Source organism: Microbacterium sp. NPDC055683 (assembly GCF_053617895.1).
In genome coordinates this window covers 1-55221 of the sequence record NZ_JBSHGQ010000009.1, presented here as the reverse complement: position 1 = coordinate 55221, position 55221 = coordinate 1, and the positions used below count along the sequence as shown (strand labels likewise).

Annotated in this window: 58 protein-coding genes, 1 tRNA gene and 1 riboswitch (1 of these 60 only partly in view); of the genes, 39 read left to right on the top strand and 20 right to left on the bottom strand. The window is 71.5% G+C overall.

All coding sequences use genetic code 11. The features are described from left to right. The 19 genes from ACWGPF_RS05775 to ACWGPF_RS05685 all read left to right on the top strand — a co-directional run. Nucleotides 1-803, top strand: partial view of a primosomal protein N' family DNA-binding protein gene (locus ACWGPF_RS05775; RefSeq protein ID WP_452331915.1) — the 3' portion only. Its footprint begins 1174 nt before the window's first position; 803 of the gene's 1977 nt are visible here — the last part of the coding sequence; its start codon lies off the left edge, out of view; it ends in the stop codon at nt 801-803. Between the two features lie 78 nt (nt 804-881). Beyond that, the gene (fmt, locus tag ACWGPF_RS05770) at nt 882-1817 is read left to right on the top strand and encodes a methionyl-tRNA formyltransferase (RefSeq protein WP_452331914.1); all 936 of its coding nucleotides are present in this window, start codon (nt 882-884) and stop codon (nt 1815-1817) included. After that, on the top strand, nt 1814-3205 hold the full coding sequence (locus ACWGPF_RS05765; RefSeq protein ID WP_452331913.1) for an RsmB/NOP family class I SAM-dependent RNA methyltransferase: 1392 nt from the start codon (nt 1814-1816) through the stop codon (nt 3203-3205). Before fmt ends, ACWGPF_RS05765 begins: the two co-directional genes overlap by 4 nt. Before the next feature lie 27 nt (nt 3206-3232). Beyond that, nucleotides 3233-3916: a ribulose-phosphate 3-epimerase gene (gene rpe, locus ACWGPF_RS05760; protein ID WP_452331912.1), complete on the top strand. Its 684-nt coding sequence runs from the start codon at nt 3233-3235 to the stop codon at nt 3914-3916. 9 nt (nt 3917-3925) lie between these two features. Next, complete coding sequence (locus ACWGPF_RS05755; protein ID WP_452331911.1) at nt 3926-4189, top strand: phosphoribosyl-ATP diphosphatase; 264 nt, start codon at nt 3926-3928, stop codon at nt 4187-4189. Between the two features lie 44 nt (nt 4190-4233). After that, nucleotides 4234-5073 carry an ATP phosphoribosyltransferase gene (hisG, locus tag ACWGPF_RS05750; protein WP_452331910.1) on the top strand — a complete coding sequence of 280 codons (840 nt, stop codon included), beginning with the start codon at nt 4234-4236 and terminating at the stop codon, nt 5071-5073. Then, the gene (gene hisF / locus ACWGPF_RS05745) at nt 5073-5834 is read left to right on the top strand and encodes an imidazole glycerol phosphate synthase subunit HisF (RefSeq protein WP_452331909.1); all 762 of its coding nucleotides are present in this window, start codon (nt 5073-5075) and stop codon (nt 5832-5834) included. Before hisG ends, hisF begins: the two co-directional genes overlap by 1 nt. Then, a complete protein-coding gene (gene hisI, locus ACWGPF_RS05740; protein ID WP_452331908.1) occupies nt 5831-6220 on the top strand; it encodes a phosphoribosyl-AMP cyclohydrolase in 390 nt (129 codons plus the stop codon). The genes hisF and hisI overlap by 4 nt, the downstream gene beginning before the upstream one ends. After that, nucleotides 6217-6822 carry a Trp biosynthesis-associated membrane protein gene (locus ACWGPF_RS05735; protein ID WP_452331907.1) on the top strand — a complete coding sequence of 202 codons (606 nt, stop codon included), beginning with the start codon at nt 6217-6219 and terminating at the stop codon, nt 6820-6822. Before hisI ends, ACWGPF_RS05735 begins: the two co-directional genes overlap by 4 nt. A gap of 77 nt (nt 6823-6899) precedes the next feature. After that, entirely contained in the window at nt 6900-7130 is a 231-nt protein-coding gene (locus ACWGPF_RS05730) for a DUF6704 family protein (protein ID WP_345435506.1), read from the top strand. Beyond that, entirely contained in the window at nt 7130-7936 is an 807-nt protein-coding gene (gene trpC / locus ACWGPF_RS05725; protein ID WP_452331906.1) for an indole-3-glycerol phosphate synthase TrpC, read from the top strand. The genes ACWGPF_RS05730 and trpC overlap by 1 nt, the downstream gene beginning before the upstream one ends. Beyond that, on the top strand, nt 7933-9141 hold the full coding sequence (gene trpB, locus ACWGPF_RS05720) for a tryptophan synthase subunit beta (protein ID WP_452331905.1): 1209 nt from the start codon (nt 7933-7935) through the stop codon (nt 9139-9141). Before trpC ends, trpB begins: the two co-directional genes overlap by 4 nt. Next, complete coding sequence (gene trpA / locus ACWGPF_RS05715; protein WP_452331904.1) at nt 9138-9923, top strand: tryptophan synthase subunit alpha; 786 nt, start codon at nt 9138-9140, stop codon at nt 9921-9923. Before trpB ends, trpA begins: the two co-directional genes overlap by 4 nt. Nucleotides 9924-9954: 31 nt before the next feature. Beyond that, the gene (lgt, locus tag ACWGPF_RS05710; protein WP_452331903.1) at nt 9955-10950 is read left to right on the top strand and encodes a prolipoprotein diacylglyceryl transferase; all 996 of its coding nucleotides are present in this window, start codon (nt 9955-9957) and stop codon (nt 10948-10950) included. A 105-nt stretch (nt 10951-11055) separates the two neighbouring features. After that, nucleotides 11056-15630 (top strand): glutamate synthase large subunit, encoded by a 4575-nt coding sequence (gene gltB / locus ACWGPF_RS05705; RefSeq protein ID WP_452331902.1) that lies wholly within the window; start codon nt 11056-11058, stop codon nt 15628-15630. Next, nucleotides 15623-17080, top strand: a complete 1458-nt coding sequence (locus ACWGPF_RS05700) for a glutamate synthase subunit beta (protein ID WP_345435517.1) — start codon at nt 15623-15625, stop codon at nt 17078-17080. The genes gltB and ACWGPF_RS05700 overlap by 8 nt, the downstream gene beginning before the upstream one ends. 207 nt (nt 17081-17287) lie before the next feature. After that, nucleotides 17288-18733, top strand: a complete 1446-nt coding sequence (pyk, locus tag ACWGPF_RS05695) for a pyruvate kinase (RefSeq protein WP_452331901.1) — start codon at nt 17288-17290, stop codon at nt 18731-18733. 68 nt (nt 18734-18801) lie between these two features. Next, nucleotides 18802-18884: transfer RNA gene (locus ACWGPF_RS05690), tRNA-Leu, on the top strand. A gap of 35 nt (nt 18885-18919) precedes the next feature. Beyond that, nucleotides 18920-19537, top strand: coding sequence for an ANTAR domain-containing response regulator (locus tag ACWGPF_RS05685; RefSeq protein ID WP_345435519.1), 618 nt, complete (start codon nt 18920-18922; stop codon nt 19535-19537). A 67-nt stretch (nt 19538-19604) separates the two neighbouring features. Here the strand turns inward: ACWGPF_RS05685 and ACWGPF_RS05680 are convergent, their stop codons facing one another. Continuing rightward, on the bottom strand, nt 19605-20024 hold the full coding sequence (locus tag ACWGPF_RS05680; protein WP_452331900.1) for a hotdog fold thioesterase: 420 nt from the start codon (nt 20022-20024) through the stop codon (nt 19605-19607). Between the two features lie 46 nt (nt 20025-20070). Here ACWGPF_RS05680 and polA point away from each other — a divergent pair, with 46 nt between their 5' ends. The 3 genes from polA (at nt 20071) to ACWGPF_RS05665 (ending at nt 25492) form a co-directional block, all read left to right on the top strand. Further along, nucleotides 20071-22698 (top strand): DNA polymerase I, encoded by a 2628-nt coding sequence (polA, locus tag ACWGPF_RS05675; RefSeq protein WP_452331899.1) that lies wholly within the window; start codon nt 20071-20073, stop codon nt 22696-22698. Between the two features lie 28 nt (nt 22699-22726). Then, nucleotides 22727-24391 (top strand): DUF885 domain-containing protein, encoded by a 1665-nt coding sequence (locus ACWGPF_RS05670; RefSeq protein WP_452331898.1) that lies wholly within the window; start codon nt 22727-22729, stop codon nt 24389-24391. 69 nt (nt 24392-24460) lie between these two features. Beyond that, nucleotides 24461-25492 carry an LLM class flavin-dependent oxidoreductase gene (locus ACWGPF_RS05665; RefSeq protein ID WP_452331897.1) on the top strand — a complete coding sequence of 344 codons (1032 nt, stop codon included), beginning with the start codon at nt 24461-24463 and terminating at the stop codon, nt 25490-25492. A gap of 9 nt (nt 25493-25501) precedes the next feature. Here the strand turns inward: ACWGPF_RS05665 and ACWGPF_RS05660 are convergent, their stop codons facing one another. Continuing rightward, the gene (locus ACWGPF_RS05660; protein WP_452331945.1) at nt 25502-26785 is read right to left on the bottom strand and encodes an MFS transporter; all 1284 of its coding nucleotides are present in this window, start codon (nt 26783-26785) and stop codon (nt 25502-25504) included. A 95-nt stretch (nt 26786-26880) separates the two neighbouring features. Between ACWGPF_RS05660 and ACWGPF_RS05655 the strand changes: the two genes are divergently transcribed. Genes ACWGPF_RS05655 through ACWGPF_RS05645 form a run of 3 tightly spaced genes read left to right on the top strand, consistent with a single transcriptional unit; the run spans nt 26881 to nt 30067 of the window. After that, nucleotides 26881-28233 (top strand): MFS transporter, encoded by a 1353-nt coding sequence (locus tag ACWGPF_RS05655; RefSeq protein ID WP_452331896.1) that lies wholly within the window; start codon nt 26881-26883, stop codon nt 28231-28233. A 9-nt stretch (nt 28234-28242) separates the two neighbouring features. After that, the gene (locus tag ACWGPF_RS05650) at nt 28243-28995 is read left to right on the top strand and encodes an SGNH/GDSL hydrolase family protein (RefSeq protein WP_452331895.1); all 753 of its coding nucleotides are present in this window, start codon (nt 28243-28245) and stop codon (nt 28993-28995) included. 49 nt (nt 28996-29044) lie between these two features. Continuing rightward, complete coding sequence (locus ACWGPF_RS05645) at nt 29045-30067, top strand: LLM class flavin-dependent oxidoreductase (RefSeq protein ID WP_452331894.1); 1023 nt, start codon at nt 29045-29047, stop codon at nt 30065-30067. Between the two features lie 7 nt (nt 30068-30074). Here the strand turns inward: ACWGPF_RS05645 and ACWGPF_RS05640 are convergent, their stop codons facing one another. Further along, a complete protein-coding gene (locus ACWGPF_RS05640; protein ID WP_452331893.1) occupies nt 30075-30797 on the bottom strand; it encodes an SDR family NAD(P)-dependent oxidoreductase in 723 nt (240 codons plus the stop codon). A 32-nt stretch (nt 30798-30829) separates the two neighbouring features. Between ACWGPF_RS05640 and ACWGPF_RS05635 the strand changes: the two genes are divergently transcribed. Then, nucleotides 30830-31300, top strand: coding sequence for a GNAT family N-acetyltransferase (locus tag ACWGPF_RS05635; protein WP_452331892.1), 471 nt, complete (start codon nt 30830-30832; stop codon nt 31298-31300). Here ACWGPF_RS05635 and ACWGPF_RS05630 read toward each other — a convergent pair. Beyond that, nucleotides 31288-31641, bottom strand: a complete 354-nt coding sequence (locus ACWGPF_RS05630) for a DMT family transporter (RefSeq protein ID WP_452331891.1) — start codon at nt 31639-31641, stop codon at nt 31288-31290. The two genes, ACWGPF_RS05635 and ACWGPF_RS05630, sit on opposite strands and share 13 nt — an antisense overlap. Nucleotide 31642: 1 nt before the next feature. Next, nucleotides 31643-31957, bottom strand: coding sequence for a DMT family transporter (locus ACWGPF_RS05625; protein ID WP_452331890.1), 315 nt, complete (start codon nt 31955-31957; stop codon nt 31643-31645). A gap of 11 nt (nt 31958-31968) precedes the next feature. Next, nucleotides 31969-32033, bottom strand: a riboswitch (guanidine-III (ykkC-III) riboswitch). Between the two features lie 80 nt (nt 32034-32113). Between ACWGPF_RS05625 and ACWGPF_RS05620 the strand changes: the two genes are divergently transcribed. Continuing rightward, entirely contained in the window at nt 32114-32842 is a 729-nt protein-coding gene (locus tag ACWGPF_RS05620; RefSeq protein WP_452331944.1) for a formylglycine-generating enzyme family protein, read from the top strand. Between the two features lie 4 nt (nt 32843-32846). Here ACWGPF_RS05620 and ACWGPF_RS05615 read toward each other — a convergent pair whose 3' ends face one another. Together ACWGPF_RS05615 and ACWGPF_RS05610 are read right to left on the bottom strand one after the other, a co-directional pair. Then, the gene (locus tag ACWGPF_RS05615) at nt 32847-33251 is read right to left on the bottom strand and encodes a hypothetical protein (protein WP_452331889.1); all 405 of its coding nucleotides are present in this window, start codon (nt 33249-33251) and stop codon (nt 32847-32849) included. 30 nt (nt 33252-33281) lie between these two features. Next, nucleotides 33282-33836 carry a dihydrofolate reductase family protein gene (locus tag ACWGPF_RS05610; protein ID WP_452331888.1) on the bottom strand — a complete coding sequence of 185 codons (555 nt, stop codon included), beginning with the start codon at nt 33834-33836 and terminating at the stop codon, nt 33282-33284. Between the two features lie 81 nt (nt 33837-33917). Between ACWGPF_RS05610 and ACWGPF_RS05605 the strand changes: the two genes are divergently transcribed. Continuing rightward, on the top strand, nt 33918-34838 hold the full coding sequence (locus ACWGPF_RS05605; RefSeq protein WP_452331887.1) for a hypothetical protein: 921 nt from the start codon (nt 33918-33920) through the stop codon (nt 34836-34838). Nucleotides 34839-34902: 64 nt separating this feature from the next. Continuing rightward, nucleotides 34903-35322, top strand: coding sequence for a GNAT family N-acetyltransferase (locus ACWGPF_RS05600; RefSeq protein ID WP_452331943.1), 420 nt, complete (start codon nt 34903-34905; stop codon nt 35320-35322). Between the two features lie 7 nt (nt 35323-35329). Here ACWGPF_RS05600 and ACWGPF_RS05595 read toward each other — a convergent pair whose 3' ends face one another. Further along, entirely contained in the window at nt 35330-35995 is a 666-nt protein-coding gene (locus ACWGPF_RS05595; RefSeq protein WP_452331886.1) for an SDR family oxidoreductase, read from the bottom strand. 252 nt (nt 35996-36247) lie between these two features. Here ACWGPF_RS05595 and ACWGPF_RS05590 point away from each other — a divergent pair, with 252 nt between their 5' ends. From ACWGPF_RS05590 to ACWGPF_RS05580, 3 genes are all read left to right on the top strand, one after another. After that, entirely contained in the window at nt 36248-36913 is a 666-nt protein-coding gene (locus tag ACWGPF_RS05590) for a transglycosylase family protein (protein ID WP_452331885.1), read from the top strand. 118 nt (nt 36914-37031) lie between these two features. Next, nucleotides 37032-38180 carry a dimethylsulfone monooxygenase SfnG gene (gene sfnG, locus ACWGPF_RS05585; protein ID WP_452331884.1) on the top strand — a complete coding sequence of 383 codons (1149 nt, stop codon included), beginning with the start codon at nt 37032-37034 and terminating at the stop codon, nt 38178-38180. Between the two features lie 95 nt (nt 38181-38275). Continuing rightward, complete coding sequence (locus ACWGPF_RS05580; protein WP_452331883.1) at nt 38276-39358, top strand: DNA polymerase IV; 1083 nt, start codon at nt 38276-38278, stop codon at nt 39356-39358. Here the strand turns inward: ACWGPF_RS05580 and ACWGPF_RS05575 are convergent, their stop codons facing one another. Further along, entirely contained in the window at nt 39359-40228 is an 870-nt protein-coding gene (locus ACWGPF_RS05575) for an AraC family transcriptional regulator (RefSeq protein ID WP_452331882.1), read from the bottom strand. It abuts the gene before it with no gap. 89 nt (nt 40229-40317) lie between these two features. Continuing rightward, on the bottom strand, nt 40318-41646 hold the full coding sequence (locus tag ACWGPF_RS05570) for a DUF222 domain-containing protein (protein ID WP_452331881.1): 1329 nt from the start codon (nt 41644-41646) through the stop codon (nt 40318-40320). Nucleotides 41647-41730: 84 nt separating this feature from the next. Here ACWGPF_RS05570 and ACWGPF_RS05565 point away from each other — a divergent pair, with 84 nt between their 5' ends. Continuing rightward, entirely contained in the window at nt 41731-42642 is a 912-nt protein-coding gene (locus ACWGPF_RS05565; RefSeq protein WP_452331880.1) for an aminoglycoside phosphotransferase family protein, read from the top strand. Nucleotides 42643-42675: 33 nt separating this feature from the next. Continuing rightward, nucleotides 42676-43113 (top strand): hypothetical protein, encoded by a 438-nt coding sequence (locus tag ACWGPF_RS05560; protein WP_452331879.1) that lies wholly within the window; start codon nt 42676-42678, stop codon nt 43111-43113. Between the two features lie 42 nt (nt 43114-43155). Here the strand turns inward: ACWGPF_RS05560 and ACWGPF_RS05555 are convergent, their stop codons facing one another. The 8 genes from ACWGPF_RS05555 to ACWGPF_RS05520 all read right to left on the bottom strand — a co-directional run bounded on the left by ACWGPF_RS05555 (nt 43156) and on the right by ACWGPF_RS05520 (nt 49876). Then, nucleotides 43156-43668, bottom strand: a complete 513-nt coding sequence (locus ACWGPF_RS05555; RefSeq protein ID WP_452331878.1) for an N-acetyltransferase family protein — start codon at nt 43666-43668, stop codon at nt 43156-43158. Next, nucleotides 43665-44486 (bottom strand): alpha/beta fold hydrolase, encoded by an 822-nt coding sequence (locus ACWGPF_RS05550; RefSeq protein ID WP_452331877.1) that lies wholly within the window; start codon nt 44484-44486, stop codon nt 43665-43667. The genes ACWGPF_RS05555 and ACWGPF_RS05550 overlap by 4 nt, the downstream gene beginning before the upstream one ends. 56 nt (nt 44487-44542) lie before the next feature. Further along, nucleotides 44543-45373 (bottom strand): alpha/beta fold hydrolase, encoded by an 831-nt coding sequence (locus tag ACWGPF_RS05545; protein ID WP_452331876.1) that lies wholly within the window; start codon nt 45371-45373, stop codon nt 44543-44545. Nucleotides 45374-45474: 101 nt separating this feature from the next. Continuing rightward, on the bottom strand, nt 45475-45996 hold the full coding sequence (locus tag ACWGPF_RS05540; protein WP_452331875.1) for an isopentenyl transferase family protein: 522 nt from the start codon (nt 45994-45996) through the stop codon (nt 45475-45477). Beyond that, complete coding sequence (locus ACWGPF_RS05535) at nt 45993-48350, bottom strand: ATP-binding cassette domain-containing protein (protein WP_452331874.1); 2358 nt, start codon at nt 48348-48350, stop codon at nt 45993-45995. The genes ACWGPF_RS05540 and ACWGPF_RS05535 overlap by 4 nt, the downstream gene beginning before the upstream one ends. Before the next feature lie 46 nt (nt 48351-48396). Beyond that, complete coding sequence (locus ACWGPF_RS05530; RefSeq protein WP_452331873.1) at nt 48397-48804, bottom strand: VOC family protein; 408 nt, start codon at nt 48802-48804, stop codon at nt 48397-48399. Between the two features lie 5 nt (nt 48805-48809). Next, on the bottom strand, nt 48810-49259 hold the full coding sequence (locus ACWGPF_RS05525; RefSeq protein ID WP_452331872.1) for a helix-turn-helix transcriptional regulator: 450 nt from the start codon (nt 49257-49259) through the stop codon (nt 48810-48812). Continuing rightward, nucleotides 49256-49876 (bottom strand): dihydrofolate reductase family protein, encoded by a 621-nt coding sequence (locus ACWGPF_RS05520; RefSeq protein ID WP_452331871.1) that lies wholly within the window; start codon nt 49874-49876, stop codon nt 49256-49258. The genes ACWGPF_RS05525 and ACWGPF_RS05520 overlap by 4 nt, the downstream gene beginning before the upstream one ends. Before the next feature lie 120 nt (nt 49877-49996). On the opposite strand from ACWGPF_RS05520, the gene ACWGPF_RS05515 reads away from it, so the two are divergent. After that, complete coding sequence (locus tag ACWGPF_RS05515) at nt 49997-50917, top strand: AEC family transporter (RefSeq protein WP_452331870.1); 921 nt, start codon at nt 49997-49999, stop codon at nt 50915-50917. On the opposite strand, the gene ACWGPF_RS05510 is transcribed toward ACWGPF_RS05515, so the two are convergent. Both ACWGPF_RS05510 and ACWGPF_RS05505 read right to left on the bottom strand, forming a co-directional pair. Next, nucleotides 50862-51554, bottom strand: coding sequence for a DedA family protein (locus ACWGPF_RS05510; RefSeq protein ID WP_452331869.1), 693 nt, complete (start codon nt 51552-51554; stop codon nt 50862-50864). The two genes, ACWGPF_RS05515 and ACWGPF_RS05510, sit on opposite strands and share 56 nt — an antisense overlap. A 77-nt stretch (nt 51555-51631) precedes the next feature. Beyond that, nucleotides 51632-52399 carry an SDR family oxidoreductase gene (locus ACWGPF_RS05505; protein WP_452331868.1) on the bottom strand — a complete coding sequence of 256 codons (768 nt, stop codon included), beginning with the start codon at nt 52397-52399 and terminating at the stop codon, nt 51632-51634. 134 nt (nt 52400-52533) lie between these two features. On the opposite strand from ACWGPF_RS05505, the gene ACWGPF_RS05500 reads away from it, so the two are divergent. The 4 genes from ACWGPF_RS05500 to ACWGPF_RS05485 all read left to right on the top strand — a co-directional run bounded on the left by ACWGPF_RS05500 (nt 52534) and on the right by ACWGPF_RS05485 (nt 55185). Continuing rightward, nucleotides 52534-52995, top strand: coding sequence for an NfeD family protein (locus ACWGPF_RS05500; protein WP_452331867.1), 462 nt, complete (start codon nt 52534-52536; stop codon nt 52993-52995). Between the two features lie 3 nt (nt 52996-52998). Beyond that, nucleotides 52999-53934, top strand: a complete 936-nt coding sequence (locus ACWGPF_RS05495) for an SPFH domain-containing protein (protein WP_452331866.1) — start codon at nt 52999-53001, stop codon at nt 53932-53934. Further along, a complete protein-coding gene (locus tag ACWGPF_RS05490) occupies nt 53931-54695 on the top strand; it encodes a glycerophosphodiester phosphodiesterase family protein (protein ID WP_452331865.1) in 765 nt (254 codons plus the stop codon). The genes ACWGPF_RS05495 and ACWGPF_RS05490 overlap by 4 nt, the downstream gene beginning before the upstream one ends. 112 nt (nt 54696-54807) lie before the next feature. Further along, nucleotides 54808-55185: an RNA polymerase-binding protein RbpA gene (locus ACWGPF_RS05485; RefSeq protein WP_345435592.1), complete on the top strand. Its 378-nt coding sequence runs from the start codon at nt 54808-54810 to the stop codon at nt 55183-55185. Nucleotides 55186-55221 lie beyond the last annotated feature (36 nt).

Here is a 55221-nt window from a genome sequence, read left to right as displayed (position 1 = left end):
ACGCGCACGCCCGCGGAGCGACGCCCGTGTGCGGGTGGTGCGGGCGATCGGCGCACGCGTGGACGTGCCAGAACTGCGCGTCGACCCGCCTGCGCCTGTCGTCATCGGGCAGCGAGCGGACAGCCGACGAGCTCGGCCGCGCCTTCCCGGGGGCGCGCGTCGTCGTGGCGGACGGCGCCCATCCCGTGCGCGAGGTCGACGACCGCCCGGCGCTCGTCATCGCGACGCGCGGCGCGGAGCCGATCGCACCGGAGGGGTACCGCGCGGTGCTGCTGCTCGACGGCGACCGCATGCTGCAGGCCCCCGACCTCCGGATCGGCGAGGCGTGCCTGAGGTGGTGGTCCAACGCCGCGGCCCTCGCCGCTCCGGGCGCGCCCGTTCACCTCGTCGGGGTGACGGGCCCGGTGGGGCGCGCGCTCGCGAGCTGGACGCAGCCGACCTACGCGCGCGGCGAGCTCGCCGAGCGCGCCCCGCTGAGGATGCCGCCCGCGGCCAGGGTCGCGCGGGTCGAGGGGGACTCCGCGGCGGTCGAGCGCGCGCTGCGCTCGCTCGCCGACGACGTGCCGGGCCTCGGCGGGGACGCCGTGCTGGGGCCCGTCCCGATCGAGCGCGACGGCGCGCCGGGCGCCCGCGCGCTCGTGCGCTTCGACTACGCGCGGGGCGCCGCCGTCACCCGGTCGCTGCGCGCCTCCGTCGTCTCCGCCGCGATGAGCGCACGGGGGCGGGGAGGCGGGAAGGATCGCCGTCGCAGCGCGCGGATCCCGCTCGCGGTGCGCGTGGACATCCCCGACCCCGAGCTCTGACCCGCCGGATCCCCGACCCGCGGCTCCGACCACCGGAGCACAGGGCTCCCGCGGTGCGTCCCGCCTAGACTCGAGGGGATGACCGCCTCGCCCCCGCTCCGCCTCGTGTTCGCCGGCACCCCGGAGGCGGCCGTCCCGTCGTTGCGTGCCCTCCACGCCGCCGGCCACGAGATCGCGGCCGTCGTGACGCGTCCCGACGCGCCGCTCGGCCGCAAGCGCGTGCTCACGCCGTCGCCCGTCGCCGCGGCGGCGGAGGCTCTGGGCCTCGCCGTCGTCAAGGCCGCGCGGCTCGATGCCGAGGCGACGGAGCGGATCTCCGCGCTCGACGCCGACCTCGCCGTGGTCGTCGCGTACGGCGGGCTCGTCCGCGAACCGCTGCTCTCGACCCCGCGGCACGGCTGGATCAACCTGCACTTCTCGCTGCTCCCGCGGTGGCGCGGCGCGGCACCCGTGCAGCACGCCCTCATCGCGGGCGACGCAGAGCTCGGCACCGCCGTGTTCCGGCTCGTGCCGGAGCTCGACGCGGGCGACGTCTTCGCGCAGGAGGCCGTCGCCGTGCCGGACGGTGCGACGGCGGGGGAGGTGCTCGACCTCCTCGCCGAGACGGGCGCGTCGCAGCTCGTCCGCGTCGTCGGGGCGATCGCCGACGGCACCGCGGAGGCGGTACCGCAGCGCGGGGAGGCCACGGCCGCGCCGAAGCTCGCCCTCGCCGACGGCCTGCTCGACTGGGCGCGGCCCGCGGCGGAGGTGCATGCGCGGTACCGCGGTGTCACGCCGGAGCCCGGCGCCCACACGCTCCTCGACGGTGCGCGCGTGAAGGTGCTCGCGATGGAGCGCGCCGAGGGCGAGGACGCCCTCGCCCCCGGGGCGACGCGCGCGGCGAAACGGGGCATGCTCGTCGGCACCGCGACGTCGCCGCTCCTCGTCACGCGCATCCAGCCAGCGGGGAAGGGCGCCATGGTCGCCGCCGACTGGCTGCGCGGGCAGCGCGACGCCGTGCGGTTCGGCGCATGAGCGGCCGCGACGGCGCCCGGCGCGCCCCCGTGCAGCTCGCGCGGCAGGTCGCCTACGTCGTGCTCCGCGCCGTCTCCGAATCCGATGCCTACGCCAACCTGCTCCTCCCGCGCGAGATCGCGCGGGCGGGCATCGGCGGGGCGGACGCCGCGCTCGCGACCGAGCTGACGTACGGCACGCTGCGGCGGCTCGGCACGTACGACGCCATCATCCGCATGGCCGCCGACCGCGACACGGAGACGATCGACCCTCCCGTCCTCGACGCGCTGCGGCTCGGCGTGCACCAGCTGCTGGCCACGCGCGTCGCGCCGCATGCGGCCGTGAACGAGTCGGTCCAGCTGGCACGTGAGGACTCCGGTGCGCGTGCGAGCGGGTTCGCGAACGCGGTGCTCCGGCGCGTGGCACAGGACGACGCGGACACGTGGACGGCACGACTGGCCGACGCGGCGCGGTCCGACGACGAGCGCCTCGCTCTCACCGCCTCGCATCCCGTGTGGGTCATCCGGGCCCTGCGGCGCGCCCTCGCGGCCGAGGGGCGCGCCGACGAGCTCGATGCGCTCCTCGCAGCCAACAATGCGGCTCCGGGGGTCACGATGGCGGCGCTCCCCGGCCTCGCCGAGCCGGATGGCGAGCGCACGCCGTTCTCGCCCGTCGGGTTCCGACTGGGCGGCGGCGATCCGGAGCCGGCAGTGCGGGCATCCGGCGGCCGCGTGCGCGTGCAGGACGAGGGCTCGCAGCTCGTCGCCCTCGCACTCAGCCGGATGGCGCCGATCGCGCACGCGGAGCGGTGGCTCGACCTCTGCGCGGGGCCGGGCGGCAAGACGGCGCTGCTCGCGGCGGAGGCGCTGACGGGCGGCGCCGCCCTCGACGCGAACGAGCTCGTGCCTGCGCGCGCGGGCCTCGTCCGCCGGGCGATCGCGCCGGTCCCGCTCGACGTCGACGTGCACGAGGGCGACGGCCGGGCGCTCGCCCATGACCGCGCCGGTGTCTACGACCGGATCCTCGTGGACGCTCCGTGCACGGGGCTCGGGGCACTCCGCCGCCGCCCGGAGGCGCGGTGGCGGAAGCGGCCGTCCGATGTGGCGCAGCTCGCGGACGTGCAGGCGGAGCTGCTCGACGCCGCGATCGGTGCGCTGCGCCCCGGCGGCGTCGTCGCCTACGTGACGTGCTCGCCGCACCTCGCCGAGACCTCGGCCATCGTCGGCGCGGCGCTCGAACGGCATGCCGGGCGCGTGACCGAGCTCGACGCCCGTGCGGTGCTGCAGTCGGTCGCCCGCACGCCGCTCGACCTCCCCGCGCCGCAGACGGGCGGCGGGCATGCCCAGCTGTGGCCGCACCGGCACGGCACGGACGCGATGTTCCTCGCGCTCCTGCGCAGGGACGCGTGAGCGGCGGGCGACGGCGATAATGGACGGGTGAGCCTCCCCGCCGCCCCGCGCATCAATCCGAGCATCCTGTCGGCCGACTTCGTCAACATGCAGGCCGACCTCGAGCGGATCGCCTCGGCGGACTTCGTGCACGTCGACGTCATGGACAACCACTTCGTGCCGAACCTCACGTTCGGGCCGCAGATGGTGCAGCGCATCCAGGAGACGAGCCCTGTCCCGCTCGACGTGCACCTCATGATCTCGGATGCCGACCGCTGGGCGCCGGGGTACGCGGAGCTAGGCGCCGCGAGCGTCACGTTCCATCTGGAGGCCGCGCACGACCCCATCGGGCTCGCGCGCCGCCTGCGGGCGATCGGGGCGCGGGCCGGCGTCGCGCTCAAACCGGGGACGGGCGCGGAGCGCCTCTACGAGCACCTGCACGAATTCGACCAGATCCTCGTGATGACGGTCGAGCCCGGCTTCGGCGGGCAGTCGTTCATGCCCGAGACGATGCCCAAGCTGCGCGCCCTCTCCGACGAGGCCCGGCGTGTCGGCGCGGCGGTCTGGTTCCAGGTCGACGGCGGGATCTCGGAGACGACGATCTCCCGCGCGGCGGAGGCGGGCGCCGACACGTTCGTCGCGGGCTCCGCGGTGTTCGGCGCGCCCGATGTCGACGTCGCGATCGCCGATCTGCGGGCCCTCGCCGCCGAGCACGTCCACGCGACCCGGTAGCCTGGGAGGGTGAAGAACTTCGACGACCTGTTCGCCGAGCTGGCCGACAAGGCCGTGACGCGCCCCGATGGCTCGGGCACCGTGAAGGAGCTCGACGCGGGCATCCACTTCATCGGCAAGAAGATCGTCGAGGAGGCGGCCGAGGTCTGGATGGCCGCGGAGTACGAGACCGACGCGGAGGCGGCAGAGGAGATCTCCCAGCTGCTCTACCACCTGCAGGTGCTCATGCTCGCGAAGGGGCTCACCCTCGAGGACGTGTACCGACATCTGTGAGCCGCTCCGCTCCTCCGTCTGACACCCCGATCGAAAGCCCCTCCATGCTCCGCATCGCCGTTCCCAACAAGGGATCGCTGTCCGAGACCGCCGCCGAGATGCTCGCGGAGGCCGGCTACGCCGGCCGCCGCGACTCCAAGTCCCTGCACCTCATCGACGCCGCCAACGACGTCGAGTTCTTCTATCTGCGCCCGCGCGACATCGCCACCTACGTCTCGGCGGGCGCGCTCGACGTCGGCATCACGGGCCGCGACCTCCTCCTCGACGTGCGGATGCGCGCGCGGGAGATCGAGACGCTCGGCTTCGCGACGTCCACCTTCCGCTTCGCGGCCCCTCCCGGGCGCTTCGCGGGCGTCGGCGACCTGGAGGGCGCGCGCATCGCGACGTCGTACCCCGGTCTCGTCGACTCGTTCCTCGACTCGCACGGCGTGGCCGCCGATCTGGTGCCGCTGGACGGTGCGGTGGAGTCGGCCGTCGAGCTCGGCGTCGCCGACGCGATCGCCGACGTCGTCGAGACCGGCACGACCCTGCGGCAGGCGGGCCTGGACATCTTCGGCCCGGTCATCCTCGAATCGGAGGCCGTGCTCATCCAGGGCCCGAACGACCACCCCGGCGTCGAGACCCTGCTGCGGCGCCTGCGCGGCGTGATGGTCGCCCGCCAGTACGTGCTCCTCGACTACGACCTTCCGGCCGCGCTCGTCGACCGCGCCGTGGAGATCGCCTCGGGCATCGAGTCGCCCACCGTCTCGCCGCTGCGCGACCCCGAGTGGGTCGCCGTGCGCGTCATGGTGCCGCGGAAGGGCGTCAACCGCGTCATGGACGACCTGTACGCGATCGGCGCCCGCGCCATCCTCGTGTCGGCCATCCACAACGCGCGTCTCTGATGGGCGTCATCACGCGCGTCATCCCGTGTCTCGACGTCGCGGCCGGCCGCGTCGTCAAGGGCGTGAACTTCGAGAACCTGCGCGAGATGGGCGATCCCGTCGAACTCGCGCGGCAGTACTTCGACCAGGGCGCGGACGAGCTGACGTTCCTCGACGTCACGGCGACGGTCGATGAGCGCGCGACGACCTACGACGTCGTGCGGCGCACGGCCGAGCAGGTGTTCATCCCGCTCACGGTCGGCGGCGGCGTGCGCTCGGTCGACGACGTCTCGCGGCTGCAGGCCGTCGGCGCCGACAAGGTCGGCGTGAACTCCGCCGCCATCGCGCGCCCCGGCCTGCTCGACGAGATCGCCGACCGGTTCGGCGCGCAGGCGCTCGTGCTCTCCCTCGACGTCAAGCGCTCGCAGCGCACGCCGTCGGGGTTCGTCGTGACCACGCACGGCGGCAAGAAGGAGACCGACCTCGACGCGCTCGCCTGGGCGCGCGAGGCGATCGAGCGCGGTGCGGGGGAGCTCCTCGTCAACTCCATCGACGCCGACGGCACGAAGGCCGGATTCGATCTCGAGCTCGTCGCGCTCATGCGCGGGCTCTCGACGGTGCCGGTGATCGCCTCGGGCGGGGCGGGGGAGCCCTCGCACTTCGCGCCCGCCGTGCGCGCCGGCGCCGACGCCGTGCTCGCCGCGAGCGTGTTCCACTCCGGCCAGATGACGATCGGCGACGTGAAGGCCGCTCTCGAGGCAGACGGGATCGAGACGCGATGACCGGGGAGAGCATTCCGAGCGTGGACGAGCGCATCGCGCGCGTCCGGTTCGATGCGCACGGGCTCGTGCCCGCCGTCGCGCAGCAGTGGGACACCCGCGAGGTGCTCATGCTGGCGTGGATGAACGCCGACGCGCTCCGCGAGACCCTCACCTCGGGGCGGGTGGTCTACTGGTCGCGCTCGCGCCGGGAGCTGTGGCGCAAGGGCGACACGTCCGGCCACGTGCAGCTCGTCAAGGACGTGCGTCTCGACTGCGACGGCGACGTCGTGCTCGTCTCCGTCGACCAGGTCGGCCCCGCCTGCCACACCGAGACGCGCACCTGCTTCGACACCGACCTCGACCGGGCCGACGTGGGCGACCGCGGCCTGCACCCGGTGGTCGGATGACGGCGTCCGAGCACAGCGGGCGGATGGCGAGGGCGCGGTCGATCGCGGTTCTCGCGGCGCTCATCGGCGCCGCGACGGCGCTCATCGGCTCGACCCAGACCTGGCTCGTGGCGACCGTCGCGGGAGCCGCGCTCCCGGTGACGGGGGCGGAAGCGGTGTCCGTCATGCAGCCGCTCGCGCTCGCGGCGCTCGCGCTGTCGCTCGTCCTGTCGATCGCGGGCCGTGCCGTGCGCTACGTGCTCGGAGCGGTCGCGCTCGTCGTGGGAGGGGCGATCGGGTGGCTGGGCCTCGCGCTCGTCGCCGACCCGTCGCCGACCGCCGCCGCCGGCCCCGTCACCGAGCACACCGGCATCGCGGGGGCGGAGGCCGTCTCCGAGCTCGTCACGGCCCTCGCGCTCACGCCGTGGCCCGCGATCACCGTGGCGGCGGGCCTGCTCGTCGCGGCCGCCGGTGCGTGGACCCTCGCCACGGCGCACGCCTGGCGACGCGGCGGGCGGCGCTACGAGAGCGGCGGCACACGGGCCGCCGCGGACGACGGCGCGCCGCTCGACGCCGTCGACTCGTGGGACGACCTGTCGCGCGGCGACGACCCCACCCGCTGACCGGGCGGCGGACGAGGCGTCCGCACCGCCCCGATAGACTGTTCGACGTTCCCAGCAGCCTTGGAGGATGACACGTCATGACCAACCCGATCGGTGACCCCGGACACGGACACTCGCCCGCCGCCTGGACCGGCGTGCTCATCATGCTCGTGGCGCTCTCGATCGCCACCGTCGCGCTGTTCGTGTGGGTCCCGTGGCTGCTCGTGGCTTCGTCCGTGCTCTTCGTGCTCGGCCCCATCGCGGGCTGGATCGTGTCGAAGGCCGGCTACGGCGTCCGCGGACCCAAGTACGCGCCCAGGGCCCACTGATGTCGCTCCTGGCCGACCTCACGGCCGGGGCCGTCGAAGACGCCGAGATGCGGCGGGCGCTCCGCCCGCTCGCCGAGGTCGAGAGCGCAGCCGCCGCGCAGGCGCCTGCGCTCGACGTCTTTGCGGCGCTCCGGCCCGCCGACCGCGTGAAGATCATCGCGGAGGTGAAGCGGGCGAGCCCTTCGCGCGGCGATCTCGCGGCGATCCCCGATCCCGCGCACCAGGCGGCGCTGTACGAGCAGGGGGGAGCGTCCGCGATCTCCGTGCTCACCGAGCAGCGGCGCTTCAAGGGCAGCCTCGACGACCTCGCGGCCGTCAAGGCCCGCGTCGGCGTCCCCGTGCTCCGCAAGGACTTCGTCGCGACGCCCTACCAGGTCGTCGAGGCACGCGCCGCCGGCGCCGACATCGTGCTCCTCATCGTCGCGGCGCTCGAGCAGCACGTGCTCGAGGAGCTCTTCTCGCTCACCGTCTCGCTCGGGATGACCCCGCTCGTGGAGGCGCACTCGGCCGACGAGGTCGCACGGGCCGCGGGCCTCGGCGCGCGCCTCATCGGCGTGAACGCGCGCGACCTCTCGACCTTCGAGCTCGACCGCGACCTGTTCGGCCGGCTCGTCGACGGCATCCCCGACGGCGCCGTGCGCATCGCGGAGTCGGCCGTGCTGGAGCCCGCCGACGTCGCGCACTACCGCGCGGCGGGCGCCGACGCGGTGCTCATCGGCGAGGCACTCGTGACAGGCGACCCCGTCGCGACGCTCGGCGCGTTCCTCGCCGCGGGCGACGCGCCGGCACGGAAGGAGACCGCATGACCCTGCGCGACCAGCCCGGACCGTTCTTCGGCGAGTTCGGAGGGCGCTACATGCCCGAGTCCCTCATCGCCGCGATCGACGAGCTCGCCGACGCGCACGCCCAGGCGATGGCCGATCCGGCCTTCCAGGCCGAGCTGCAGGGGCTCCTCGTCGACTACGCCGGACGCCCCTCGGCGCTGACCGAGGTGCCCCGCTTCGCCGAGCACGCGGGCGGCGCGCGGATCTTCCTCAAGCGCGAGGACCTCAACCACACGGGCAGCCACAAGATCAACAACGTGCTCGGCCAGGCGCTTCTCACGCGGCGTCTCGGCAAGACGCGCGTCATCGCGGAGACCGGCGCGGGCCAGCACGGCGTCGCCACCGCGACGGCCGCCGCCCTCTTCGGCCTCGAGTGCCGCATCTACATGGGGGAGGTCGACACCGAGCGGCAGGCTCTCAACGTGGCGCGCATGCGTCTGCTGGGCGCCGAGGTCGTCGCGGTGAAGACCGGGTCGCGCACCCTCAAGGACGCCATCAACGAGGCGTACCGCGAATGGGTGGCGACCGTCGACACGACGAACTACATCTTCGGCACGGCAGCGGGACCGCACCCGTTCCCCGCCATGGTGCGCGACTTCCAGAAGATCATCTCGGAGGAGGCGCGCGCGCAACTGCTCGAGCGCGCGGGGCGACTGCCCGACGCCGTCCTGGCGTGCGTGGGAGGCGGCTCGAACGCGATCGGCATGTTCGACGCCTTCATCGACGACGAGGACGTGCGCCTCTACGGTGTGGAGGCGGCCGGCGACGGCGTCGACACCCCGCGCCACGCGGCGTCGATCGAGCGCGGCCGTCCGGGCGTGCTGCACGGCGCGCGCACCTACGTGCTGCAGGACGAAGACGGGCAGACCGTCGAGTCGCACTCGATCTCGGCCGGGCTCGACTACCCGGGCGTCGGGCCGGAGCACTCCTGGCTCGCCTCGATCGGCCGCGCCGAGTACATCCCCGCGACCGATGCGGAGGCGATGGACGCGCTGCGGCTGCTGAGCCGCACGGAGGGGATCATCCCCGCCATCGAATCGGCGCACGCCCTCGCGGGCGCGCTCCGTATCGGCCGGGAGCTCGGGCCGGACGCCGTCCTCGCCGTCTGCCTCTCGGGCCGCGGCGACAAGGACATGGACACCGCCGCCCGCTGGTTCGGGCTGTACGACGAGGGAGCCGACGCGTGAGCCGGGTCGAGAGCGCCATCGCGAAGGCGCACGCCGAGGGTCGGGGCGCGTTCGTCGGGTACCTGCCGGTCGGCTATCCCGACCTCGCCACGAGCATCGAGGCGGCGGTCGCCCTGGCCGAGAACGGCGTCGACGTCATCGAGCTCGGCCCGCCCTACAGCGACCCCGTCATGGACGGCCCCGTCATCCAGGAGGCGACCACGGCCGCCCTCGCGGCGGGCTACCGCACCGAGCACCTCTTCGCGGCTCTGCGGGAGATCACCGCGCGCACCGACGTCCCGGTCGTCGTCATGACGTACTGGAACCCCGTCGCGCAGTACGGCGTCGACCGCTACGCCGACGACGTGCTCGCCGCGGGAGGCGCCGGCCTCATCACGCCGGACATCACGCCCGACGCCGCGGCCGACTGGATCGCGGCATCCGAGCGCACGGGGCTCGACCGGGTCTTCCTCGCCGCGCCGACGTCGTCGGACGCGCGGCTGGGGCTCATCGTCGGCGCCTCCACGGGCTTCGTCTACACCGTCTCCACCATGGGCATCACGGGGGAGCGCGCCGAGCTCGACGCGGCCGCCCGCTCGCTCGTCGGCCGACTGCGCGAGCAGGGAGCCGTGCGCGCATGCGTCGGCATCGGCGTGTCCACCGCCGCGCACATCGCCAGCATCGTCGAGTACGCCGACGGCGCGATCGTCGGCACGGCGCTCGTCAAGGCGCTGCGCGACGGCGGCGTGGACGGCCTCGCGGCCAAGACGCGCGAGCTCGCCGCCGGCACCCGGCGCTCCTGAGCGCATCCCGGAAGGAAATAGACTCACGATCATGCTGTCCTCCGCCCTGGCGCCCATCGTCACGAGCATCCCCAGCCCCGACGTGTCCTACTGGGACATCGGCCCGGTGCGCATCCACTTCTACGCGCTGTGCATCATCGCCGGCATCGTCGTGGCGACGATCCTCACGAACCGCCGCCTCACGCGGCGCGGTGGCGAGCCGTGGGTCGTCATCGACATCGCGCTGCTCGCCGTGCCGCTGGCGATCGTGGGGGCGAGGATCTACCACGTGCTCACGCACTGGGGCTTCTACTTCGGCGAGGGCTCCAACCCGTGGAACCCGACCCAGCCGGGGTCGGTGTGGGCGATCTGGGAGGGCGGCATCGCCATCTTCGGCGCGCTCCTCGGCGGCGCGCTCGGCGCCTGGCTCGGCTGCAAGTGGACCGGCATCCGCTTCCTGACGTTCGCCGACGCCCTCGCACCCGGCCTCCTCCTCGCGCAGGCGCTCGGACGCTTCGGCAACTGGTTCAACCAGGAGCTCTACGGATGGCCGACCGACCTGCCGTGGGGGCTCGAGATCGACGCCGACAACGCGGCGTTCCCTCCCGGCCTCCCGGAGGGAACGCTCTTCCACCCGACGTTCCTCTACGAGGTCGTCTGGAACCTGCTCGGCGTGGCGGTGCTGTTCGCCCTCGGACGCAAGCAGTTCTTCCAGTGGGGGCGCCTGTTCGCCGTCTACCTCATCTGGTACGGCGCGGGACGCGTCGTCTGGGAGAGCATCCGCATCGACCCGAGCGAGATCATCCTCGGCCTCCGCACCAACGTGTGGGGCGCCATCCTCGCGATCGCCGTGGGCGTCGCGGTGCTGGCGGTGCAGGGCAGGCACACGGGCGTCGAGCCGTCGCCCTACCGCCCAGGACGCGGGCGCAAGGACGCCGAGGCGCTACAATCGCAAGGAACCCCGGACGACTACGTCGACATCAGCGCACCCACGATGTCGGTAGACGTTCCAGAGGCCGCCGCCACAAGCACTGCAGCCGCGAAGTAGGACCGCTTCGCCGGACATCGAGGCGCGGTCCCTCGCGAGCCGGCGAACCAGCACGCAAGGGCCGACGTCGTCCCTCTTTCAGTCACCACCTTGAGGACGGTAGGCATGGCATCGAGCCCCCGTTACGGCGCACCCGGAGCGCTCCCGCCCCGGCAGGGCATGTACAACCCCGCGTTCGAGAAGGACGCCTGCGGTCTCGCGATGGTCGCGACGCTGCGCGGCGAGGCGGGGCACGACATCGTCGACCTCGCCCTCGAGGCACTCCGCAACCTCGAGCATCGCGGCGCCATCGGCTCCGACGCGGGCACGGGCGACGGCGCGGGCATCCTCACGCAGATGCCCGACGCGTTCCTGCGCGCCGTGGCGGGCTTCGAGCTCCCGGTCGTCGGCGAGTACGCCGCCGGTCTGTCGTTCCTCCCGCTCGACGCGGACGAGCGCGACGCGCAGAAGCAGGGCATCGCGGCCATCGCCGCCGCCGAAGGACTCGCGGTGCTCGGATGGCGCGAGGTCCCCGTCGACCCCGCGCACCTCGGCCGCCTCGCGGGCGAGGCCATGCCGGCGATCGAGCAGGTCTTCCTCGCGAGCGCCCAGGCCGCCAACCAGCCCGCGCTCTCCGGCATCGAGCTCGACCGCCGGGCCTACCGGCTGCGCAAGCGCGCCCAGCACGAGCTCGACGCGTACTTCGTGTCGCTCTCGAGCCGCACTCTCGGCTACAAGGGCATGGTCACGACGCTCCAGCTCGAGCCGTTCTACCTCGACCTGCAGGACGAGCGGTTCGCGACCGAGCTCGCGGTCGTGCACTCCCGCTACTCCACCAACACCTTCCCGTCGTGGCCGCTTGCGCAGCCGCTGCGGATGATCGCGCACAACGGCGAGATCAACACGGTGGGCGGCAACCGGAACTGGATGCGGGCGCGGCAGTCGCAGCTCGAGAGCGAGCTGCTCGGCGACATCCGCCCGCTCCTGCCCATCTGCAGCGACTCCGAGAGCGACTCGGCGTCGTTCGACGAGGTTCTCGAGCTCCTCACCCTCACGGGCCGCAGCCTTCCGCACGCGATGCTCATGATGGTGCCCGAGGCGTACGAGAAGAAGGCCTACGTCGACCCCGACCTGCGCGCGTTCTACGAGTACCACGCGGGCCAGATGGAGCCGTGGGACGGCCCCGCCGCGCTCATCGGCACCGACGGGACCCTCGTCTGCGCCACGCTCGACCGCAACGGCCTGCGTCCGGGACGCTGGACCGTGACGAAGGACGGGCTCGTCGTCATCGGCTCCGAAACCGGCGTGCTCGACTTCGCCCCCGAGCGCATCGAGCGCCGGGGCCGGCTGCGTCCGGGCACGATGTTCGTCGTCGACACGGCAGAGGGCCGCATCATCGCCGACGACGAGGTGAAGTCGCGCGTCGCGGCCCTCGAGCCGTGGCAGGAGTGGCTCGACAAGGGCACGGTGCGCCTCGCGGACCTTCCCGAGCGCGAGCACCTCGTGCACCCGATCGCGTCGATCACGCGTCGCCAGCGCACCTTCGGCTACACCGAGGAGGAGGTGAAGATCCTGCTGCGCCCGATGGGCCAGAACGGCGTCGAGCCGCTCGGAGCGATGGGATCCGACACCCCCATCGCCGTGCTCAGCGAGCGCCCGCGCCTGCTGTTCGACTACTTCACGCAGCAGTTCGCGCAGGTGACGAACCCGCCGCTCGACTCCATCCGCGAAGAGGTCGTCACGAGCCTCAAGCTCGGCCTCGGGCCGGAGCCGAACCTGCTGTCATGGGGCCCCGAGCACGCCCGGAGCGTCATCCTCGACTTCCCCGTGATCGACAACGACGAGCTCGCGAAGATCCAGCACATTGACAGCGCCCTGCCCGGCCGCACGTCCGTGACGCTGCGCTCGCTGTACCGCGTCTCCGCGGGCGCCAAGGGACTGCAGAAGCGCCTCGAGCAGCTGTGCGCCGAGGCCGACCGCGCCGTCGAGGACGGTGCGGAGTTCCTCGTCATCAGCGACCGCGACTCGAACCAGGACCTCGCGCCCATCCCGTCGCTGCTCGCCGTCTCGGCCGTGCACCACCACCTCATCCGCCGCGAGACCCGCATGAAGGTGGGGCTCGTCGTCGAGGCCGGCGACGTCCGCGAGGTGCACCACGTCGCGACGCTGCTCGGCTACGGCGCGACCGCCGTCAACCCGTATCTCGCGATGGAGACGGTCGAGTACCTCGTCCGCTCCGGCGCGATCAGCGGCGTGACCCCCGAGAAGGCCGTCCGGAACCTGATCTACGCGCTCGGCAAGGGCGTGCTGAAGATCATGTCGAAGATGGGCATCTCGACCGTGTCGTCGTACACGGGCGCGCAGGTGTTCGAGGCCGTCGGCCTCTCGTCGGCGTTCGTCGAGCGGTACTTCACCGGCACCGAGTCGAAGATCGAGGGCATCGGCCTGGAGGAGATCGCACGCGAGAACGCCGCTCGGCACGCGTTCGCCTATCCCGAGGACGGCGCCGTGCGCGCCCACGAGCGCCTCTGGACGGGCGGCGAGTACCAGTGGCGCCGCGACGGGTCGCCCCACCTCTTCAGCCCCGAGACCGTCTTCAAGCTGCAGCACTCCACGCGAACCGGCAGCTACGAGATCTTCCGCGAGTACACGCAGCTCGTCGACCGCCAGGCGGAGGAGCTGAAGACGCTCCGCGGTCTGTTCGCGTTCAAGAAGGGCGCCCGCCCGTCCGTGCCGATCGACGAGGTCGAGCCGATCTCCGAGATCGTCAAGCGGTTCTCCACGGGCGCCATGAGCTACGGGTCGATCTCGCGCGAGGCGCACGAGACCCTCGCGATCGCCATGAACCGCATCGGCGGCAAGTCGAACACGGGCGAGGGCGGCGAGGACGTCGACCGGCTGCTCGACCCGGAGCGCCGCAGCTCGATCAAGCAGGTCGCCTCCGGGCGGTTCGGCGTGACGAGCATGTACCTCACCCACGCCGACGACATCCAGATCAAGCTCGCCCAGGGCGCCAAGCCCGGCGAGGGCGGTCAGCTGCCCCCGGGCAAGGTGTACCCGTGGGTCGCGCGCACGCGCCACGCGACGGCGGGCGTCGGCCTGATCTCGCCGCCGCCGCACCACGACATCTACTCGATCGAGGATCTCAAGCAGCTCATCTTCGACCTGAAGCGGTCGAACCCTGCGGCACGCATCCACACGAAGCTCGTCAGCCAGTCGGGCATCGGCGCGGTCGCCGCTGGTGTCGCGAAGGCGCTCAGCGACGTCATCCTCGTCTCCGGGCACGACGGCGGAACGGGCGCGAGCCCGCTCAACTCGCTCAAGCACGCCGGCACGCCGTGGGAGCTCGGCCTCGCCGAGACCCAGCAGACGCTCATGCTGAACGGCATGCGCGATCGCGTCGTCGTGCAGGTCGACGGGCAGATGAAGACGGGGCGAGACGTCGTGATCGGCGCTCTGCTCGGTGCGGAGGAGTTCGGCTTCGCCACGGCTCCGCTCGTCGTGAGCGGATGCATCATGATGCGCGTGTGCCACCTCGACACCTGCCCCGTGGGGGTCGCGACGCAGAACCCGGTTCTGCGCAGCCGCTTCACGGGCAAGGCCGAGCACGTCGTGAACTTCATGGAGTTCGTGGCGCAGGAGGTGCGCGAGTACCTCGCCGAGCTCGGCTTCCGCTCCATCGAGGAGGCCGTGGGCCACGTCGAGGTGCTCGACATCGACCGCGCCGTCGACCACTGGAAGGCCGACGGCCTCGACCTCTCGCCCGTGCTCGAGGGCCCCGCGTTCTCGGACGACGAGCCCCGTCGTCACGCCCGCGACCAGGATCACGAGCTCGAGGAGCACTTCGACGTGCAGCTCATCGAGCGTGCGGCCGACGTCATCGAGAACGGCGGCCGCATCGAGATCGACCTGCCCGTGCGCAACACCGCGCGTGCTGTGGGAACGATGCTCGGCCACCGCGTGACGAAGGCGCAGGGCGAGAACGGCCTCCCTGCCGGATCCATCACCGTGACGCTCCACGGCTCGGCAGGCCAGTCGTTCGGTGCGTTCCTCCCGAACGGCATCACGCTGCGTCTCGAGGGCGACTCCAACGACTACGTCGGCAAGGGGCTCTCCGGAGGTCAGATCGTCGTCCGGCCGGCGGCCGGTGCGACCTTCGACGCCGCGGAGAACGTCATCGCCGGCAACGTCATCGGCTACGGCGCCACGCAGGGCACGCTGTTCCTGCGCGGCATGGTCGGCGAGCGGTTCTTCGTCCGCAACTCCGGCGCGACAGCCGTCGTCGAGGGCGTGGGCGACCACGCGCTGGAGTACATGACGGGCGGGCTCGCGGTCATCCTCGGCCGCACCGGCCGCAACCTCGGCGCCGGCATGTCGGGCGGCACGGCCTACGTGCACAAGCTCGACGAGAAGCTCGTCAACCGCGAATCGCTCGCCTCGGGCGAGCTCACGCTGGGCCCGCTCGGCTCCGGCGACGTCGAGATCCTCCGCGACCTGCTCGAGCAGCACGTCGCCGAGACCGACTCCGAGCTGGCCAAGCGCCTGCTCGACGACTTCGAAGAAGAGGCGCAGAACTTCGTGCGGGTGCTTCCGCGCGACTACGCCGCCGTGCTGGAGACCCGGCAGGCCGCCGTCGCGGAGGGGCTCGACCCCGATGGCGACGTCGTCTGGAACCGCATCATGGAGGTGACGGGTGGCTGACCCGAAGGGCTTTCTGAAGACCACGGAGCGCGAGCTCCCCGCGCGCCGTCCCGTGCCCGTGCGCATCCTGGACTGGAAGGAGGTGTACGAGCCGGGCGACCAGGCCGTGCTCCGCCGCCAGGCCGGGCGCTGCATGGACTGCGGCGTGCCGTTCTGCCATCAGGGCTGCCCGCTGGGCAACCTCATCCCGGAGTGGAACGACCTGACGTGGCGCGGTGAGGGCCGCGCCGCCATCGAGCGCCTCCACGCGACGAACAACTTCCCGGAGTTCACGGGCCGGCTCTGTCCTGCGCCGTGCGAGTCGTCGTGCGTTCTCGGCATCAACCAGCCCGCCGTCACGATCAAGCAGATCGAGGTCTCCACGATCGACCAGGCGTTCGCGAGCGGCTGGGTCGAGGCGAAGCCCCCGGCCCGCCTCACCGGAAAGACGGTCGCGGTCGTCGGCTCGGGCCCGGCCGGGCTCGCCGCGGCTCAGCAGCTCACGCGCGCCGGCCACACGGTCGCTGTCTACGAGCGCGACGACCGCATCGGCGGGCTGCTGCGCTACGGCATCCCCGACTTCAAGATGGAGAAGACCCACATCGAGGCGCGCCTGCGCCAGATGCAGGACGAGGGCACGCGGTTCCGCGCGGGCGTGGAGATCGGCGTCGACATCACGTGGGACGAGCTCCGTGCGCGCTACGACGCCGTCGTGGTCGCGACGGGCGCGACGGTGCCGCGCGATCTCCCCATCCCCGGTCGGGAGCTCGACGGCGTGCACTACGCCATGGAGTACCTCGTCGAGTCGAACAAGGCCGTCGCGGGCGACAAGGTCGCCAACCAGATCACCGCGGAGGGCAAGCACGTCGTCGTCATCGGCGGCGGCGACACGGGGGCCGACTGCATCGGCACGGCGCACCGCCAGGGCGCGCTCAGCGTGACGAACCTCGCGATCGGCAAGCGGCCGTCCGACGAGCGCCCCGACCACCAGCCGTGGCCCATGATGCCGCAGGTGTTCGAGGTCTCCTCGGCCCACGAGGAGGGCGGAGAGCGCCAGTTCCTCGCCTCGACGGTGGAGTTCGTCGGCAACGACGCGGGCGAGGTCCGCGCCCTCGTCGTGGCAGAGACCGAGTTCGTCGACGGGCGCCGCGTGCCGAAGGCGGGCACCGAGCGCGAGATCCCCGCGGACCTGGTGCTCGTGGCGATGGGCTTCACGGGCCCCGAGCGCGAGCAGCTCGAGGGCCAGCTCGAGACGCGCTTCACGGCGCGCGGCAACGTCGACAGGGACGGCGCGTTCCAGACGTCGACGCCCGGCGTGTTCGTGGCGGGCGACGCCGGCCGCGGCCAGTCGCTCATCGTGTGGGCCATCGCGGAGGGCCGCTCGGTCGCCGCGGAGGTGGACGCGTACCTCATGGGCGACACGCAGCTGCCGGCTCCCGTGAAGCCGACCGACGTGGCCATCGGCCTCTGATCCCGTGCACACGCGGCGACGGCCGGGAGCTCCCCGCGGGGGCACCCGGCCGTCACCGTGTGGACATGAAGCGGATGCCCCGGTGCGCGTAGGGTGGGACGTGCATCCGGAACATCCGCGGCGCGCGTTCGTGCGGAGCGCGCAGCCGACCCGACGGACGCGGATGCGTCCACAACAGAAGAAGCAAGCAGTGCGGAAGGCAAGCTTTTGAGACGAGCCAAGATCGTCGCCACGCTGGGCCCGGCGACCTCGACCAAGGAGACTGTGAAGTCCCTCATCGAGGCCGGCCTGGACGTGGCGCGCTTCAACCTCAGCCACGGTGACTACTCCGTGCACGACAACAACTTCGCGAACGTGCGGGCCGCGGCCGAGGAGATCGGCAAGCCCGTGGCGATCCTCGTCGACCTGCAGGGTCCGAAGATCCGCCTCGGCAAGTTCGCCGACGGCCCCCACGAGCTCGCCGAGGGCGACATCTTCAAGATCACCACCGAGGACATCCTCGGCACGAAGGAGATCGTCGGCACGACCTTCAAGGGCCTGCCGCAGGACGTCAAGCCGGGCGACTTCCTCCTCATCGACGACGGCAAGGTGCGGGTGAGGGTCGTCGAGACCGACGGCACGGTCGTCACGACCGAGGTCGTCGTCGCGGGAGCCGTGTCCAACAACAAGGGCATCAACCTGCCGGGCGTCGCGGTCAACGTGCCCGCCCTGAGCGAGAAGGACGAGGCGGACCTCCGCTACGGCCTGCGCAACGGCGCCGACATCATCGCGCTGTCGTTCGTGCGCAGCGCCAAGGACGTTCAGCGCGCCCACGTCATCATGGCGGAGGAGGGACGTCGCGTCCCGATCATCGCGAAGGTCGAGAAGCCGCAGGCGGTCGACAACCTCGAGGAGATCATCGACGCCTTCGACGGCATCATGGTCGCGCGCGGCGACCTCGGCGTCGAGCTGCCCCTCGAGGCCGTGCCGATCGTCCAGAAGCGCGCGGTCGAGCTGTCGCGCCGGATGGCGAAGCCCGTCATCGTCGCCACGCAGATGCTCGAGTCGATGATCTCGAGCCCCGTGCCGACGCGCGCCGAGACGAGCGACGTCGCCAACGCCGTCCTCGACGGCGCCGACGCCGTGATGCTCTCGGGCGAGACGAGCGTGGGCGACTACCCCGCGATCACCGTGCAGACCATGGCGCGCATCGTGGAGTCGACCGAGGAGCACGGCCTGGAGCGCATCGCGCCGCTCACCAACAAGCCGCGCACGCAGGGCGGAGCCATCACGCTCGCCGCGATCGAGGTCGCCGACTTCGTGGACGCGAAGTTCCTCTGCGTGTTCACGCAGTCGGGCGACTCGGCGCGCCGCATGTCGCGACTGCGCTCCCCGCGCCCCATGATCGCGTTCACGCAGGACGAGGCGATCCGCCGCCGGATGGCCCTCACCTGGGGCATCCGCTCGGCCCTCGTCGAGCAGGTCGAGCACACCGACCGCATGTTCCTGCAGGTCGACGACCACCTGCTGTCGAACGACCTCGCGAAGGTCGGCGACAAGGTGATCGTCATCTCCGGCTCCCCTCCCGGGATCTCTGGCTCGACGAACGACCTGCGCGTGCACCGCGTGGGCGACGCCGTGCACGGCGCCGCCCCCGTGTACAAGAAGCAGTAGGCGCGACGCGCCAGGAGCGGGGCCCGGTTCAGCACCGGGCCCCGCTCGCTGTATCGTCGAGTGCGCATGCCGGTGTGGCGGAATGGCAGACGCGGGGCACTCAAAATGCTCTGCCCGCAAGGGCGTGTGGGTTCGACCCCCACCACCGGCACGAACTCCCAGCAGACCTACCTCTAGGATGGAACGGTGACCGAAGAGCAGACCGAGAAGAGCACCGCGACGGCGCCCCGTCGTGTGGTGGTCGCCGAAGACGAATCCCTCATCCGCCTCGACATCGTCGAGATCCTCCGCGACAACGGCTACGACGTCGTCGGTGAGGCGGGCGACGGCGAGACGGCCGTGGCGCTCGCGACCGAGCTGCGCCCCGACCTCGTCATCATGGACGTGAAGATGCCGCAGCTCGACGGCATCAGCGCCGCCGAGAAGCTCAGCAAGAACCACATCGCGCCCGTCGTCCTGCTCACGGCGTTCAGCCAGAAGGAGCTCGTGGAGCGCGCGAGCGAGGCCGGCGCGCTGGCCTACGTCGTGAAGCCGTTCACCCCGAACGACCTGCTGCCCGCGATCGAGATCGCGCTGGCCCGCCACGACCAGATCATCACGCTCGAGGCCGAGGTGACCGACATGGTCGAGCGCTTCGAGACGCGCAAGCTCGTGGACCGCGCGAAGGGCCTCCTCAACGAGAAGATGGGCCTGTCCGAGCCGGAGGCGTTCCGCTGGATCCAGAAGGCGTCGATGGATCGCCGCCTCACGATGCAGGACGTCGCGAAGGCCATCATCGAGCAGCTCGCGCCCAAGAAGGGCTGAGCCCCGTACGCATCCCGAAAGGGCCGGATCTCCTCGGAGATCCGGCCCTTTCGTCATCGCATCGCGCTCATCTGGACGGCGCGTCCTTGATGACGTTGGTGATGCGCACGGTCGAGCAGCGCCGGCCGTCCTCGTTCGTCACGATGATCTCGTGCACCGTGAGGGTCCGGCCGAGGTGGATGGGCGTGCACACGCCGGTCACGACGCCGTGCGTCGCCGACGCCGTGTGGGTGGCGTTGATGTCGACGCCGACGGCGAGGCGGCCGGGTCCCGCCCACAGGTTGGCGGCCATCGAGCCGAGCGACTCGCCGAGGACGACGTACGCCCCGCCGTGCAGCAGTCCGACCGGCTGGGTGTTGCCCTCGACGGGCATCGTCGCGACCGAACGCTCGACGGAGAACTCCACGAACTCGATTCCCATGCGCTCCGCGAGGGCGCCCATCCCGCGCTCCCGCGCCCACGCCATCCCGTCGATCCGATCCGTCATCGCACTCCCGTCGTCGGATGTCCGCCGCCCTCGTTACGCTGGACGGGTGACGGACTCCACGAAGCCTACCCTTCTCGTCGTCGACGGCCACTCGCTGGCGTTCCGGGCCTTCTTCGCCCTGCCGGTCGAGAACTTCTCGACGCAGGACGGGCAGCACACCAACGCCATCCACGGCTTCCTGTCGATGTTCATCAACCTTCTGCGCGACGAGAACCCGACCCACGTGGCGGTCGCCTTCGACGTGTCGCGGGAGTCGTTCCGCACGCGCGAGTACGCGGAGTACAAGGGGACCCGGGCCGAGACGCCTGCGGAGTTCAAGGGGCAGATCCCGCTCCTGCAGGAGTGCCTGCGCGCCATGAACGTGACGGTGCTGGAGAAGCCCGACTACGAGGCCGACGACATCCTCGCGACGCTCGCGACGCGTGCGGCGCGCGAGGGGTGGAACGTGCTCGTCTGCTCGGGCGACCGCGACACGATCCAGCTCGTGGACGACGACATCACGCTGCTGTATCCCTCGGTGCAGGGCGTGTCGAAGCTCAAACGATACGATCCCGCCGCGGTGGTCGAGAAGTACGGTCTCCCGCCCGAGATGTACCCGGACATCGCGGCGCTCGTGGGCGAGACGAGCGACAACCTGCCCGGCGTGCCGAAGGTGGGCGAGAAGACGGCCGTGAAGTGGCTCACCCAGTTCGGCTCGCTCGACGCGCTCCTGGAGGGAGCCGACACCATCAAGGGAGTCGTCGGCGGCAACCTGCGCGACCACCTCGACGACGTGCGCCGCAACCGCCGTCTCAACCGCCTGCTGCGCGATGTCGAGCTCCCCGTCGAGCTCGACGAGCTGGAGCGCGCCGGCGTCGACGGCCAGGCGCTGCGCGACGTCTTCGCGCGTCTCGAGTTCCGCGCGCTCCTGTCGCGCGTGCTCCAGATCACGGGCGACGCGGGCGAGCCCGAGGCGGATGAGCCCTCCGCGCAGGCGCCCGCCCCCGTCGAGACCTCGGCGGCGGAGCTCGTCGGGTGGCTCGGCGGCGGCGACGCGGAGACGGGCGTCACCGTCGTCGTCGAGGGCGGTCTGCCGATCAGGGTGGGCTTCGCCCGGGCCGATGCGATCGCGGAGGCCGACTGGTCGGACGACGTCGCGGAGTCGGTCCGCGCCTGGCTGGCATCCGACGCGCCGAAGGCGTTCGCCGACGCGAAGCCGCAGGTGAAGGCGCTGCGGCGCGCGGGACTCGACGTGGGGGGCGTCGCGTTCGACGTGGTCCTCGCGGGATGGCTCCTGCGTCCGAGCTTCCCCGACAAGACGCTCGCCGACCTCGTCGACACCTACTTGCACGAGAAGCTCCCGGAGTCCGACCCGTCGCAGCTCGTGCCCGAGAACGAGGGCGCGACGCCGGGGCAGCGCGCATGGTTCACGGCGCGCGCAGCGGGCGCCCTGCGCGAGGCGCTGCCCGAGAGCGTGCTCTCGGTGCTCGTCGACATCGAGCTGCCGACCCTGCTGGCGCTCGCCGACATGGAGCTCGCGGGCGTCGCGGTGTCCCACGAGAGCCTCTCGGGATTCTCCGCCGAGCTCGGCGCGCGGGCCGCACAGCTCGCCGAGCAGGCGTACGCGACGATCGGCCACGAGGTGAACCTCGGTTCGCCCAAGCAGCTGCAGGAGGTGCTGTTCGTCGAGCTCGACCTGCCGAAGACCCGCAAGACGAAGACGGGCTACACGACCGACGCGGGTGCGCTCGCCGAGCTGCAGGAGAAGGCCGACCACCCCTTCCTCGGGCTGCTCCTGGCGCACCGCGAGGCGACGAAGCTCAAGCAGATCATCGACGGGCTCGACCTCGCGATCGGCGCCGACCGCCGTGTGCACACGACCTACGTGCAGACGGGGTCGCAGACCGGCCGGCTCTCCAGCACCGACCCCAATCTGCAGAACATCCCGGTCCGCACCGAGGAGTCGCGGCGCATCCGCTCGGCGTTCATCGTCGGCGAGGGGTACGAGACGCTGCTCACCGCCGACTACTCCCAGATCGAGATGCGCATCATGGCGCACCTCTCCGGCGACCCCGGCCTCATCGAGGCGTTCAACGCCGGCGAGGACCTCCACCGGTTCGTCGGAGCGCGCGTGTTCGGCGTCGATCCGTCGGATGTCACGGCCGAGATGCGCACCAAGGTCAAGGCGATGTCGTACGGGCTCGTCTACGGCCTGTCGGCGTTCGGGCTCTCCAAGCAGCTCCGCATCGAGCAGTCGGAGGCGAAGACGCTCATGCTCGAGTACTTCGCGCGCTTCGGCGCCGTGCGCGACTACCTGCGCTCGTCCGTCGAGACCGCCCGCGTGGAGGGGTACACGGAGACGATCTTCGGCCGCCGCCGTCCGTTCCCCGACCTCACGAGCCCCAACCGCGTGCTCAGGGAGAACGCCGAGCGAGCAGCGCTCAACGCGCCGATCCAGGGCTCGGCGGCCGACATCATGAAGATCGCGCTGTTCCGCGTGCATCAGGACCTGTTCGGGATGCGCTCGCGGCTGCTGCTGCAGATCCACGACGAGATCGTCGTCGAGGTCGCGCCGGGGGAGTGGGACGACGTGGAGCGCATCGTGCGCGAGCGCATGGCCGGCGCCGCCGAGCTCACCGTGCCGCTCGACGTCCAGATCGGCCGGGGAGCCGACTGGAACCAGGCCGCCCACTGACGATCCCTGCACGGACGAGAGGATGACGATGACCGAGGACGCGCGCACACCGACTGAGATCGACGGCATCGCCGAGCGCTGGGTCGACACGCTCGTGGAGCTCTCGCCGACGCTCGCGACGTACATCGGCCGCCCCGAGGGCGCCGACCGCTACGACGACTTCGGGCCGGAGGGCGCGGAGCACCATGCCGAGGAGGCGCGGCGGACGCTCGCGGAGATCGAGGCGGCGGCCCCCGTCGATGAGATCGACCGGGTCACGCAGCTCGATCTGGCGGGCGAGCTGCGCCTGTCGCTGGAACTGCACGAGGCGCGCTGGCATCTGCGCGATCTCAACGTGATCGCGAGCGCACCGCAGGACATCCGCCAGGTGTACGACCTCATGTCGACGGAGTCCGACGACGACTGGTCCGTCGTCGGCCGGCGTCTCGCCGCCGTGCCCGCCGCCGTGGACGGGTACATCGCGACGCTCCGCGAGGGCGTCGCGCGCGGCGTCGTGCCCGCGGTGAGGCAGGTGCGGGAGGTCGCCGCGCAGATCCCGCGCTACACGGCGGACGACGGCTTCTTCGCCGGCCTCGCGGGCCAGGCTGCGGCTGCCGCGGGCGCCGCGGCGGCGGCCGACGTGGAACGCGGCGCCGCCGCAGCCCGTGCCGCCTACGACCGGCTGACGGCGTTCCTCGGCGACGAGCTCGCTCCTGCGGCGGCGGACGACGACGCCGTGGGCCGGGAGCTCTACGCGCTGCACTCCCGGCGGTTCCTCGGCGCCGAGATCGATCTCGACGAGACGTACGCCTGGGGCATCGAGGAGCTCGGCCGGATGGTCGCGGAGCAGGAGGCGATCGCCCGCGAGATCCTGCCGGGCGCGAGCGTCGACGAGGCCGTCGCGCACCTCGAGGCCGACCCCGCGCGCAAGCTCGTCGGCACCGAGGCGCTGCGGGAGTGGATGCAGGAGACGAGCGACCGCGCGGTGGCCGAGCTCGCGCGGACGCACTTCGACATCCCCGAGCCGGTGCGCCGCCTCGAGTGCATGATCGCCCCGACGCAGGAGGGCGGGATCTACTACACGGGCCCGACCGACGACTTCTCGCGTCCCGGCCGCATGTGGTGGTCGGTGCCGGAGGGCGTGACGGAGTTCGATACGTGGCGTGAGCTGACCACCGTCTACCACGAGGGAGTCCCCGGCCATCACCTGCAGATCGGCCAGGCCGTCTACAACCGCGCCGAGCTGAACAGCTGGCGGCGGCTCCTCGCGGGCACCTCGGGCCACGCGGAAGGGTGGGCGCTCTACGCCGAGCGGCTCATGGAGCAGGTGGGCTACCTCGACGATCCCGCCGACCGCCTGGGCATGCTCGACGGGCAGCGCATGCGCGCGGCGCGCGTCGTGCTCGACATCGGCGTGCACCTCGGCAAGCCGCGTCTCGAGGGCGACGGCGTCTGGGACGCCGAGTACGCGCTCGCGTTCATGCGGCGCAACGTCAACATGTCCGACGAGTTCGTGCGCTTCGAGGTGAACCGCTACCTCGGCTGGCCTGGTCAGGCGCCCGCCTACAAGGTCGGCCAGCGCATCTGGGAGCAGCTGCGCGACGCCTACGCCGCCCGCCTCGGCGACGGCTTCTCGATGAAGGACTTCCATCGGCGGGCCCTCGACATCGGCGGCGTCGGCCTCGACACGCTGAAGGCGGCGCTCCTCGCCTGATCGCGCGCGGCGGGGCGGGAATGCCGCGCTTCGCGGCGCGGTTCATGCAGATGAATAGAGAGGATCCGCATGGACATCGAACTCGGGCTCGACACCTTCGGCGATGTGACGGAGGGCGCCGATGGCGTGCCTCTGACGCAGGCGCAGAGCATCCGCAACGTCGTCGCGCAGGCGCGCCTGGCCGACGAGGTCGGCATCGACTTCTTCGGCGTCGGGGAGCACCATCGCCCCGACTTCGCCGTGTCGAGCCCTGAGACGGTGCTCGCCGCGATCGCCGCGACCACGGAGCGCATCCGGCTCGGTTCGGCCGTGACCGTGCTGTCGAGCGACGACCCCGTGCGGGTGTACGAGCGCTTCGCCACGGTCGACGCGCTCTCGAACGGACGCGCCGAGGTGGTCGCCGGCCGGGGCTCGTTCACGGAGTCGTTCCCGCTGTTCGGCTACGACCTGCGCGACTACGAGGCCCTGTTCGAGGAGAAGCTCGATCTCCTCGCACGGCTTCTGCGCGAGGAGCCGGTCACCTGGAGCGGCACGATGCGGGCGGCTCTCGACGACGTGTCGGTGTTCCCTCGCACCGAGGGTGGGATGCCGCTCTGGGTGGGCGTGGGCGGCTCTCCCGAGTCGGTCGTGCGCGCGGCCCGCCAGGGCGCACGGCTTATGCTCGCGATCATCGGCGGCCCCGCCGGCCGGTTCGCGCCGTTCGCCGACCTCTACCGCCGTTCGCTGGCCTCGTTCGAGCGGGCGGAGCTGCCGATCGCCGTGCACTCGCCGGGGCACATCGCCGACACCGACGAGCAGGCGTGGGATGAGCTGTACCCCTCGTTCGCCGCGTCGCGCGACCGGATCGGGCGCGAACGAGGGTGGGGCGGGAGCTATAACCGGCTCACGTTCCAGAACGACGTGGGCCCCGCGGGCGCCGTCTACGCGGGTTCGCCGGAGCGGGTGGCGCGCAAGATCGCCGACACCGTCCGCACGCTCGGACTCAGCCGGTTCGACCTGAAGTTCTCCAACGGTGCGCTGTCGCACGAGCGGATGATGCACAGCATCGAGCTCTACGGCACGCGCGTCGCGCCGCTCGTGCGCGACATGCTCGCGAGCTGACGGACCGCCTCAGCGCTCCCCGCGCGGCCGGTCGAGGCCCATCCGGATGCGCGTCCGCTTGCGCTCACGCAGGATGAACGCCGCCCCGACCAGCCAGAGGGGGATCTGCGTCAGGAAGGCGAGCCGGAAGGCTTCGAGCGTGTAGTCGGCCGGCTCGCTCGCGCCCTGCACGTCGAGGGCCACGCCGATGAAGAGGATCGCGAGGAGGCCGGCGAGGAAGCCGCCGACGTTCGTGATGCCGGTCGCCGTGCTGAGCTGATGCGAGGGGTTGTGGGTGCGCGCGTGGTCGAAGGCGATCATCGACGCGGGGCCGCCCGTCGCGAGCGCGACGGCGAGGAGGAGCAGGAGCCAGAACGGCGCGGGCCCCGGCCACGCCAGCACGACGGCCCACGCCACGAGCTGGATGCCGACGACGGGGAGGACGAGCATGTGCGAGCGGCGGGTGGGGTTGCGCGACGACAGGATGCCGATGACGGGGCCGAAGATGATGCCCATGAGCACGAAGGTGCTCTGCACGAGCGACGCCTGCCCGCTCGTGAGCCCCTCGCCTGAGGTGAGGAACGGGAAGCCCCACAGCATGACGAAGGCGGTCCCCGCGAACGGCGTGGTGAAATGCGACCAGAACGCGAGCCGAGTCCCGGGGTTCGACCAGGCGGCGCGCAGGCCGACGCGTGTGTCGATCGCGCTCGTCACGACGCGGATGGCCCCGGTCTGCGTGTCGACCGACACATCGGCCGCGCGCTCGGGCGGGTGGTTGCGCACGAGGAGGACGATGAGCACCGCGAAGAGCAGCGCGAGCCCGGCGAGGCTCCCGAAGGCGATCGACCACGACGTGGCATGGAGGAGGGCGGCGAGCGGCAGGATCGACACGAGCTGGCCCATCTGCCCGACGATGCCGGTGAGCTGCACCATGAGGGGGTTGCGCTGTGCGGGGAACCAGGTCGCGACGAGGCGGAGGGCGCCGGGGAAGATCGCGGCGTCGCCCGCCCCGAGGAGCATGCGGGCGAAGATCGCGACGCCGACGTTGGGCGAGACCGCCATGATCAGCTGCCCCAGCGCCATGACGGCCATCCCGATCGCCATGATCGGGCGCGCGCCGTATCGGTCGAGCCAGAGGCCGATGGGGATCTGCATGAGGCCGTAGACGCCGAGCTGCAGGACGGCGAACATCGACAGCGTGGACGCGTCCGCGCCGAAGTGCTGCGCCGCGTCGACGCCGACGGCCGACAGCGAGGTGCGGTTCGTGACGGAGAGGACGTAGCCGAGGACGGCGACGATCCAGATCGTCCACATCCACGCGGGGGACGGGTGCGCGGCGGGGGATCTCACCGATCCAGGCTACTCCCGGGCGTCACCCGTTCCTGTCGGGATGACACTAACCTGGAGCCATGCCCGCCCCTTCCGCGCGCCTCGACACGCTGCCGTTCAACCGCCGTCACGTCCGCCTCCTCACGGGGTCGGGGATCGGCTGGGCGCTCGACGCCATGGACGTCGGCCTCATCTCCTTCATCATCGCGGCGCTCACCGTGCAGTGGGGGCTGCAGCCCGGTGAGGCGGGCCTCATCACATCGATCGGCTTCGTCGGGATGGCCGTGGGCGCGAGCGTGGGGGGCCTGCTGGCCGACCGGCTCGGACGCCGTCAGGTGTTCGCGATCACGCTCCTCGTCTACGGGGTGGCAACGGGCGCGAGCGCGCTCGTGGGCGGTGTGGGGGCGCTGCTCGTGCTGCGCTTCTTCGTCGGCCTCGGGCTCGGATCCGAGCTCCCCGTCGCCTCGACCTATGTGAGCGAGTTCGCGCCGGCGCGCATCCGCGGGCGGCTGGTCGTCGTCCTGGAGGCGTTCTGGGCGGTCGGCTGGACGCTCGCAGCGCTCATCGGGACGTACGTCGTGGGGGCGTCCGACGACGGATGGCGGTGGGCGTTCGTGCTGGGCGCCGTGCCGGCCGTCTACGCGATCATCGTGCGCTGGGCGCTGCCGGAATCGCCGCGATGGCTCGAGTCGCGCGGCCGCGTCGCCGAGGCGGAGGCGATCGTGCGCACGTTCGAGTCGGCGTCGCCGCGCACCGCGGCGGCACCGCCGATCACGAAGCCGAGCGACTTCGCGCGCGAGTCGCCCAAGGGCGCCGCCGCGATCGCGGCGCTGTGGGCGCCGGCCCTGCGCGTGCGCACGGCGGCCATCCAGCTCGTCTGGTTCTGCGTGAACTTCTCGTACTACGGGGCGTTCATCTGGATCCCTTCGATCCTCTTCTCGCAGGGGTACGAGCTCGTGCGGTCCTTCGAGTTCACCCTGCTGATCACGCTCGCGCAGCTGCCCGGCTATGCCGTGGCCGCCTGGCTCATCGAGGTGTGGGGGAGGCGTGCGACGCTCTCCACGTTCCTCGCGGGCTCGGCCGTGGCGGCCATCCTCTTCGGCACGGCCGGCGAGCTGTGGCAGATCCTCGTGTTCGGGTCGCTGCTGTCGTTCTTCAACCTCGGGGCGTGGGGTGCGCTGTACGCGGTCACGCCCGAGCTCTACCCGACGAGCGTGCGTGCGACGGGTGCGGGCTGGGCCGCGGGGGTCGGCCGCATCGCCTCGATCGTCGCGCCGCTTTTCACCCCCTGGGCGCTCGCCCAGGGGGGCCCGGCGCTCGTCTTCACGGTGTTCTCCGTCTTCTTCGCGGTCGCGGCGATCGGGACCATCCCGCTCGCCGACAAGAAGGGCGAGACGCTCGACGCAACGCTGTCGCAGGTGACCCGGGGATAGCCTGGAGAGATGAGCATCCGGTACGTCGCCATCGGGGATTCGTTCACGGAGGGGGTCGGCGACGAGCTGCCGGACGGCACGCCGCGCGGCTGGGCGGATCTCGTGGCCCAGGGGTGGGCGGACGCGCGGGGCGAGCCGATCTCGTATGCGAACCTCGCCATCCGGGGCCGGCTCGCGTGGCCCATCGTCGACGAGCAGCTCGAGGCCGCGCTCGCGCTCCGGCCGACGCACCTGTCGTTCAACGGCGGAGGCAACGACATGCTCCGCCCCGGCGTCGCCATCTCGTCGATCGCCGATGCCTTCTCGCGCGTGCTCGAGCGCTGCGACGCCGAGGGGGTCCGCCTCGTGCTGCTGTCGGGGGCGAACCCGTCGGCCGGACTGCCCATGCGGCGGCTCATCCAGCGTCGCGGCGACGAGCTGTCGGCCGCTGTGCTGGAGCGCGTCGCGCACCGCCCCGACGTCGTGCGGGCGCTGAACTGGCCCGATCGCGTGCTCTCGCAGCCGCGGTTCTGGTCGCACGACCGCCTGCACATGAACGTGCGAGGGCATCACCGTGTCGCGGCGCGCGTGCTCGATGCTCTCGGGGCGGGCGCGCCGGAGGCATGGTGGGACGTGCCGGGGGAGGAGATGCGGCATCTCGGCGGCGCGGCGTACTACCGGGCGCACGTGCTGCCGTGGATCCGTCGCCGCGTCACGCGGCGCTCGTCGGGGGATGGCCGCGCCGCCAAGTTCGCCGACTGGGTCGAGGTCGCCCCCGCCTGATTCCCATTCAGGGGAATGAAAAGCGGCGCGCGCGTGGTTGCATGGTGATGTGAAGAGCATCGGCTTCCTGTCCTTCGGCCATTGGACCCCGCACCCCGACTCCGCGACGCGGAGCGCAGGCGACGTGCTCCTGCAGTCCATCGAGCTGGCACAGGCCGCGGAGGAGCTCGGCGCGGACGGCGCCTACTTCCGCGTGCACCACTTCGCGCGCCAGCTCGCGTCGCCCTTCCCGCTGCTTGCCGCGGCGGGCGCGAAGACGAGCCGCATCGAGCTCGGCACGGGCGTCATCGACATGCGCTACGAGAACCCCATGTACTTCGCCGAAGACGCGGGGGCCGCCGACCTCATCTCGGGAGGGCGCCTGCAGCTCGGCGTGTCGCGCGGGTCACCCGAGCAGGTGATCGACGGATGGCGGTACTTCGGCTACCCGGCGGCGGAGGACGACCCTTCGGGCGCGCAGGCGGCGCGCGAGAAGACAGAGCTCGTCCTGCAGCTGCTGGAGGGGCAGGGGTTCGCGCAGCCGAACCCGCGCCCGATGTTCCCGAACCCGCCGGGGCTCCTGCGCCTCGAGCCGCACTCCGAAGGCCTGCGGCGTCGGATGTGGTGGGGCGCCGGGTCGGATGCGACGGCGCGCTGGGCGGCGCAGAAGGGCATGAACCTCATGTCGTCGACGCTCAAGGACGACGAGTCGGGCGAGCCGTTCCACGTGCAGCAGGCCGCCCAGATCCGCGCGTTCCGCGAGGAGTGGTCTGCGCACGACCACGGCTTCGAGCCGCGGGTGTCGGTGTCGCGGTCGATCTTCGCGATCGTCGACGAGCGCGACCGGCGGTACTTTCTCGGCAGCGGCGACCGCGACGACCAGTTCGGCTACATCGACAGCACGCGGTCGGTGTTCGGCCGGTCGTACGCGGCGGAGCCCGACGAGCTCATCGAGCAGCTGGCGGGCGATGAGGCGATCGCCGAGGCGGACACGCTGCTGCTCACCGTGCCGAACCAGCTGGGGGTCGAGTACAACGCCCACGTGCTCGAGGCCATCCTGACGCACGTGGCACCCGGTCTCGGATGGCGGTGAGCGCTCGTCAGCGTCCGCCGGTGACGCGGATGGTCGTGCCGGCAGCGTAGGAGGCATCGGGGGAGAGCGCGAAGGCGACGACCCCCGCCACTTCCTCCGGGGTGCCGGCGCGGCCCATCGGATGCCCGGCCGCGACGCGGCCGGGGCGGCCGGGGTCGCCGGCATCGGCGTGGATCCGCGTCTCGATCGTGCCGGGTGCGACGCCGATCACGCGGATGCCGTGGGCCGCGACCTCAGCGGCGAGACCCTTCGTGAGAGCGTCGACTCCCGCCTTCGCCGCGGCGTAGTGGACGTATTCGCCCGGTGATCCCGTCGCGGCCGCACCCGATGAGATGTTCACGAGCACACCGCCCGGACCGAGCAGCTGCACGGCACGTCGTGCGACGAGGATCGCGCTCGTGAGGTTGAGATCGATCACCCGGCGGATGATCTCGGCGGGTGTGTCGGCGAGCGGCCCGATATGGAGAGTCGCCCCGGCGTTGTTCACGACGGCTGTCACGTCGTCGGAGGCGTCGAACAGCGCGTCGACGCCCTCGTCGCGGGAGAGGTCGGCGCGCACGATGCGGCAGTCGGCGCCGAGTGCGCCGACCTCATCACGGGTGCGCTCGGCCGCCTCCTCGTCCTGCGCGTAGCCGAGGACGAGGTCGTGTCCGTCCGCCGCGAGGCGGAGGGCGATCGCGCGGCCGATCCCGCGCGTGCCGCCGGTGATGAGGGTGAGGGGCCTGGCCATCCGCCCACGCTATCGGCACGTAGGGTCGGAGCATGTCCGTCCGAGTCCGTGCCGCCGTCTTCCCCGACGATTTCGTCGCCGTCGGCGCACTCGTCGGCGCCTACCTCCGGCAGACGGAGGCGGAGAAGGCGGCGCACGGCCTCGCTGCCGCCGGCGCGCCCCTGCCCGATCGGTACGCCCGCGAGGTCGCGGACCCCGCAGATGCGTTCGCCGGGATGACCGTCCTCCTCGCCGAGGCCGACGGCGCGCCTGTCGGCGTGGTGGTGTGCGCAGACGGGACGGCTGGCCGCGAGGTCAAGCGGCTGTGGGTCGACCCCGTGGCGCGCGGGACGGGGGCGGGCCGCGGGCTGCTCGACGCGGTGCTCGCGTCGTCGGCGAGACCCGTGCGGCTGACGGTGTGGCGCTGGCGTGAGCCCGCCATCCGGCTCTATCGTCGGCTCGGCTTCGCGGAGGTGCCCCCCTGGGACGATCGTCGCGGCCTCGCCTGCCTTCAGCTCGACTGATCGCCGCCCGCGGGCTCGGACTCCTGCGAGCCGTCGGGGAGGAGCTTGAGCCCGATCACGGCTGCCACGATTCCCATGAGGAAGACGATCTTCGCCGTCGAGACGGGCTCGTCCCCCGTCGCCATCGCCCAGACGACCGTGAGAGCCGCGCCGATCCCGACCCACACGGCGTACGCGGTCCCGATCGGAATGTGTTTCACGGCCCATCCGAGCCCGGCCATGCTGAGGACGATGCCGACGACGAAGGCCGTGACGGCGACGGACCCGTCCGCGATGCGCCCGAGCGCCGTCGCCCAGACGGCTTCCAGCACGCCGCTCGCAATGAGGACGATCCAGGGCATGTCAGCTCACCGCCTTGAGACCCGCGATGGACGCCACCAGGAGCAGGAGGAGCAGGATCCTCGCGAGCGTGGCCCGCTCCTCGCGGCGGATGATCGCCCAGACGACCGTGAGCGTGGCGCCGACGCCCACCCAGACGGCGTACGCGGTGCCCGTGGGCAGCTCGGTCATCGCCCAGGCGAGACCGCCGAGGCTCACGAGCATCGCGGCGAAGAACAGCAGCGTCGGCCGCCAGCGGCGGAAGCCCTTGGAGGCGGAGAGGGCGGAGGCCCAGACGGCTTCGAGCACCCCCGAGAGGATGAGGACGATCCATGCCATGACGCGACCCTTCTGAGTCCGTCTTGTCGTGGTGCGGGTACGGCTCCCTCGTCCGCGGGCCTGCGTCGGCCCCGGAGTCAGACTAGCCGCGCCGCCTGGGCACCGCGTGTGCACGAGCGCGGTCAGAATGGGGGAGTGGGCTCCCTGGACTTCGAGATGGCGCCGATCGCGCCCGGCTCCGTGACGTTGCACGACGCGCGGCGGAAGGTGCGGCGCACCGTGGCGCTGGAGGCGTTCGAGATCGGCGTGTATCCCGTCACGCAGGAGCAGCTGGGCGAGCTGCTGGGGGTGTCTGCGTCAGCGCCTCGGCGACCGGCGGCGGACGTGACCTGGCAGCGGGCCATCCGCTTCTGCAATGCGGCGTCGGAGTGGGAGGGGCTCGAGCCCGCCTACGCGTTCGACGGCGAGGAGGTGCGTTGGGACGCGACCTCGGAGGGCTACCGTCTGCCGACGGAGGCGGAGTGGGAGTTCGCGTGCCGCGCGGGATCGACCGGGCCGCAGTACGGCCTGCTCGGAGACATCGCGTGGACGGCCGCGGACGGCGTGTCGACACCGCAAGACGTCGGCGGGCGGATGCCCAACCTCAACGGGCTGTTCGACACGCTCGGGAACGTGTGGGAGTGGTGCTGGGATCTGCTCGACCCCGCCCGGTACGACGAGTACCGGGTGTTCCGCGGCGGCGGATTCGCCGACGACGCGTGGAGCGTGCGGGCATCCGCGCGGCGGGGCGGAGCACCCCGTATGCACCACGAGGACGTCGGGTTCCGGATGGCCCGAGGAGGTTTCGATGATCCCGACGAGGCCCAGGGATGGTCGGCCGCGGCGGATCGCGAGCGCGCCCTCGACGACGGTCCGACCCCGTTCGGCTGGACGCCGCGCCGCTGACGGGTCACTCCGCCTCGAACTCGGCTTCCGAGACGATGCTCGATGCGACGATCGTCTCCTCCTGGGGGTCGTAGACCCCCGCGACGACGAAGTCGCCCCAGCGCACGCCCGACGCCTCGTCGAAGTCGCCCTCGTGCGAGGACCAGTCCCATCCGACGAGAAGCGGGCCGGAGCAGGAGGGCGGCAGCGACTCGGCGACGCCGCCCGTGCAGAGGACGGCGCCGTCGCCGTCGTCGATGACCGTCAGCGGCGTGCCCGTGTCGAACGCGGTCGGCGTCGTGGCGGTCGTGAAGACGGGCTCCGGATCGGCGGACACCTGCGCGCCGGGCGAGATCGTCGCACAGCCCGAGAGCACGAGGAACGCCGCCGCGCACGAGACGGCGAGAAGAGGACGATGTGGGGCGCTCATAGTCTCCAGTGTCGCCTCTCGGCGGCGGACTCACACCCTGTCTTCCTGCAGGGGACCCGTGTAGCGGTGACGCGCGACGATGAAGCCGGCGTTCCGCTCCACCGTCAGCAGCTCCAGATCGGCGCGGCGCGGAAACAGCGGGCGCCCCGCCCCCAGTGTGACGGGGGCGATGGATGTGACGATCTCGTCGAGGAGGCCGGCGTCGGCGAACTGCCCCGCGAGATCGCCGCCGCCGACGACCCAGACGTCCTTCTCGCCGGCCGCCGCGCGGAGGTCGGGGGCGAGCTCGTCGACCGGACCGGACGCGAATCGCACGTCGGCCCCGGCCGCCGCGGGGAGCGGGAGCGTCCGCGAGGTCATGACCCATGAGGGCACGTCGTACGCCCACGATCCAGGGTCGTGGGAGAGCACCCACTCGTAGGTCGTGGACCCCATGACGATCGCGCCTACGTCGGCGATGAAGCGGGTGTAGTCGCCCGCGCCGCCGTCGTCGAGAGGCTGCCGCAGCAGCCAGTCCAGCGAGTCGGCGGGATCCGCGAGGTATCCGTCGAGGGTGGTGGCGGTGTAGTAGACGATTCTGCCCATGCGGCGATCCTGCCGCCGACCCCGGACATCGGCCATCCCGCCGCGGTAGCATCGGCCCGTTCGATCATTCCGGGGGACACGATGGACGACGACCCGACGCCGCGCCGGCCGGCCTGGCAGGGGATGGCCGCGGGCGCGATCGGCGCGGTCGCAGGCCTCGCTCCCTGGCTCGCGACGGGCGCCCGGATGCCCGTGCAGAACCTGTGGGCGTCGACCGTCCTTCCCGACGCCATGCCGTTCGCGCTCCTGCCCGTGAGCCAGTACGACGTCCTCACCGTGCTCGCGCTGCTCGCGACGGGAGCCGTCGCGGCGGCCATCGCCGCGGCATGGCTGCGGCTGCCTCGATGGGCGACGGCCGTCGGGCTCGCGGTCGCCCACGTCGTCGCGCTCGCCCAGGCGTTCGCGGTCGCGGCAGAGGGCCTCGAGGTCGGGAGCACGGCGGACGGCCGTGTCGTGCTGTACTTCGGGGCGATGCTCGCGGCGGCCGTCGTGTCGGCGGCTCTCGCGCAGATCGCGTTCCGGCTCGTGACGTCGCCCAGCACCGCGACGCGCGCCGTGGGCGTCGCGCTGGTCGCCCTGCCGGTCTCGTCCTGGTGCGCACTGTGGATGCGCGCCGCCTTCGGGCCGGCGAGCATCCCGGGCGGCCTGCTCGCGGTGATGCCGTGGATCCCGGCGGTCCTGATCGGCGTCGCTCTCGGATGGTGCGGATTCCGTCCGGCGTCCCGTGTCGTCGTGTGGGTCGTCGCGCTCGCTCTGCTGTGGGTGCTCCCCGCCCTCACGACGGCCTTCGCCTCGGCGACGGGCATGCGCGTGCTCGGCGACGATGTGGCCGAGATGGCCGACTACGGGCTGGCCGTCTTCCCCCTCGCACTGCTGCAGGTGCCGGCGTGGCCCGTTCTCGGCGCCCTGCTCATCGGGCTCGTCGTGTGGGCGACCAGGATGGTCTTGCGCACGCGTGCGGCGGAGCGCAACCCTCTGCCGGCGAGGGCGCCTGGCCCGTAGCGTCGACATCGTGAACGACGCCATCTCCCTCCGCGACATCCGGGAAGACGACGCCGGCGAGGTGATGACGCTGCAACGCGCGGCCTTCGTCTCGGAGGCCCAGATCTACGGAAGCGCCGACATGCCGCCGCTCACCCAGACGCTCGACGAGGTCCGGTGGGAGCTGCGCGACAACCTGGGCTGTGTCGCACTCGACGGCGCGAGGATGGTCGGAGCGCTGCGCGCGCGCCTCGACGGCGAACTGCTCCTGGTCGGACGCATCGCGATCGCCCCCGACGTACAGGGCGGCGGCATCGGGTCGCAGCTGCTGGATGCCGTCGAGCGCCGTGGTGCGGCGGCGGGAGCGCGCGAGGCGGAGCTGTTCACGGGATCGCTCAGCGAGGCGAACATCCGCCTCTACGAGCGGCAGGGGTACCACGAGACAGAGCGCATCGACGAGGGCGACGGCACGGCGCAGGTGTTCCTGCGCAAGCGCATCGAGTGAGTGCGCGTCAGTAGCGGGCGGAGAACCCTCCGTCGGCATTCAGGAGCTGCCCCGAGATCCACCGGCCCTCCGGCGACAGGAGGAACGACACGACGGCGCCGATGTCGCGCGGCGTGCCGAGCCGCCCGAGCGGGTGCGCGGGGACGAGCTCGCCGGCGAAGCCGTCGGGCATCCAGCCGGTGTCGATGGGACCGGGGTTCAACGCGTTGGCGGAGATCCCGAGCGGGCCGAGCTCGCGCGCCGCGGAGATCACGATCCGATCGAGAGCGCCCTTGGAGGCGCCGTACGGCAGATTGCCCGTCGTGTGATCGCTCGTCAGGGCGACGATCGCGCCGCCGTCGGCGGGGATGCGGCGCGCGAACGCGGCGATGAGGAGGAGCGTCGCGCGGGCGTTGACGGCGACGTGCCGGTCGAAGCTCTCGGCAGTCGTATCGAGGATGCCCGACTCGACGTCGTGCGCGTGGCTGAGGACGAGGGCCGAGATCGGGCCGTGCGCGTCGGCGACGGCGTCGACGAGCCGGCCGGGGCCATCGGATGTGGAGAGGTCGGCGTCGACGTCGGCGCCGGCGAGATCGCTTGTGACGACGTCCCAGCCGTGGGCACGGAGCCCCGGCACGATGCCGGCGGCGATGCTGTTCGCGCGCGCGGCGCCGGTGACGAGAGCGAGGGGCATGGCTCGAACCTAACTCAAGAACCAGCTGGCAAGACCCTGAACCGATTTGTTATCCGTTCGTGATCTCTGCCTAAGGTGTCCGACGTGAACCGCGAAGGACGGCTGCCGGATCCACCCCGTGAGTCCTTCGTTCCCCGAAATCGACAGATTCCGGTCGGGTGGTCGGCGCGTGCGACGCGTCGAGGCAGGGCCGCGGAGTTCCCTGTGTTCCCGAAGAGCAGCACCCGTCCCGCTTCCCGTTCGACCCGCCGCATGCGCGGCGGACTCGCGGTCGCGGGCGTCATGGCGGCCGCCGCGGCCGCCACCTTCATCCCGACTGCCGCGAATGCCGCCGACGGCGCGACCTGGGACGCCCTGGCCCAGTGCGAGTCGGGCGGCAATTGGGCGATCGACACCGGCAACGGCTACTACGGAGGCCTGCAGTTCTCGCTGTCGACGTGGCAGGCGAACGGAGGCTCGGGCAACCCGGCCGATGCGTCGCGCGAGGAGCAGATCCGCGTCGCGGAGAACGTGCTCGCGACGCAGGGCTGGGGTGCGTGGCCGACGTGCTCCGCCCAGATCGGCGCCACCGGCACGGCCGACACGAGCGGCTCGCAGGCGGCGCCCGCGGAGACGGCCCCCGCTGAGGAGCCCGCGCCGGCCCAGAGCGCCCCCGCCGAGCAGACGGCGCCGACCGAGCAGACGGCGCCGACCGAGACCACGGCTCCCGTGGAGGACGCCGCGCCGTCGTACGACCTCCCCGACGTGGAAGCCTCCGATGAGACCTACACGGTGCAGGCGGGCGACACGCTGTTCGCGATCGCCGAGGCGCACGGTCTCGAGAGCGGATGGCTCGGCGTGTACGCCGTCAACCAGGACGCCGTGTCGGACCCCGATCTCATCGAGGTGGGACAGGAGCTCGTCCTGCCGGTCCAGTGAGCGGACGGCGAGGGCGCGCGGTCGGGTGACCGCGCGCCCTCGCCATGCCAGGCCATCCGGGGACACGAGCGGTCACATTCGTTGACACCTTCTGGGGTGGCGGGCGAGGGTTCCGTGCATGACAGACACCTTCCCGACCGCCGACGCGACGCGGTCGCACGAGCCGCTGAAGTTCGCCTACTGGGTGCCCAATGTGAGCGGCGGCCTGGTCGTCTCGACGATCGAGCAGCGCACGTCTTGGGACTACGACTACAACGTCCGGCTCGCCCAGACGGCCGAGCGCGTCGGCTTCGAGTACGCGCTGAGCCAGGTGCGCTACCTCTCGAGCTACGGTGCGGCGCAGCAGCACGAGTCGACCTCGACGAGCCTCGCCCTGCTGCTCGCGACCGAGCGCCTGAAGGTGATCGCGGCCGTGCACCCCGGGCTCTGGGAGCCGGCCGTGCTCGCGAAGTTCATCCTCACGGCCGATCAGTTCTCGAAGGGCCGGGCAGCCGTCAACGTCGTGAGCGGATGGTTCAAGGACGAGTACACGAAGCTCGGGCTTCCCTGGCTCGAGCACGATGAGCGCTACCGGCGCTCGGCGGAGTTCATCGAGGTGCTCCGCAAGCTGTGGACAGAAGAGAACGTGGACTTCCGCGGCGATTTCTACCGCGTGAACGACTTCACGCTGCGGCCGGGGCCGTACCCCGTCGAGGGGCGTGCGCATCCGGAGATCTTCCAGGGCGGCAACTCGACGGCGGCGCGATTCAACGGCGGCGCGCACGCGGACTGGTACTTCTCGAACGGCAAGGACTTCGACGGCTTCACGGAGCAGTACGACGAGGTCACGCGCATCGCGGCCGAGCACGGACGGACGGTTCGATTCGGCCTCAACGCGTTCACGATCGTGCGCGGCACCGAGTCCGAGGCCCGTGACCAGCTGCGGGAGATCATCGCGAAGGCCGACTCGGCTTCCGTCGAGGGCTTCCGCCGGTCGGTGCAGCAGGCCGGTGCATCGACGGCGGACAAGAAGGGCATGTGGGCGGACTCGACGTTCGAAGACCTCGTGCAGTACAACGACGGCTTCCGCACGCAGTTGTTCGGACCGCCCGAGCAGGTGGCCGAGCGGATCATCGCCTACAAGAAGCGCGGGGTCGACCTGTTCCTCCTCGGGTTCCTGCACTTCCAGGAGGAGCTCGAGGCCTTCGGCGAGCAGGTGATCCCGATCGTGCGGGAGATCGAGGCGGACCTGGCCCGGACGGGCGATCCGATCGACGTCGCACGCTGACGTGGAGGCGGGGATCGCCCGACGGCGATCGCCGCCTCCCTGCTTGCGGGCGGAACCGCGTGACATCGCCGGGCTCGCGCGGCATGCTCGGTGTCATGGATGCCGCTGCCTGGGTGCTGCACGTCGACATGGATCAGTTCATCGCCGCGGTCGAGGTGCTGCGGCATCCGGAACTCGCAGGTCGCGCCGTCATCGTCGGCGGCAACGGCGATCCCACGGAGCGCGCTGTCGTGAGCACGGCGTCGTACGAAGCGCGCGCCTACGGGATCGGCTCGGGCATGCCCCTGAAGATCGCGGCCCGGAAGGCGCCCGATGACGCGGTCTTCCTGCCGGTCGATCACGGCGCGTACGAGGCCGTGTCGGCGGTGGTCATGGCGACGCTGCGGGCTCGGCCCGGAGTCGTCGTCGAGGTCGTCGGGTGGGACGAGTGCTTCCTCGGCGCGACGACGGACGATCCGGAGGCCGTGGCGCGGGATGCGCAGGCTGCCGTTCTCGCGGCGACCCAGCTGCACTGCTCGGTCGGCATCGGCGACAACAAGGTGCGTGCCAAGATCGCGACCGAGTTCGGAAAGCCGCGTGGTGTGTTCCGTCTCACGGCGGGGAACTGGTTCGAGGTGATGGGGGAGAAGCCGACGCGCGACCTGTGGGGGATCGGGCCGAAGGTGCAGAAGCGCCTCGCCGAGCACGGCGTCCGCACCGTCCGCGAGCTCGCCGATGCGGATGAGCGGGAGCTCGTGGCCGAGTTCGGCCCGAAGATGGGTGTCTGGTATCACGGATTGGGCTCGGGGAGCGGCCCGGCGGTCGTCGACGACGCCCCGTGGGTGGCGCGCAGCCACAGCCGGGAGACGACGTTCCAGGAGAACCTGACGTCGCCCGCCCAGGTCTCGGCGGCGCTCGCCGAGCTCGCGGGGCTCGCGTTCGACGACTGCGCGGCAGCGGGGCGGCCGGTCTCGCGGGTGAACCTGAAGGTACGGTACGCCCCGTTCACGACGCGCACGTTCGGGCGGAAGCTGCCGGCGCCGACGACCTCCCGCGATGAGGTGGTCGCGGCGGCCGTCGCCCTCGGAGGCACGCTCGATGCCGACCGGGAGGTGCGGCTGCTCGGCGTGCGGGCGGAGATGCCGATGCCGGAGGGCGGCGACTCCGTCGAGCGGACGCCGGTGCGGGGCAGGATCTGATCACGCCCGCTCGACGGGGAGCCAGAGCTCGCACGTCGCGGTGCGGAAGTCGGCGGAGTGCTGGAGGGTGGCGACGATCGAGGGTCCGGGCCTCAGGCGCCAGGGGTTGGACGGGAACCACTCTGCCGCGGTCGCGGCCCACATGGTCTGGAGCGCATCGGGGTGTGCGCCCTCGGAACGGAAGACCGCCCAGGCTCCGGCGGGCACCTCGATGACATCGAGGTCGTCGGGGACGACCACGCGCTCCGAGACGGCGACGCCGTGGAGATAGCTCAAGGATGCTCCCTCCTCGGCTGCCGGGTCGATGTCGTCCGTCACCTGCAGGATCCCGCGCGGCTCGCTGTCGGCGAGCTCCTTGAGCCGCGTGTGCGCACTCGGCGGCAGGGACGTGACGAACTCCTGGATGTGCGGGTTCGCGCCCCGATGGATGAGCGGGACACGTGCGGCGTGGCCCGCGAGACGGAGTGCTGGTCGATCGATGATGCGTGCGTCCATGGGGACGCTCCCTTCGACGGTGAGGCGGAACCTCAGGGGCGATTGCATGCGGAGGGGGCCGCCGTCGGCGCGGGCAGCGGACGCGTCGATGCCGTGAACGGCCCGGAATGCGCGACCGAAGGCCTCGGCGGATCCGTAGCCGAAGCGGATGGCCACGGACAGCAGGTCGTCGTCACCCGCCATGACCTCGGACGCCGCGGCCGTCATGCGCCGTCGCCGGACGTATTCCGACAGAGGCATGCCCGCGAGCGAGGAGAACATCCGACGCAGGTGGTACTCGGTCGTGCCGGCGGTCCGTGCAGCCCGTGCGACGTCGACCTCATCTCCCAGGTCGTGTTCGATCAGCTCCACGAGGTGATTGAGTTCTGCGATCATGGCGAGCCTCCTTCACGACGAGTCTGCCCGGATGCCGCGAGCGCCGCCCGATCGTGGAGAACCGGTCCGATCAGACCGGCTCCCGACGGTCAGCCCGGGGGCGGGTCGCCGTCGTGGATGAACCGAGGTGTCCGCCGGAGGACCGGCTCGGGGATGTCGATATAGGCGCGGCCGAGTGGTGACGTCCATCGCAACCTGCCTCCCGACAGCTGCTCGACGCGCCAGGCGGTGGCCTGCTCGAGGGTGTGGTGGCTCTCGCAGAGGCCTTCGAGGTTCGCGACGTTCGTGGCGCCGCCCTCGCTGTAGGCGATCGTGTGATCGAGATCGACGATGGGTGCGCGGCATCCGGGGAATCGGCAGTGCTCGTCGCGCGCGAAGACGAATCTGCGCTGAGCCGCAGTGGGGAATCGCTGGTCGGCGGTGAGGAGGACGCTCGTGTCGGCGTCGACGAAGAGACGGCTCCACGTGCGGGCGCCGGCCATGACAACGCGCGCGACGTCGAGGGGGAGCGGGCCGTACCCGGCGAGGTGGGCGGGCTCAGCTGCGGCGCCGCCTGGCGACTTCACGGGAATCGTGATGTGCACGGTGCCGCGGATGGCGCCCAGCCCGCCGCGGGCGATGCCGGGGTCGGCCATGGGCGGCGCAGCGAGCAGCAGGTCGCACATGACGTCGGTGCGGAGGTGAGCGAGGGTGCGCGTGTCGTCGGCGTAGAGTTCGGGTCCGCCGGAGTGCCGCGCGGAGCGCACCTGCCGAGCCATCTGATCGAGGCGGTCGATGATCGCGGCGCCCATGACGGAGGGGATGTAGGCGGTGAGCCAGCCCATCCCGTCTTCGTCGGCCTCGAAGGCGACGCGACGACGCTGATGTGCGCTCGCGTGCCGCTCGTCGAGAGGGACAGGGTGGATGGTCTCCGCGATCCTGCGCGCGACGGTCCGGAGGGTGGCCGCCGTCATCGGCTGCTCGGCGAGCTTGTCGAGCACGGCCTGCTCGAAGCGCGCGAGTGCGGCACGGTCGTCGCCGAGCGTGTCACCCGCAGCGACGATCGCCTGCGCGTGGGCGGGGGAGAGGAGGCCGACTGCCATCCGCTCCTGAACGCGCGGGAAGCGGGAGAGGAGCACGGCCGCCGCGTTCATCTGCCGCTCCGCGGCGCGACCGGAGATGTTCGTCGCTGCGGCGATCTCCTCGGCGACAGCGCGGTGCGCCCACGAGTTCGACGATGCCCCTGATGCGACCTGTCGCTCATGCTGAGCGTGGGCGATGCCGCCCGCGATCGCAAGGGCGACCTGCCGCCCCGCGTGCGCGTGAGCGATGACGCGGTCGGCGGCGGCGATCGCGTCGACCGCTGCCGCCAGCGCGGCGCGCTCGACGGCGGTCGGGAATCCCGCCTTCTCGAGTTCGTGATCTGCGCCTGCGTCCATGGTTCCATCATGGACGAGGCCACCGACATTCGAAGAGAGATACGATCGTAAGGTGACGGACCCCGTCTGTGCGCACAATGGATCGTGCCCGACAAGCCCGTTGCCGAGATCGTCATCGATGAGCCGCTCATCCGAGGCCTCCTGCGGGAGCAGGCGCCCAGGCTCGCGCGCGAGCCGCTGCGACACGTCGCGGACGGCTGGGACTGCAGCGTCTGGCGCGTGGGGGAGCGGTTCGCCGTCCGGATGCCGCGGCGAGCGCTGGGGGCTCAGCTCGTCCTGCATGAGCAGCAGCATCTCGGGGCCATCTCGGCACGGCTGGCGCCTCTGCGGATTCCCGCCCCAGTCGTCGCGGGGCGTCCGAGCGCGGCGTATCCCTGGCACTGGTCGATCGTCCCGTGGGCGGACGGCGTGCCGGGGCTCTCCATCGCGCGGTCGGATCGCGGCGGCTGGGCTGTGCCGCTCGCGGAGGCGCTGAGACGTCTGCATGTGATCGCGAAAGGGGAGTTCCCCGCCAACCCCTATCGTGGCGTGCCGTTGCGCGAGCGGGACGAGGCCATCCGAGCCCGTCTTGGTCAGGCGGAGGTCGACCTCGGCCCCCGTACTGCCCGCAGTCTCTCCGCCGTGTGGCAGGCGGGCGTGGCGGCCGCGACCTGGGGATCCGGCCCCGTGTGGATCCACGGCGATCTCCACCCCGGCAACCTCATCGCGGATGGCGGCGCCCTCGTGTCGATCATCGACTTCGGGGATCTCACGGCGGGTGACCCGGCTTGCGATCTCGCGGTCGCGTGGCTCGCGTTCGATGCGCGGGGGAGGGCGGTCTTCCGGACCGAGCTGCAGGGCGTCTACGACACACCCACGTGGGTGCGCGCCCGCGCCTGGGCGGCGGCCGTCGCACTCATGCTCGTTCTGCAGAGCGACGACGACCCTGCCTATCGCACGCTCGGATGGGAGGCGGTCGGCGAGCTGGTCGTGGAGGCGGGCGGTTCACCGCATTGACGCCGGGTGGCGCGGTGTGGTCGAGTGAACTCCGTGACGGACACGACGGGCGGTTTCAGCGACACCGAGCGCGCCGCGATGAAGCAGCGGGCGGATGAGCTCCGCGCATCCAAGGGACTCAAAGGCGCGGCGAAGCTCGCGAAGGAGCTGGAGGCATGCATCGCGGCCATCGACAGGCTCGAAGGCACGGATCGCGCGATCGCGACCCGGTTCCACGCGATCGTGTCGGAGGAGGCGCCCGACCTCGCCCCGAAGACCTTCTACGGCTTTCCCGCTTACGCGCGCGACGGCAAGGTCGTCACGTTCTACCAGCCGGCCTCGAAGTTCGACACGCGCTACGGCACGATCTCGTTCGATGAGCCGGCGAACCTCGACGACGGGCCGATGTGGCCGGTCTCATTCGCCGTCCTGGAGATCACCGACGACGTCGAGGAGCGCCTGCGCGCCCTCGTCCGCCGCGCTGTCTCCTGACCGGATGGCCGGCCGGTCCGTGCGGGCGCAGCGGTCATCGTCTCAGCGGACCATCCGGAGTTCGACGACACCCTCGAGGTCGGGATCAGCGAACGTCACGCCGTCTTCCGCGAACCCCGTCCGTTCGTAGAAGCGCCGGGCGCCGGTGTTCTCGCGCAGCACCCAGAGCTGGGCCGGTCTCGCCCCGACGACGCGGTCGAGGAGGGTCGTGCCGGCTCCGCGTCGGTGCGCTTCCTCGAGCACGTAGAGGGAGAAGAGATGGAGGTCTCGGACGGGGGTCGCGTCCTTTCGAGCATCGGGATGCGCGGATCCGGCCGCGAACGCGAAGCCGACGATCTTCTCTCCGTCCTCCGCCACCGCGGTGGCACCGAGTGCGGGCTGCGCTCCGAGGATGGCTCGCCACATGCGCTCCCGTCGAGCGAGCGTGTTCCCGTCCAGGACCCGGGCCGGAAGCAGAGTCGTGTATGTCTCGCGCCAGGAGTCGACGTGGACGGCGGCGATCCGCTCGGCGTCGGCGAGGGTGGCATCCCGCACCCGCAGGGGAGCGCCGGTCATGATCCGGCCCCGGTCAGCCACGCGTCGACGATGCGGCGGAACGCCGCCGGCTGCTCCACCCACGGATAGTGGCCGCAGTCGTCGATCATCGCCAGCTCCGCGCCGAGCGCGTCGGCGTAGTCGGCGACGGGCTGGATGCCGGTGAGAGCATCTCTGTCTCCGCCGATGACGACGGTGCGGGGGAGCGGTGCCGCCAGGATGCGCGCGACGGCGTCGGCGGGAACGCCGTGGAACCATGCGCGCGCTGCCGCCAGGCTCACGGCGCCGACGCGCGAGTGATCCTCCTCGACGTGCGTCCAGTGCGCGTAGGTTGCGGGGGCCTGGCGGAGGAACGCGACGCGGAACTCATCCTCCGTCTCCGGCTCGTCGTCCGCGAGCGATCGGAGTGCTTCCCGGACGGAAGGGTTGGCGGTGTCGAGGCGGAAGGCGTCGCCGTCGTACGGCGATCCCGTCAGCCAAGACGCGGGAGGAGTCACCAGCGTGAGCGAGCGCACGCGATCAGGATGGCGCGTCGCCGTCGCGAGCGCGAGACGCGTTCCCGCCGAGTGCGCGAGGATGTCGACGCTCGCCAGACCGAGAGCGTCGACCAGAGCGATCACATCGTCCGCATCGGTCCACCATCCGCGGGGGAGCCCGCCGGTGAGCGGCGTGCCGCGCGGATGCAGCACGACGATGCGCCGCACACGTGTGAGACCGGCCAGCTCGCCGAGATACTCCGGACCGCGGCACGGCCCGCCCGGGAGCACGATGACCGGATCGCCCTCGGTCGCGTCTGACTCGGTGACGACGAAGGGCAGATCCAGTTCGGCGATGCGCACGGACTCCATCCTGTCGCAAGTGGTGGCGGTGTGCTCACCCGCCGGGTCTTCGGACCTCAGCCAGTGACCGTGGTCGTCCATCTGGTGAGTTCGGCGGAGAGCGACGCGGCGGCATCGAGCTGGATGAGGTGTCCGGCGTCGGGGATCAACGCGACCGTCGCGTGGGGGATGGCCTTCCGAAGTCGTTCCGCACGGTCGGTCGGAATCCACGTGTCCTCGGCGCCCCAGACGATGTGGACGGGTTCGGTGATTTCGCCGAGGAGGGGCTCGATCTCGGTCGTGAAAGTCTCGTCCGCCTGCGCGATCTGACGGTAGAACGCCGATTGGCCGAGCTCGCCCGTCCACGGCTCCACGAGCTCCCGAAGGTCGTCGTCGCGCAGCCCCCGATGGCTCGCGCCACGGATGTAGGCCTCCACCGCGCCGCGGTGCACCGCGGGAGGGAGCTGTTCGAATACGGCGGCGTTCGCCTTGACGAGAGTGAAGAAGGGGGAGCCCCAGGGCGTCAGTGCGACGACATCGGTCAGACACAGTGAGGCGTACGCTGCGCCGTGGAGCAGACGGGCGCGGAGCGCCACCGCCCCGCCGAAGTCGTGCGCGACGACGTGCGGGCGCGTGAGCGACCAGCGCGCGAGGAGCGCCGCGAACAGCTCTCCCTGCACTCCCAGGTCAACCGGATGGGACGGATCCTTCGATGACGATCCGTACCCGGGCATGTCCCACAGATACACCGTGAACGACGTCGCGAGCGCCTCCGCGAAAGGACGCCACAGCAGCGACGACCAGGGCGTGCCGTGGAGGAACACGAGGGCCGGGCCCGCCCCGAAACGGTCCCAGCGGACAGTCCGCCCGCGCCATGCGAACTCCTGCGTCAAGAGCGCTGCCGCCATCTGTCGATTCTGCCTCAGCCTCAGCCGATCAGAGGAGTGGAAGGCCGACTCGTCGAGAAACGCGAACTGACATAATGTGCATTATCGGTATCGATGGCGCGTCACAGTGCGTCGATCCAGCGATCGAGTTCGCGGGAGCTGCGGAACAGGACGATCGGTGGGCCCGACGGCTCCGCCGCCCACGCCCGCATCGTCCTTCGCTTCCGCTTCCATGAGCGGAAGTGCCAGAGCACGATCGAGTCGCGCGACAGCAGCTGCCGCCACGTCTCGCGGTTACCGGCGAACAGCTCCTGTCGCGTGACCACGCGATGCAGCGCACGACGCGTGACGCGCTGCAGAGAGAACCACCGCGGATCATCGAGCCCGATCACGAGGTCGGCACGCGGATGCACGCGGTCATTCCACGTCGCGTACGCGCTGTCGAACACCCACGCGTCGCCCGCGGCAGCCGACTCCGCCATCGCGATCTGCTCGTCGAGCGGGCGATTCGTCCATCCCGGCAGCCACCCGATCTCGTCGGCGAGCACCACGGGCAGGCCGAGCCGCTCGCCGATCCGGATGGCCGCCGTCGTCTTCCCCGCCCCCGTCACGCCGTAGATCAGGATGCGCCGCGGCGCGCTCACGCGCCCACGTATGCCGCGAGGTGCTCCCCCGTGAGCGTCGACCGCGCTGCGACGAGCTCGGCGGGCGTTCCCTCGAAAACGATCGTTCCGCCCTCGTGCCCGGCACCCGGGCCGACGTCGATGATCCAATCGGCGTGCGCCATGACCGCCTGGTGGTGCTCGATGACGATCACCGTCTTCCCGCTGTCGACGAGGCGGTCGAGAAGCTCGAGCAACTGCGCGACGTCCGCCAGGTGAAGGCCCGTCGTCGGCTCGTCGAGCACGTACACGTCACCCTTCTCCCCCATCTGGATGGCCAGCTTGATCCGCTGCCGCTCGCCTCCCGACAGGGTCGACAGCGGCTGCCCGAGCGACAGGTATCCGAGCCCCGCGTCCTCCAGCCGGCCGAGGATGGCCACGGCGGCGGGGATCTTGGACTCCCCCGCCGAGAAGAACGCCCGTGCCTCCGCGACCGGCAGGTCGAGCACCTCCGTGATGTCCTTTCCACCCAGTCGGTACTCCAGAACACCGGCCTGGAACCGCTTGCCGCCGCAGTCCTCGCAGGGGGTCTCGATGGTGTCCATGAAGCCGAGCTCGGTCACGATGACCCCCGAGCCCTTGCACGACGGGCAGGCACCCTCCGAATTCGCGCTGAAGAGCGCCGGCTTCACGCCGTTCGCCTTCGCGAACGCCTTCCGGATGGGCTCGAGCAGGCCCGTGTAGGTCGCCGGATTGCTGCGGCGCGATCCCTTGATCGCCGTCTGGTCGATCGCGACGACGCCCTCCCGCTTGGCGACCGAGCCGTGGATGAGCGAGCTCTTGCCCGACCCCGCGACACCGGTCACGACGGTGAGCACCCCGAGCGGGATGTCGACGTCGACATCCCGCAGGTTGTTCGCGTTCGCGCCCCGCACTCCGATCGCCCCCTTCCCCGCCCGCACGGCGGGCTTGAGTGCGGCGCGGTCGTCGAGATGGCGGCCGGTGCGGGTGCCGCTCGCGCGCAGGCCGTCGACCGTGCCTTCGAAGCAGATCTCGCCTCCCCCGCTTCCGGCGCCGGGCCCGAGGTCCACCACGTGGTCGGCGATCGCGATCGCCTCCGGCTTGTGCTCGACGACGAGCACCGTGTTGCCCTTGTCGCGCAGTCGGCGCAGGAGCCCGTTCATGCGCTCGATGTCGTGCGGATGCAGCCCGATCGTGGGCTCGTCGAACACGTAGGTGACGTCGGTCAGGGACGAGCCGAGATGCCGCAGCATCTTGATGCGCTGGGCCTCGCCGCCCGACAGGGTCCCCGACGGGCGCTCCAGACTGAGATAGCCCAGCCCGAGCGTCACGAACGCCTCGAGGTTCGCGCGCAGCGCCTCCAGGAGCGGGCCGGCGCCCGGCAGCTCGAGATCGCGCACCCACGCCGCGAGATCCGTGACCTGCATGCGGCACGCGTCCGCGATGCTCACGCCGTCGATCTTCGAGGAGCGAGCGCCCTCGGTGAGCCGAGTGCCGTCGCACTCCGGGCAGCGCGCGAATGTCGCGACGCGTTCGACGAAGGCACGGATGTGCGGCTGCAGGGCATCGAGGTCCTTCGACAGCATCGACTTCGTGATCTTGGGGATGAGCCCCTCGTACGTCATGTTGATGCCGGCGATCTTGACCTTCGTCACCTCGCCGTAGAGGAACAGCTGCCGCTGCTTCTCCGAGAACGCGGCGATCGGCTTGTCGGCGGGATAGAACCCGGACTGCGAGAAGCCCTTCACCATCCATCCGTCGGCCGTGTATCCCGGCACCATGATCGCGCCCTCGTCGAGCGACTTCGACTCGTCGACCACCTGGGCGAGGTCGATGTCCGACACCGAGCCGCGCCCCTCGCAGCGCGGGCACATCCCCCCGAGGTAGACGACGTCCTTGACGACCTTCTTCTCGCCGCTGGCCGACGTCATCACGCCCGACGCCTTCTGCGTCGGGATGTTGAACGAGAACGCCGTCGGCCCGCCGATGTACGGCCGCCCGAGCTTGCTGAAGAGGATGCGCAGCATCGCGTTCGCATCCGTCACCGTCCCGACGGTCGACCGAGGGTTCGCCCCCAGCCGCTCCTGGTCCACGATGATCGCCGTCGTGAGGCCCTCCAGGACGTCCACGTCGGGCCGCGGCACCGACGGCATGAACCCCTGCACGAACGCGCTGTAGGTCTCGTCGATCATCCGCCGCGACTCCGCGGCGATGGTGTCGAAGACGAGGGAGCTCTTCCCCGATCCCGACACGCCGGTGAAGACGGTGAGGCGGCGCTTGGGGATCTCGACGCTGACGTCCTTGAGATTGTTCTCGCGGGCACCCTGCACGCGGATGGTGTCGTGCAGATCGGCGATGCGGGCGTCGTCGGTCATGAGGTCGTCCTCCAGGTCGGGGCGGGCGGGTCGGCGGGGATGCCGGTCAACGCTGCTGCAGGCGCAGCAGGTTTCCGGACGGATCGCGGAAAGCCGCGTCGCGGACGCCATAGGGCTGGTCGATCGGCTCCTGCACGACCTCGGCGCCCGTGGCCTCGAGCGACGCGAACGCGGCGTCCACGTCGGCCGTCGCGAGCACGAGGCTCGCGAAGGTCCCCTTCGCCATCATCTCGAGCACGGTCTCCCGCTCGGCCGCCGTGATCCCCGTCTCGGCGGCGGGCGGGTAGAGGACGATGTTCACCTCCGGCTGGTCGGCGGGGCCGACGGTGATCCATCGCAGTCCTTCGTATCCGACGTCGTTCCTCACCTCCCAGCCGAAGGCGTCGCGGTAGAACGCGATCGCCGCCTCGGGATCGGTCTGCGGGAGGAAGCTGGAGTGGATGCGGATGCTCATGCCCGTCACGCTATCCGCGCCGCAGACGCGCGCGCTTCTCGATTCCTGATCGGTCGCAGCGCGTGCTTCGACAGCGCCGTCGGAACACCGGCGAGCTCGTCGCGGGCCGACGCTCGATACGCGCGCGGAGCCATCCCGACGAGCTCGGAGAACCGCGTGCTGAATGTGCCGAGCGATCCGCAGCCGACCGCGAAGCACACCTCCGTCACCGACAGGTCGCCGCGACGCAGCAGAGCCATCGCCCGCTCGATGCGACGCGTCATGAGGTAGGAGTACGGCGTCTCGTCGTACGCGGCGCGGAACCGTCTGCTGAGGTGCCCCGCCGACATCCCGACACCCCGCGCGAGCCTCTCGACGTCGAGGGGCTCCGCATACTCGCGGTCGATACGGTCACGCACACGACGGAGGAGCACGAGCTCTCGCAGGCGGTCGGAGGTGTCGGATGGACCGGTCACCCGTGCGATTCTGCCACGCCGGCCGCCTCACGGCCGTAGACGAGATGCGTCACGAGCGAGGTCGCCCGTGCGCTCACCGGGACGAGCCGGAACTCCGTGACCCCGTCGAGCAGCCGCTCCCCCGAACCGAGCAGGACCGGCGCGACATGCAGCCTCAGCTCGTCGACGAGATCGTCCTCGAGGAACTGCGCGATCGTCGCCGCGCCGCCGGCGATCGCGACGTCGCCGCCATCCGCCGCCGCCCGCGCCCGGGCGAGCGTATCCGCGATCCCCGACGTCGCGAAGTGGAAGGTCGTCCCGCCGTCCCGCGGGAGGTCGGGACGCTCGTGATGCGTGAGGACGAAGACGGGGCCGTGATACGGCGGGTCGTCGCCCCACCAGCCGGTCCACGATGCGTCCGGCCACGGCCCCCGCACGGGGCCGAACATGTTGCGACCCATGATGAACGCGCGAGCCGCGACGATGGCGTCGCGCTCGCGCCGATGCTCGGCGCCCTCCGCGAACTGCCACCGGTGGAGGTCTTCTCCCCCGCGCCCGAGCGGATGCTCGAGGCTCTGCTCCGGCCCGGCGACGAAGCCGTCCAACGACACGGTGACATCGCATACGACACGGCTCATCACGACTCCTCGCATCCGCTGCGGCACGTCCTCCGACGCTAAGGGGCGGTCCGCGGCGGCACAAGGCGCGCCGGCGGATCGGTAGGTTGGATCCGTGGAGACCGACCGGGGCGCAGGCGCATGATCGACGTGCTCACGGGGTTCGCCGTCGTGGCCGTCGCCATCCTGACGGGCTACATCGTCGGGCGGATCGATCTGCTGGGACCGCAGGGCCGCTACGTGCTCAGTCGGCTGTGCTTCTTCGTCCTCAACCCGTTCCTGCTCTTCAGCGTGCTGTCCGAGTCCGACCTGTCGGTGCTGTTCTCGTCGCTGCTTCCCGCATCGGCGATCACGGCCACGATCGTCTTCGTCGTGTTCGGCCTCGTCGCGCGCCTCGCATGGCGCCGGACCTGGGCGCAGACGACCGTCGGCGCGCTGGGCGCGGGCTACGTGAACGGCAACAACATCGGCATCCCGATCGCGACCTACGTCCTCGGCAACGGCGCCCTCGCCGCGCCGATCCTCCTCTTCCAGCTGCTCGTCATCACGCCCGTCGTCCTCGCCATCCTCGACGCCTCGACGACGAGCGATGCCTCGTTCGGGCGCATCATTCGGCGCACGCTGCGCAACCCCATGATCATCGGCGCCCTCCTCGGCGTGCTCGTGGCCGCATTCGACCTCGATCTGCCGGCGATCGTGATGGAGCCCGTCCACCTCCTGGCTGGCGGCTCGGTCCCCGTGCTCCTCGTGAGCTTCGGGATGTCGCTCTACGGTCAGCGCGTGCTCACGCAGGCCGGGACGCGCCGCGACATCCTCCTCGCGACCGCCCTCAAGCTTCTCGCGATGCCGGTCATCGCCTGGGCGCTGGGCACGTTCGCCTTCCGATTGGAGGGGCACGCGCTGCTCGCCGTCGTCGTGCTGGCCGCGCTCCCCAGCGCGCAGAACGTCTTCAACTACGCGCAGCGATACGGCACGGGCGAGGTCGTCGCACGCGACATCGTCTTCCTCACGACCCTCGGATGCCTGCCCGTGCTGTTCGGCTGCGCTCTCCTTCTCGGGTGACGGCTTCCCGGACGGCGGCTTCTCGGGTGAGGCGCCGACGGTCACGCCATGCGATGGCCCGGTCCACGGCCATTCCGACGAGCACGGCGGCACCTGCACCGAAGAGTGCACCGAGCAGCGGCTGGTCCCGAAGCCACGATCCCGCGAGCACGCCGATCCCGACCGAGTACGCCGCCCAGGTGAGGGCGGCGAGGCCCGCCAGCGGCAGGAACCGCCGCACCGGATAGCGTGTGGCGCCGGCCGTGAGGTTGACCGCGACGCGGCCGACGGGGATGTACCGCGCGATGAGGATGAGCGACGCTCCCCTCCTCGCGAGGCCGTCCTGCGCCCACGCGACCGCTCGTCGCACCCGCGGCGCCCGCATCCACCGGAAGCGATCGGTGCCGATCCCCCGGCCGATGGCGTACGTCAGGGCATCGCCCGCGAATGCGCCCGCTGCGGCGACGAGCGCGACCAGCCAGGGCAGTGGCGTGCCGGCGGACGCGCCGACCGCCGCAGCCGACACGACGATCGTCTCGCTCGGCACCGGCGGGAAGACCCCGTCGACAGCCGTCGCGGCGAAGGTCACCGCGTACACCCACGGCGAGGCCGCCGCGGCGAGCAGGACGGCGTTGACGGAGGCGAGGAGCGCGAGCATGCCCCCACGCTAGGAAAACCCTCGCCCTCGGTCGTCGGCCGCAGGTCGCGGGTGCGTCCTCCCCGAGGATGATCCGCTCAGGCGGTCGTGCCGAAGCCGCTCGTGTCGCCCACGATGCGCTCGTTGCCGGCGGGGACGGGGTCGACGATCGCCTGCGCGATCTCGGCCGCGAACTCCGACACGTTGTAGAGGCGCCCGGCCTCCTCGCGCCGCGCCGCGATCGCGCCCGGGTTCACGCGCTCCAGGAGCGTCGCGGTGATCGTGCCCTCGATCATGTCGCCGGACACCACGACGAACTCGACGCCCTGGGCCGCGAGCGCCGGGATGCGCTCGCGGAGGGCGTCCTCCCCGGCGCGCTTCGACAGCGCGACCGGCTCGTAGGCGTCCATCGTCGGCGTGGTGCGGATGAAGTGCGCCTGGTGGCTCGTCACGAAGACGACGCGTCCCCCCGCGGGGATGATCTCGAGCGCCGTCTCCAGGACGTCGACCTGGGCGTCGCGGTTGAGGCGCAGGGCGTAGTCCTCGCCGAGACCGGTCTCCATGCCGCCGGAGGCGTTCAGCACGAGCACGTCGAGAGAGCCGAACTCCTCCTTGACGGCCTCGACCATCGCGGCGACGGAACCGTGGTCGGTGAGGTCGGCGCCGACGACGAGCGCGCGCACGCCGAGTTCCCGGACCTCGTCCGCGAGCTTCTCCGCTCGGGGGGCCTTGTTGCGGAAGTTGATGACGACGTCGGCGCCCGCCTGGGCGACGTAGCGGACGGTGTCCGCTCCGATTCCGCGCGACGAGCCCGTGACGAGCACGGTCTTGCCGGCGAGGGATCCAGGGGCGAGGGGCTGCGACACGATGACTCCGAAGCGTGGGGACGGGAACCGTCCGACCCTACCAAGGCGGGCGCTCCCCCACGGCATGGCCGCCCGGCTCGGCGAGGGGCCCCGTGATAGGTTCCGAGCAGGATATCGCGCCGGGAGGGGCCGTCATGGAGGCGATCGAGCAGTACGCGTGGATCGGATGGCTGGCGATCATCGCCGTCTTCCTCGTCATCGAGATGGTGTCCGGTGAGCTGACGTTCCTGATGCTGGGCGTGGGCGGCGCCTTCGGCCTGGGTGCCGGCCTCGTCGGCGCCCCGATCTGGCTGCAGGTGATCGTCGCGGCGGCGGCGGCCGTCGCCCTGCTCGTGTTCGTGCGCCCGACGCTCCTGCGAAGGCTCCGTCGAGGGGCCGACGACCGTGCGTTCAACGTCGACGCGCTCATCGGGCTCGCCGGCGTCGTCACGGAGACCGTCACCGCGATGTCGGGGCGCGTGAAGCTCGCGAATGGAGACTCCTGGAGCGCCCGTGTGCACGGTGACCGCCCGCTCGCCCCGCAGACCCCCATCCGCGTCGAGTCCATCCAGGGCGCGACCGCATTCGTCACGACCCGCTCGACGGAGGAGAACTGAGAGATGGACGAACCCAGCAACATCGTCGGGACCGTGCTGACGTGGATCCTCGTCGCGGCGGTCGTGATCTTCGTGATCACGATCCTCGTCCGCTCGATTCGCATCGTCCCGCAGAGCGACTCGATCATCGTCGAGCGTCTCGGCAAGTACCACCGCACGCTCTACGGCGGTCCGCACCTCATCGTGCCGTTCATCGACCGGGCCCGCACGCGCGTCGACCTGCGCGAGCAGGTCGTGACCTTCCCGCCGCAGCAGGTGATCACCGAGGACAACCTGTCGGTCGCCGTCGACACCGTCGTGTATTTCCGAGTGACCGATCCGCGCTCTGCCACCTACGAGATCGCGAACTACCTCGGCGCCGTCGAGCAGCTCACGATCACCACACTCCGCAACGTCGTCGGCAGCCTCAACCTCGAGGAGGCGCTCGTCAGCCGCGACGTCATCAACGGCAAGCTCAGCGCCGTCCTCGACGAGGCGACCGGCCAGTGGGGCATCAAGGTGAGCCGCGTGGAGCTGAAGGCGATCGACCCGCCCGTCACCCTGCAGGACGCGATGGAGAAGCAGATGCGCGCCGAGCGCGATCGCCGCGCGGCCATCCTCACGGCGGAGGGGCAGAAGCAGTCGCAGGTGCTCGTCGCGGAGGGCGCGCGACAGGCCGCGATCCTGCAGGCTGAGGGCGACAAGCAGGCGCAGGTGCTCCGTGCGCAGGGCGAGTCGGAGGCGATCACGACGGTGTTCCACGCGATCCACGCGGGGAACCCCGACGAGAAGCTCCTCGCCTACCAGTACCTGCAGACCCTGCCCAAGATCGCCGAGGGCGAGGCGAGCAAGCTGTGGATCATCCCGAGCGAGCTGACCGAGGCGCTCAAGGGCATCTCCGGCGGCTTCGCCGGACGTCTCGGCGGCCTCGGCGGGAGCTCCGCTCCCCCGCAGGCGTGACGCATCCGTATCTGACGGGCGCACGGCGTCCGCGCGTGCTCGCGCACCGCGGTCTCGTGACGCCGGAGATGGCGGCGGACGGGGTCGCCGAGAACTCGATCGCCGCGATCGCCGCCGCTCACGCGGCAGGCGTCGAGTACGTCGAGTCGGACTGCCACGCCACGGCGGACGGCGAGATCGTCCTCTTCCACGACGACACGCTCGAGCGGGTCACGGGCGATCCCCGTCCGGTCTCCGATGTCGGATGCAGGGAGCTCGCCGACCTGATGGCACCCCGCGGTGGTCTCGCCGTGCTGTCGGACACGCTGCGCGACTTCCCGGCGGTGCGCTTCAACGTCGACGTGAAGGCCGACGCCGCCGCACGGCGCGCGGGCGAGATCGTCGCGGAGCATGCCGATCGCGTGCTGCTCACGGCGTTCGACGACGACCGTCGGATGGCCGCGCTCGCTGCCGCCGGCGGAGAGGTGGCGACGAGCGCGGGATCGTCGCTCATCGCCCGGATCGTCGGCGCCGCGGCGGTCGGCCTGCGCGGCCGGGCCGACCGCCTCCTGCGCACCGTCGACGCGCTGCAGATCCCCGAGCGCCGGGGTCCCGTCCGCGTCCTCACGCCGCGGCTCGTCCGCTGGGCGCATGATGCGGGCGTCGAGATCCACGTCTGGACCGTGAACGACACCGACCGGATGCGCGCGCTCGTGGCCGGCGGCGTCGACGGCGTCGTGACCGACCGCGCCGATGCCGCTCTCGCGGTGTTCCCCGCGTGATCCAGGCGGGGGCCTGGGCAACGCCTGGGAATACCCCATCGGCGCGCGACGGTTCGGATGATCCGCACAGCCGGACGCGTTAGAACTGGTGACCGACGAGAGGACTTGAATCATGGCAGATCGCAGCCTTCGTGGTATCCGGCTCGGCGCCCAGAGTCTTCAGAGCGAAGAGGGCGTCGTCTTCATGGAGCGCAAGGAGCACGTATACGTGTGCTCCTCGTGCGAGCGCGAGACGACCCTCATGTTCGCCGCGGACGCCGAGGCTCCCGAGACGTGGGAGTGCCGCACGTGCGGCGGAGAGGCGCTCCTGAAGCTCGACAAGGGCACGGTGGAGGTCGACCACTCCGGCGACAAGGCCGCCCGCACCCACTGGGACATGCTGCTCGAGCGGCGCTCGATCGAGGAGCTCGAGGAGATCCTCGCCGAGCGGCTCGCGTTCATCCGCGATCGCCGCGGAGCGGGCGCGGACCCGACCCGCAAGAGCGCCTGAGACCACGCGCACGCGACGACGCCGGCCCCCGGGGGC

Coding starts and splice junctions, on each gene's coding strand:
- fmt (WP_452331914.1), top strand. CDS start 882: ATGACCGCCTCGCCCCCGCTCCGCCTCGTGTTCGCCGGCACCCCGGAG.
- ACWGPF_RS05765 (WP_452331913.1), top strand. CDS start 1,814: ATGAGCGGCCGCGACGGCGCCCGGCGCGCCCCCGTGCAGCTCGCGCGG.
- hisG (WP_452331910.1), top strand. CDS start 4,234: ATGCTCCGCATCGCCGTTCCCAACAAGGGATCGCTGTCCGAGACCGCC.
- hisF (WP_452331909.1), top strand. CDS start 5,073: ATGGGCGTCATCACGCGCGTCATCCCGTGTCTCGACGTCGCGGCCGGC.
- hisI (WP_452331908.1), top strand. CDS start 5,831: ATGACCGGGGAGAGCATTCCGAGCGTGGACGAGCGCATCGCGCGCGTC.
- ACWGPF_RS05735 (WP_452331907.1), top strand. CDS start 6,217: ATGACGGCGTCCGAGCACAGCGGGCGGATGGCGAGGGCGCGGTCGATC.
- ACWGPF_RS05730 (WP_345435506.1), top strand. CDS start 6,900: ATGACCAACCCGATCGGTGACCCCGGACACGGACACTCGCCCGCCGCC.
- trpC (WP_452331906.1), top strand. CDS start 7,130: ATGTCGCTCCTGGCCGACCTCACGGCCGGGGCCGTCGAAGACGCCGAG.
- trpB (WP_452331905.1), top strand. CDS start 7,933: ATGACCCTGCGCGACCAGCCCGGACCGTTCTTCGGCGAGTTCGGAGGG.
- lgt (WP_452331903.1), top strand. CDS start 9,955: ATGCTGTCCTCCGCCCTGGCGCCCATCGTCACGAGCATCCCCAGCCCC.
- gltB (WP_452331902.1), top strand. CDS start 11,056: ATGGCATCGAGCCCCCGTTACGGCGCACCCGGAGCGCTCCCGCCCCGG.
- ACWGPF_RS05680 (WP_452331900.1), bottom strand. CDS start 20,024: ATGACGGATCGGATCGACGGGATGGCGTGGGCGCGGGAGCGCGGGATG.
- ACWGPF_RS05670 (WP_452331898.1), top strand. CDS start 22,727: ATGACCGAGGACGCGCGCACACCGACTGAGATCGACGGCATCGCCGAG.
- ACWGPF_RS05665 (WP_452331897.1), top strand. CDS start 24,461: ATGGACATCGAACTCGGGCTCGACACCTTCGGCGATGTGACGGAGGGC.
- ACWGPF_RS05660 (WP_452331945.1), bottom strand. CDS start 26,785: ATGTGGACGATCTGGATCGTCGCCGTCCTCGGCTACGTCCTCTCCGTC.
- ACWGPF_RS05655 (WP_452331896.1), top strand. CDS start 26,881: ATGCCCGCCCCTTCCGCGCGCCTCGACACGCTGCCGTTCAACCGCCGT.
- ACWGPF_RS05650 (WP_452331895.1), top strand. CDS start 28,243: ATGAGCATCCGGTACGTCGCCATCGGGGATTCGTTCACGGAGGGGGTC.
- ACWGPF_RS05640 (WP_452331893.1), bottom strand. CDS start 30,797: ATGGCCAGGCCCCTCACCCTCATCACCGGCGGCACGCGCGGGATCGGC.
- ACWGPF_RS05635 (WP_452331892.1), top strand. CDS start 30,830: ATGTCCGTCCGAGTCCGTGCCGCCGTCTTCCCCGACGATTTCGTCGCC.
- ACWGPF_RS05630 (WP_452331891.1), bottom strand. CDS start 31,641: ATGCCCTGGATCGTCCTCATTGCGAGCGGCGTGCTGGAAGCCGTCTGG.
- ACWGPF_RS05625 (WP_452331890.1), bottom strand. CDS start 31,957: ATGGCATGGATCGTCCTCATCCTCTCGGGGGTGCTCGAAGCCGTCTGG.
- ACWGPF_RS05620 (WP_452331944.1), top strand. CDS start 32,114: ATGGCGCCGATCGCGCCCGGCTCCGTGACGTTGCACGACGCGCGGCGG.
- ACWGPF_RS05615 (WP_452331889.1), bottom strand. CDS start 33,251: ATGAGCGCCCCACATCGTCCTCTTCTCGCCGTCTCGTGCGCGGCGGCG.
- ACWGPF_RS05610 (WP_452331888.1), bottom strand. CDS start 33,836: ATGGGCAGAATCGTCTACTACACCGCCACCACCCTCGACGGATACCTC.
- ACWGPF_RS05605 (WP_452331887.1), top strand. CDS start 33,918: ATGGACGACGACCCGACGCCGCGCCGGCCGGCCTGGCAGGGGATGGCC.
- ACWGPF_RS05600 (WP_452331943.1), top strand. CDS start 34,903: ATGACGCTGCAACGCGCGGCCTTCGTCTCGGAGGCCCAGATCTACGGA.
- ACWGPF_RS05595 (WP_452331886.1), bottom strand. CDS start 35,995: ATGCCCCTCGCTCTCGTCACCGGCGCCGCGCGCGCGAACAGCATCGCC.
- ACWGPF_RS05590 (WP_452331885.1), top strand. CDS start 36,248: ATGCGCGGCGGACTCGCGGTCGCGGGCGTCATGGCGGCCGCCGCGGCC.
- sfnG (WP_452331884.1), top strand. CDS start 37,032: ATGACAGACACCTTCCCGACCGCCGACGCGACGCGGTCGCACGAGCCG.
- ACWGPF_RS05580 (WP_452331883.1), top strand. CDS start 38,276: ATGGATGCCGCTGCCTGGGTGCTGCACGTCGACATGGATCAGTTCATC.
- ACWGPF_RS05575 (WP_452331882.1), bottom strand. CDS start 40,228: ATGATCGCAGAACTCAATCACCTCGTGGAGCTGATCGAACACGACCTG.
- ACWGPF_RS05570 (WP_452331881.1), bottom strand. CDS start 41,646: ATGGACGCAGGCGCAGATCACGAACTCGAGAAGGCGGGATTCCCGACC.
- ACWGPF_RS05555 (WP_452331878.1), bottom strand. CDS start 43,668: ATGACCGGCGCTCCCCTGCGGGTGCGGGATGCCACCCTCGCCGACGCC.
- ACWGPF_RS05545 (WP_452331876.1), bottom strand. CDS start 45,373: ATGGCGGCAGCGCTCTTGACGCAGGAGTTCGCATGGCGCGGGCGGACT.
- ACWGPF_RS05535 (WP_452331874.1), bottom strand. CDS start 48,350: ATGACCGACGACGCCCGCATCGCCGATCTGCACGACACCATCCGCGTG.
- ACWGPF_RS05530 (WP_452331873.1), bottom strand. CDS start 48,804: ATGAGCATCCGCATCCACTCCAGCTTCCTCCCGCAGACCGATCCCGAG.
- ACWGPF_RS05520 (WP_452331871.1), bottom strand. CDS start 49,876: ATGAGCCGTGTCGTATGCGATGTCACCGTGTCGTTGGACGGCTTCGTC.
- ACWGPF_RS05515 (WP_452331870.1), top strand. CDS start 49,997: ATGATCGACGTGCTCACGGGGTTCGCCGTCGTGGCCGTCGCCATCCTG.
- ACWGPF_RS05510 (WP_452331869.1), bottom strand. CDS start 51,554: ATGCTCGCGCTCCTCGCCTCCGTCAACGCCGTCCTGCTCGCCGCGGCG.
- ACWGPF_RS05500 (WP_452331867.1), top strand. CDS start 52,534: ATGGAGGCGATCGAGCAGTACGCGTGGATCGGATGGCTGGCGATCATC.
- ACWGPF_RS05495 (WP_452331866.1), top strand. CDS start 52,999: ATGGACGAACCCAGCAACATCGTCGGGACCGTGCTGACGTGGATCCTC.
- ACWGPF_RS05485 (WP_345435592.1), top strand. CDS start 54,808: ATGGCAGATCGCAGCCTTCGTGGTATCCGGCTCGGCGCCCAGAGTCTT.